Source organism: Rhodococcoides corynebacterioides, from assembly GCF_019834675.1.
GTDB classification, from domain to species: Bacteria; Actinomycetota; Actinomycetes; order Mycobacteriales; family Mycobacteriaceae; genus Rhodococcoides; species Rhodococcoides corynebacterioides_A.
On sequence record NZ_JABUBU010000001.1, the window covers coordinates 570,640 to 626,017 of the forward strand.

A 55,378-nucleotide genomic window follows, 5' to 3' on the forward strand; every position below is an offset into this window, starting at 1 on the left:
CGGTGCCGCGCACCCGCCCGCACCGGGTGCGGTATGCCGACGTGGTGGCCGACGTGGTGACCGAGGTGACGCGCGCGGCCGAGGCCGCCGCTGCGGCCGGCGTGCGCGAGGACGGCATCCTGGTGGACCCGACGCACGACTTCGGCAAGAACACCCACCACGGGCTCGCGTTGTTACGGCACGTCGACAGTCTGGTCAACAGCGGATGGCCGGTCCTGATGGCGCTGAGCAACAAGGATTTCGTGGGGGAGACTCTGGGAGTCGGACTCGCCGAACGCTTGGAGGGAACCTTGGCCGCGACAGCACTCACCGCCGCGCGCGGAGCGCGCATGTTCCGGGTCCACGAGGTTGGACCCACCCGGCGCGTCGTCGACATGGTGGCGGCCGTCGCGGGCACCCGCCCGCCGGCGCGCACGGTGCGAGGTCTGGCGTGACCTCGTCGGCCGCTCCCGCCCTGGCCGACGCCGACACCACGTGGTCCGATCCGCAGTGGACCGTCGCGGAACTCGTCGCGGCGAAGGGTGACCGCACCGTCTCGGTGGTGCTGCCGGCGCTCGACGAGGAGGCGACGGTCGGTGCTGTCGTCTCGTCGATTTCCCCGCTGCTCGGCGGACTGGTGGACGAGTTGGTGGTCCTGGACTCCGGCTCCACCGACGCCACCGCCGCGCGTGCCCGCGCCGCCGGTGCGGACGTCGTCACGCGGGAGGAGGCGGTCCCCGAGGTCGCGACCGCGCCCGGCAAGGGCGAGGTGCTGTGGCGGTCGCTCGCCGCCACCACGGGCGACGTGGTCGTGTTCGTCGACGCCGACCTGGTGGACCCGGACCCCGGCTTCGTCCCCAAGTTGCTCGGCCCGCTGCTCACGCGCGACGGTCTGCACCTGGTGAAGGGGTTCTACCGTCGTCCGCTCGCCGGCTCGTCCGACGACCACGGCGGTGGACGCGTCACCGAGCTGGTGGCTCGCCCGCTGCTCGCGGCGTTGCGCCCGGAGCTCGGCGGCATCGTGCAGCCGCTCGGGGGCGAGTACGCCGGCACCCGCGAACTCCTGACGGCCGTGCCGTTCGCGCCGGGGTACGGCGTGGAGATCGGCTTGCTGATGGACACCTACGACCGCTACGGACCGGGCGCGATCGGTCAGGTGAATCTCGGGGTACGGCGCCATCGGAACCGCCCCCTCGACCAGTTGGGCGCGATGAGCCGCCAGATCGTCGGCACGATGCTCGGCCGCTCGGGCATCGCCGACTCCGGCGCCGGTCTCACCCAGTTCCGCCCGGAGGGCCGCGATTTCGTCGCGTCCGTCACCGACGTCTCCCTCGTCGACCGACCGCCGATGCGCACGGTCCGGCCGTGGGCCGACCGCACGCGGTGACCCCCACCGGCTCTGCCGGGTCGGCATCGACCGCGTCCGCCGTGACAGGATCGGCGCCATGCTGACGATCCTGCTGTACGTCGTCGCGATCGCGGTGGTGGCCGTCGTGCTGTTCCTGATCGCCTCGGTGGTGTTCGGCCGCGGCGAGGAGATGGAACCGCTCCCACCCGAGACCACCGCCACGGCACTGCCCGCTCACGGCGTCACCGGGCGCGACGTGCGGGCGCTGCGGTTCCGCCTGCGGCCGCGCGGCTACGACTGCGGCGAGGTCGACTGGGCCCTGGACCGGCTGGCCGCCGAGATCGACGGACTCCGTGCGCAGTTGGCCGGGCGGGAGGAGACGGGCCGAGAGGACACGGGCCGAGAGGAGACGCCCCAGCGCGTGCACCCGGGCGCCGACTCGTGACGCACACCGCGGCTCAGTCCGACGGTCGCGTCCGCTGCTCCTGGGCGCCGGACCCGTCCGTCGACGCCCTGTACGCGCGCTATCACGACGAGGAGTGGGGTCGCGAGGTGCACGGCACCCGCGCGTTGTTCGAGCGGGTGAGCCTCGAGGCGTTCCAGTCCGGACTGTCGTGGATCACGGTGCTGCGCAAGCGCGATGCCTTCCGCGCCGCCTTCGCGGGCTTCGACCCCGCGGCGATCGCGCGCTTCACCGACGACGACGTCGACCGCCTTCTCGGCGACGCGGGCATCGTCCGCAATCGCGCCAAGATCCTCGCGACCGTGGCCAACGCGCGTCTCGTCGTGTCGGGCGACATCGACCTCGACGCCCTGCTGTGGTCGTTCGCACCGCCGCCGCGCCCGCGACCCGCCACCGCCGAGGACGTCCCCGCCGTGACCGCGGAGTCGACGGCCATGGCAGCCGAGCTCAAACGACGCGGCCTGCGCTTCGTCGGCCCGACGACGGCGTACGCGTTGATGCAGGCGACCGGGATGGTGGACGACCACCTGCGGAACTGTTGGGTCCCGCCGGGCCGGTAAGCCTGTGCGCAGGCACTCGAGGGGTGTCCGTTCCCCGTCGTTCGGTGCGATAGGGAAGAATATGGATCACGAGTTCCGTCGGACCCCGGCGGAGCGCGAAGTGAAGGTTCCATGCGCGGAGCAGGTCGGCGCAGATCTGGAGGGAGCAGAGGATGGCGGCCATGAAGCCCCGGACCGGGGACGGTCCGCTCGAGGCGACCAAGGAAGGACGAGGAATCGTCATGCGGGTTCCACTCGAGGGCGGAGGACGCCTGGTCGTCGAGCTCACTCCCGACGAGGCGGCCGCACTGGGCGACGAGCTCAAGGGCGTCACCGGCTGACACGCAGAATGCACTCGCGCGCGGCCCCGTCGGAGAATCCGACGGGGCCGTCGTCGTGCGCGGGTTCTCGGGCCGCGACCCGGCGAGAGGTGAGAGGGTGGGGACGATGATCGACGAGGCCGTGACGTTGCTGGCGTGCCCGCACTGCGGCGCGGGGCTCGACGCCGACCCGCCCACGCTGCTCTGCGAGAGCGGGCACACCTTCGACGTCGCCCGCCACGGCTACGTCAGCCTGCTCTCCGGCGGCGGGGGAAAGTTCACCGGCGACAGCGCCGAGATGGTGGCCGCCCGAGCGGACTTCCTGGCCTCGGGCCGGTACGACCCGGTGATGGACGCCGTCGCGGACGTCGCCGACGGGCCGCACGTGCTCGACGTCGGGGTCGGCACCGGCCACTACCTGGCGCGCGTGCTGGACACAGTGGGCGGCGACGCGGTGGGGATCGGCGTCGACGTGTCCAAGGCGGCCGCCCGCCGTGCGGCGCGAGCGCACCCGAGGGCCGCGGCCGTCGTCGCGGACGTCTGGACCGCCCTGCCCGTCCGCACCGGGACGATCGACACCGCGCTGTCGGTGTTCTCACCGCGCAACGTTCCCGAACTCGCCCGCGTCCTCGCGCCGACCGGTCGCCTGGTGGTGGTCACGCCCACCGACCGTCACCTGCAGGAGTTGGTGACGTCGTTGGACCTGGTGCGGGTGGACGAGCACAAGACCCGCCGGCTCGGCGACTCCCTCGCGGGGACCTTCGAGCGGACCGATCGTCGCGCGGTCGGATACACCATGACGCTCGGCCCCGACGACGTCGCGGCCGTGGTGGGCATGGGGCCGTCGGCACGCCACGTCACCCCCGCCGAGTTGGCGGCCCGCGTGACGGCCCTCCCGACCCCGATCGAGGTCACCGTGGCCGTCACCGTCTCGGTCTACCGGCCCGCAGCCGTGTAGACCTCCATGGTCTGCTCTGCGATCGACTCCCACGCGAACTCGGCGACGGCCCGGTCGCGGCCCGCCACCCCGAACGCCCGGGTGCGATCCTCGTCGGCCACCAACGCGTTGACCGCCGCCGCGAGGTCGGCCTCGAAGGCACCGGTGTCCGCGGCGTCGTAGTGCACCAGGGTGCCGGTGCGGCCGTCGGCGACCACCTCGGGGATACCGCCGACATCCGACGCGACGACGGCCGTCTCGCACGCCATCGCCTCGAGGTTGACGATCCCCAACGGCTCGTACACCGAGGGACACACGAACACCGATGCGGCGGTGAGGATCTGGCGGATCTGCTCGGTGGGAAGCATCTCGCGCACCCAGAACACGTTGCCGCGCTTCTCCGACAGCTCCGCGACCGCGCGCTCGGTCTCGACGGCGATCTCCGGGGTGTCGGGTGCGCCGGCGCACAGGACGAGCTGGATCGACGGATCGAAGGCGTGGGCCGCGGCCACCAGATGCCCGACGCCCTTCTGCCGGGTGATGCGACCGACGAAGGCGACGATGGGGCGGTCGGTGCGCACCCCGATGGCCGTCAGGGCGGGCTCGTCGTTCGCGTCGGCGGGGCCGGGATGCCACACGGCGGTGTCGATACCGTTGCGCACCACGTGGATTCGAGCGGGGTCCAGTCGGGGATAGCAGTCCAGGACGTCGGCCTTCATGCCGTCGCTGACCGCGATGACGGCGTCGGCGTACTCGACGGCGTTGCGTTCGGACCACGACGAGACCCGGTAGCCGCCGCCGAGCTGCTCGGCCTTCCAGGGGCGTCGGGGTTCGAGCGAGTGCGCGGTGAGCACGTGGGGGATGCCGTGCAGTTCCGCCGCGAGGTGACCGGCGAGCCCGGTGTACCAGGTGTGCGAATGCGCGACGTCCGCGTCGGCGGCGGCCGCGGCCATGCGCAGTCCGCTCGACAGGGTCGTGAGCGCCGGGTTGGCGTCCGCGAGCGCCGGATCGGGGGAGTGCACGATCGCGGTGTCCCGCGGCGCACCCGTGCAGTGGACGTCGACCTCGCAGAGCGCCCGCAGGCGGTCGACCAGTTGCGTGACGTGAACGCCCGCGCCACCGTAGATCTCCGGAGGGTATTCCTTGGTCATCATCGCGACGCGCATGAGAGAAACGTAACGCGTCCGCGTCCATTCGTTCCATATCCGGCGCTGACCCGTCACAACCCGATAGGTTGGTACTCGTGAGGACCCAGCCGCATGTACTCGGAATCGTGCTCGCCGGCGGCGAAGGCAAACGGCTCTTCCCCATGACGGCGGACCGGGCCAAACCCGCGGTGCCGTTCGGCGGTGCCTATCGCCTCATCGACTTCGTGCTGAGCAACCTGGTCAACGCCGGGTACCTGCGCCTGTGCGTGTTGACGCAGTACAAGTCCCATTCGCTGGACCGGCACATCTCGCAGACCTGGCGTCTGTCGGGATTCGGCGGCGAGTACATCACCCCGGTGCCGGCGCAGCAGCGCCTCGGACCGCGCTGGTACACCGGCAGCGCCGACGCGATCTTCCAGTCGCTTAACCTGGTCTACGACGAGGATCCCGAGTACATCGTGGTCTTCGGCGCCGACCACGTGTATCGCATGGACCCGGAGCAGATGGTGCAGCAGCACATCGATTCCGGGGCCGGGGTCACCGTGGCGGGCATTCGCGTACCGCGCAGTGAGGCAACCGCTTTCGGCTGCATCGACGCCGACGCCGCCGGCAACATCACCGAGTTCCTCGAGAAGCCGGCGGACCCGCCGGGGACGCCGGACGATCCGGACAGCACGTTCGCTTCGATGGGCAACTACGTCTTCACCACCAAGGTCCTCGTGGACGCCATCAAGGCCGACGCGGAGAACACCGACTCCGACCACGACATGGGCGGCGACATCATTCCCGCGTTGGTCGCGGCCGGGATGGCGTCGGTGTACGACTTCAAGGACAACGTCGTGCCCGGCGCGACGGAGCGCGACAAGGGCTACTGGCGCGACGTCGGCACCATCGACGCCTTCTACGACGCGCACATGGACCTGGTGTCCGTGCACCCCGTGTTCAACCTCTACAACAAGCGGTGGCCCATCCGCGGGACGGCCGAGAACCTCCCGCCCGCCAAGTTCGTCCAGGGCGGTCTGGCGCAGGAGTCGATCGTCGGCGCCGGCAGCATCCTGTCCGCCGCGACGGTCCGCAACTCCGTGCTGAGTTCCTCGGTCATGATCGACGCCGGGGCCACGGTCGAGGGCAGCGTCATCATGCCGGGTGTCCGCATCGGGCGGAACGCGGTGGTGCGCAACGCGATTCTGGACAAGAACGTGGTGGTCAACCCGGGCGAGATCATCGGGGTGGACCGCGATCGCGACGCGGAGCGCTTCACCGTCTCCGCCGGCGGCGTCGTCGCCGTCGGCAAGGGCGTCTGGATCTAGACCCGGCGGTCAGTCGGGCAGGCGCGACGCGCAGAGCAGGCCGTCGCCGAGGGGGAGGACGACGGCGGTGAGCGCCTCGTTCTCGGCCACCGCCCGCGCGGCGGCGCGCACGGCGACCGTGGCGTCGTCTCGCGCCGACGGGTCCGCGACCCGCCCGCCGAGCAGGGCGTTGTGCAGGATCAGCGCCCCGCCGGGACGCAACATGCGCACGCCCTCGGTGACGATGCCGACGTGGTCCCGCGGGGTCGCGTCGACGAAGACGAGGTCGTAGGACGCGTCGGCCAGCCGGGGGAGGACGTCCATCGCGCGACCGTTGATGAGCCGGGTGCGCGACGGCGCGACGCCGCCCGCGCGGAACGACTCCCGCGCCGCCCGCTGGTGCTCGGGTTCGCTGTCGATGGTGGTGAGGACGCCGTCGGGACGCATGCCGTCGAGCAACCACAGTCCGCTGACGCCGGCGCCGGTGCCGACCTCCACGACGGTGCGTGCGCCGGAGAGCTGCGCGATCATGCTCAGCGCCGCGCCGACCGACGGCGGAACCGGGGCCGCACCCAGATCGTCGGCCCGCTCCCGCGCGGCCACGAGGACGTCGTCCTCGACGACGGAGGTCTCGGTGTAGTGCAGCATCGTCGCGGCGTCGACAGTCACAGGGCAGACCCTATCGAACCCGCCCGGACTCTCAGGGCGCACTCAGGTTTCTCACACGGCCCGCACACCCGCGGCGGTCATGCTTCTTCTACGTTCGCGGAACGCACGCATCGGGCTTCGACTCCGGCGAGATCGGGTATCGGAACAATCGGACACCAGTCCGGGTTGTCTCGATCACCGAATCACTGCCGAGAGCCGGCGGCCGATCGTCGATCCCCCGACCAGGAGGACCCAGAGGATCACATGAACCCGATTGCACGCGAACACGCCGCCGAGCCCGCACTGTCCGGCACCGCCGTCTTCGACGCGACCGGTGACGCCACGTCCATGCCGTCCTGGGACGACCTGGTGCGCGAGCACGGCGATCGGGTCTACCGCCTGGCCTACCGGTTGTCCGGCAACGCGCAGGACGCCGAGGACCTCACGCAGGACACCTTCATCCGCGTCTTCCGGTCGCTGCAGAGCTACCAGCCCGGCACGTTCGAGGGGTGGCTGCACCGCATCACCACCAACCTCTTCCTGGACATGGTTCGTCGCCGCAGCCGCATCCGCATGGAGGCGCTGCCGGAGGACTACGACCGGGTGCCCTCCGACCGACCGGATCCGGAGCAGATCTACCACGACGCGCGGCTCGACCCCGACCTGCAGGCCGCGCTCGACTCGCTGGCCCCGGAGTTCCGCGCGGCGATCGTGCTGTGCGACATCGAGGGCCTGTCCTACGAGGAGATCGGCGCCACCCTGGGCGTCAAGCTCGGCACGGTCCGCAGCCGTATCCACCGCGGTCGTCAGGCGTTGCGCGACCACCTCGCCGCCACACGCACCGAGGCAGGCGCACGCGCCGGGTCCCGCGGGAACTGATCGCGATCGTCGCCCGTTGGGCAACCGATCGGTATCGTGGCGAGCGGTTCATCGCGACGACACACCGGGACCCCGATCGGCACACTGCAGTGGAGGAGAACCATGACACGCGCGCGTCGGCAGTTCAATCCCACCGAGCACCTCGCCAGCGAGGCCGTGGCCGCCTACGTCGACGGTGAGTTGCGGATGAACGCGTATCTGCGCGCCGCGCATCACGTGTCCGAATGCCCCGAGTGCGCGGCCGAGGTCGACGCCCAGCAGCAGGCCCGCATCGCGTTGCGGTCCTCCGAACAGGTGACCATGCCGACGTCGCTCATGGGTCTGCTGCACCAGATTCCCGATCGGCACTGCGACGCTGCCGGCGAGGGACGGCCCGGCGCGTTGCCGACGTTCCGAGGCGGCATCGCCTCCGGTCTCTCCGGCCGATTCCGGCGACGGTAGCCTGCGCGAGTGGAGCCCGACGGAACCGCTGCACCCGACCGAGACGAGCAGTACGACGGCGACGACACCGAACGTCGTCTGCCGCCGCGTCCCCTCTATCGACCCGTCGTCGATCCCCACACCTCCCGCGCGTTCGGGCGCCCGGACGGGGTGGAGCGATCGTTCCCGCCGCCGACGGACCGGGCGACCGAGTACGTCCCGTCGTCACCGCCGCCGGACCCGATGCTGGCCGAGGCCTTCGGCCGTCCGCCGGGCGTCACCGAATCGTTGGTGCGCGAGCCCGAGGACGGCGCCGTGGAGGAGGTGCCCGCTCCCGTCGACCCGTGGCGGGACCCCGCGGCGGCGGTCACCGCGGTGGCTCCGGCCGCCGCGCCCCCCGAGCCCGCACCCGCGGCGCCGGGCGACAAGCTCGGCGTCCGTGAGGTGCTGTTCGGCCGCCGCGTCGGCGCCCGCGCCCTCGCCACTCTCGCGGCGGTCGCCCTGGTCGTCGGCCTGCTCGGTGGGGTGGTCGGCAGCATCGCGGCGGATCTCGGTGGATCGTTGACCAGCTCCCGCGTCACGCTCGCCCAGGAGGGCAGCGATCTGCCACCCGGCCAGGTCGCGCGGGTCGCCGAGGCCGTGCTGCCGTCGGTGGTGTCGGTGCAGGAGACGTTCGGCGAGAACGCCGGAACGGGGTCGGGAGTCGTCGTCGACGGCGCCGGCTACATCGTCACCAACAATCACGTGATCTCCATGGCCGCCACCAACCCGGACGCCACGCTGTCGGTCACGTTCTCCGACGGCACCAAGGTGCCGGCGCGCATCGTCGGCCGGGACGTCAAGACCGACCTGGCCGTGCTCTCCACGGACGCGACCGGCCTCACGGTCGCGCAGCTCGGTCGGTCCGAGGACGTCGCGGTGGGCGACGACGTCGTGGCCGTCGGTTCGCCGTTGGGCCTGAGCAAGACCGTCACCCGCGGCATCGTCAGTGCTCTCGACCGCCCGGTGCGGCTGTCGGGGGAGGGGACCGACACCGATGCGGTCATCGACGCCGTCCAGACCGACGCCGCGATCAACCCGGGCAACTCCGGCGGTCCGCTCATCGACGCGGAAGGCCGGGTCATCGGCATCAACTCCGCCATCCGCAGCGAGAGCGGCGGATCCGTCGGCCTGGGGTTCGCCATCCCGATCGACGACGTCACCGAGGTGGTGCAGTCCCTCATCCGCACCGGATCGATGATTCACCCGGACATCGGCGTCACTGCCCGCACCGTGGTCAACGACGCCCTCAGCGGCGCCCGAGTGGCCAACGTGACGGCGGGCGGTCCTGCCCAGCAGGCGGGCATCGTCGAGGGCGACGTGATCGTGCGGGTGGGTGACCGCACCGTGTCGGGCGCCGACGAGTTGGTGGTCGCCGTGCAGGAGCAGCAGATCGGTCAGGCCATCTCGGTGCAGGTGGTGCGATCGGGCCGCACCGTGGACATCACCGTCACGCCCACGCCGGACGCATGATCGTGCCCCGGCCCCGTAGGCTGTAGCGGTGTTCGCGAACATCGGTTGGGGCGAGATGCTCGTCCTTCTCATCGCCGCACTCGTCATCCTCGGACCCGAGCGTCTGCCCGGCGCCGTCACCTGGGTCACCAAGTCCCTGCGCCAGGTGCGCGACTACGCGTCCGGCGCCAGTGCCCAGCTGAAGGACGAGCTGGGGACCGATTTCGACGATCTGCGGAAGCCACTCGCGGACCTCAACCAACTGCGCAAGATGACCCCGCGCGCCGTGGTCACCAAGCATCTGCTCGACGGCGACGACTCCATCTTCACGGGCAACTTCGACAAGCCCGCCGGGGGTGCGGCCGCCGCCGGTTCGCAGTCTCCGTCCTCGTCGTCGCGCCCGTCGCTGTCGAAGGAGTCCTCCGGCACCGTGGCCCGGAACGAGCGACCCCCGATCGACCCCGACGCCACGTAGACACGCCGTTCGGGGCCGCCACGGTAGGGAGCGTCATGCGACGGCGGTCCCGTCGAGCTCGACCATCTGGCCGGGGATCGCCAGACGGGTGACGCCGAGCATCGTGGTCGTCGGGGCGACCCCCGCCGCCGCGAGCCTGCCGGCCAGCACGCCGTACTGCGGAAACAGTGCGTCGACGTCGGTGGTGTAGACGTTGAGGCGGACCAGGTTCGCCAGTGACATGCCGGCGTCGACGAGCACGGCCTCGAGGTTCGCCACAGTCAGGGAGAGCTGAGCCGCCATGTCCCCCGTTATCTTCTTCGACCAGACCACCCACCCTGGTGCCCTGGCCGTCTCCCGCCGGTATGGCTTCGAGGTCCCCTGACGTTTCCCACGTCTTTGCGAGCGTCGCCGCCGGCGGGAGAAGGCGTCGGATCACCGCTGAAAGAGGCATGGCCGAGCGCGACGAACGGGTCTGCACAACCTGGGTGACGGGTGACGATGACGCGACCGACAACGCCAAGACCGACGCCCGCGACGCCTATGTCATCGCCGACGCTGCACGAACGCTCCCTGACGTGCTGTTACCGATCGAGGTATCGACCACCCGTCAGCGTGGACACGGGCCTCGCAGCGTGAGGGCGGCGGGCTCCTAGAGCCAACGGCCTCAGCCCGGCGAGAAACCCCCGAGGTCGAACAACACCATCATGAGGGCGAACGGGAGAAACCCGACGACGAACATCAGCGTCCCGAGGAGGGCGAACCAGCGTGTGCGTCCCGCGATCGTCATGGCTGCGCCGCTGAGTAGCGCCACGGTCAGCGGCGGAGCGGCCCAGATGACCCAGTAGCGGGTCGGCGGGGAGGGGGGGGTCGACGTCGCGCTGAAGACTGGAGGGCACGGCGTACCCCGTCCCGCTGCCGGGTCTGGTGCGAACCTTCCCGCCCAGAAGGCGGTGAAGAATCCGAGGGCGATCGTGCCGAGGACTGCCACGATCGCGACGACAGGTCCGTTGACGTCGCTGCGCCGTGAGAACGATGGGGGCCCGGAAGCAGTCATCGCGTCAGCTTCAGTCGCAATCGGCACGGATCGGATCGGCGCGATCGTGGCAACGTGGCGGTCTCACCGAAGGAACGTCGTGCGGGACACTGAGGGAATGACGGTCCTGTGGATGCTCGAAGACCTCGAATGGTGGCCGAACGCTCCAGAACCACGTGACGTCTTCAGCCCCACCACCTATTGGGCTTCACCCGAGGAGATGGATCTACCTCCCGAAGTCGTCACAGAAACACCAGTAACGGTCGAGGAAGTGCACATGGACGGGTACACCGAACGCATCGCGCACCTCGGCAACGGATTCACCACTCTGCTGGGTAAAGGCGGTGGCCCCACCGGCGTCACGATGTTGACGGGCTGCCTTGTCTGGGACCATTACCTGTGGACCGAGTACCGCACGACACCCACCGGAAATGTGCGTCTCGTCGAGCGACGGGGAGGGATCGTCCAACGAGTGACCCGGGACGAAACGACCCATCCGGGTGTGTTCAGCATTCACCCGAGCGGCCCGACCAAGTATCAAATCGGTGAAGCGGACGACGGGTACGAGTTCTGCTGGCATGCGTCGATGGTCGAGCTCGTGCACGCCGAAACCGAGTAGCGACCCACATCGAACGGCGTCGACGCCAGACCGACAAAGGCGTTCAGATTGGCCTTTGTCGCCTGTAACACCTCTTTGAGCTGCAGCATCTCAATCGGCGAGCAGGCCGATCGAGGCTACGGACCGGTCTGTGCGAGGGTCTCGCCACATCGCCTCGCCATCGACGATTGTCGGCAACAGCAGCCGCTTCTCCTCGATTGGCCACTGAATCCAGGGTGGGTATCCGGCGAGTTTGGTCTGCACGATGTCCGCTACGAGGACTGTCGCGTCGGCTAGCGACTGATCCATGTGCAGGCCGGCGCCGACCGTGACCCCCACTGTCCTGTCGTCGTTGCTATTGGCCCTGACACGTGCGCGGGGCCGCGGACCGTCGCTATGCACGCCGAGGTGAATGTCGCCCGTTTCGAGTACGGAGATAGTCCACTGAAGACGGTCGATATCCAAGTTCGCGCCGTGTCGACGCCACCGTAGGTCGGATCCCACCGCGAAACACGCATCGACCATCTGAGTTGGCGCACCCAATCCCGACTCGGGCAACAGTGGCAGCGTCCATTCGTCGACGAACTCGTACATCGGGGACCACATCGGGCCCAGTGTGGCCAACTTCGGCATTCACCGCTGACGAAATCGACGTTTGGACGAGCCGAGACGGGGTGTGAGTCATCGGTGGGGTGACCGCAAATCTGAGGGGCCGGAATTACTGACGGGGTTCGGCAGAGGAAGGACGGGTGTCATTGGGCTTGCGTAGAACATAGAAGCACTCGTGCTCGGCCCGGCCGTCCGCGTTCATCGCCGTCTGCCCGGAGATGTACAGGGTCCGCGTCTCGCCCGACACGATCTCGCCCTGGTTGAGGCCCATCTTCTTCGATCACGTCACCGGATTGACTGCCGTACGTTCTATAGGTGCTCCATTCGCCGGTCTCGCAGCGCCCGGCGAGCCTGGTGGCTGCCGTCCTCGACGCCGCACCGTCAGCATCCCGGCGAATCACGACGGCGAAGCGCTATCGCTCCTGTCCATCCCGTTTCCGTCGACGTGTTCGCTCATGACGCGTGAGTACCGCTGCTCTCGGGTTCGTGCGTGCGTGTCATGGACCGTGTCGGTGGGTGCCGGTACACTCGAACATACGAGCGACTGGGGGGTCGACAGCATGGCTGCAGTGCAGGTGGGGACACAGTCCGCGGTGACGTCGTGGGCTGCGCTGGACCACGCCGCGCTCGGCTTGCCGGCCACGACCGACCTACCTGCTGCGGAGGCGTTGGACGCGTTGGTGCACGCGACGGCCGGGGTGTCCTACCTCGAATGGTTCAAGTACCAGCTCGCCGCCGTCATGCACACGGAGTTGGTGGTGCCGTTCGAGGACGAGGACCGCCGGGAGTTCGATGCGTTCACCCGCTGCGCCGCCTCGATCGCCACCACCCTGTCGATCACTCAGTGGGCGGCGTCCACTCTGCTGACCGACTCCGTCGCGCTGCGGGATCGACTCCCCACGGTGGCGCAGTGTCTGCGGGACGGGGTGGTCACCCCACATCACATTCGCACCATCGTCTCCCGGACGGAGTTGATCGAGGGGCAGTGCTACGCCGCCCTCGTCGACGCCGACATCGCCGCCGCCCTCCGCAAACCCGGAACCTGGTCTAAGAAGCGGGTGGAGACGATGGTCGACAAGATGGTGCACCGCCGTAACCCGGACGCCGTCCGTGAACACCGCGCCAGGGTGGCGAGGAAGCGCAACTTTTCCGTCGAGACCGGGCGGGACGGGATGGCCACGACGACGGACACCCGGTCCGCCGAAGACACCGCCCTCGCCGCCGCCGCGGTGCAGCGGTTGGCAGGGCAGGTGTGCCCGAAGGACACCCGATCGACGGCGGCGCGGGCATCGGATGCGCACTACGCGTTGGTCACTCAGACCGAGTTCGGGTGCGACTGCGACCGCCCGATCACCGACTGCCGCTACAAGAACATCGACGTCAGCAAGTTCGCAGCGACCGCTCCGCGCATCGTGATCCACGTCGTCACCGACACCACCACCCTCACCGGCCCCGTCCCCGCACCCGAGAACGAGAGGGTGTGCAGGTCGCCACAGCACCTGCCGCGACCGAACACCGAGCCCACCCCTGCGTCTCTTCTGCCCGAGGCCGAGGCCGAGGTTCAGGCCGAACCTGCCGCGAATGTGGCCACGGCCGAGTCGGTGGCGCCGGAGCCGTCTGCGTCGGATCCCGTTGCGATGGAACCGGTTCAAGCGGAGCCGGTTGCATCGGAGCCGGTTGCAGCGGATCAATCCGTCACCGCAGTCCAGGCCGACGCCGCCGCGGACCCGACCTCCATCGATCGGTCCGCGGCGGAACAGCCTGCGGCGGAGGGCCTGCGCGGGTGCGAGGAGCCGGTCGGTCTCGACGCCGTCGACGGCGTCGGATTCCTCTCCGGCATCGGCATCATCTCCGGCGCCCACGTCCGCGGCCTCGCCACCGATCCGCGCTCGGTGATCCGCTCGTTGGGTGACGGCACCGACACCCCACTCCCGGCGACGCAACCGTCGAACCCGTACCGACCTTCGGCGGCACTCGATGCGTACGTGCGGGCAAGAGATCAGTTCTGCACCTGGCCCGGCTGCAACAAGCCGGCGTGGGACGCCGACCTCGACCACATCACCGAATACGACCACACCCACCCCGACCGGGGCGGCCAGACATCGGCCACCGGGTTGGGCGCCAAATGCCGTTTCCATCACCTACTGAAAACGTTCGGGGACTTCGTCGACGACCAGTACCCCGACCCCACCAATCCGAGTCGGCTGATCCGCACCATCACCATCCCCGAGGGACGGACGGTGCTGGGTCCGGCGTTCACCGGCCACGACACCCACCCCGGACTCGACATGATCGTCTTCGGCGACCCACCGCCACCGCGACCACCCGGTCTCACCGAACGCCGACGACCCGCCCCTCGCACCGAGCAGAAACACGCCCGCCGCCGACAAGAGCGGAACCGCAACCGCCTCCGCAACCTCGGACTACCGGCGACCCCGGCCGAGGCGGCGGACCACGAACCACCCCCGTTCTGACGGGCAGGGGTGGGTTACAGGTGACGCGTGGTGTCGATGCCGAGGCTCATGCCGGCGAGCCCGCGACTGCGGACGGACAGCTTCTCGGCGACCTCAGTGAGAGCGCGGGCCGCCGGGGTGTCGGGCGCGCCGAGCACGATGGGAACGCCCTCGTCCCCACCTTCCCGCACCGCCGTGTCGAGTGGAATCTGGCCCAGGAGCGGAACTTTCGCACCGACCGCGGTGGTGAGGCGATCGGCCACGGCCTGTCCGCCACCGGTGCCGAAGACGTCCATGCGCGTGCCGTCGGGCAGCTCGAGCCAGGACATGTTCTCCACGACGCCGACCACCCGCTGGCGGGTCTGGAGGGCGATGGCCCCGGCACGCTCGGCGACCTCGGCCGCCGCCTGCTGGGGCGTGGTGACCACCAGGATCTCCGCGCCCGGGATGAGCTGCGCCACCGAGATCGCGACGTCACCGGTACCGGGCGGGAGGTCGAGCAGGAGGATGTCGAGATCGCCCCAGAACACGTCGGCCAGGAACTGCTGCAGCGCACGGTGCAGCATGGGCCCGCGCCACACGACCGGGGTGTTGCCCTGGGTGAACTGGGCGATCGAGATCATCTTCACCTCGTGCGCGACGGGCGGCATGATCATGCGCTCGACCTGCGTCGGCCGTGCATCGGTCCCCAGCATCCGGGGCACGGAGTGGCCGTAGATGTCGGCGTCCAGCACCCCGACGGACAGACCCTTGGCGGCCATGGCGGCCGCGAGATTGACGGTGACGGAGGACTTTCCGACTCCACCCTTGCCCGAGGCGACCGCGTAGACGCGGGTCAGCGAGCCCGGCTGGGCGAAGGGGATGACCGGCTCGGCCGAGTCGCCGCGCAGCGACTTCCGCAGCTCGGTGCGCTGCTCGTCGTTCATCACGTCGAGTTCGACGCGGATCTCGCCGACGCCGGCGACGTCGGCGACGGCGGTGCGCACCCGGTCACTGATCTCGGTCTTCATGGGGCAGCCGGCGGTGGTGAGGTAGATGCCGACGTCCACCGACCCGTCGTCACCGACGGCGACGCTCTTGACCATGCCGAGCTCGGTGATGGGCTTGCGAATCTCGGGGTCGTTCACACGCGCGAGCGCGCTGCGGACGTCCGATTCGATGACTGCGGGCATACCTCGATGGTATGCGGGCCTAGTGGATGCGAGGCAGGTCGCCCTCGGCGGGAGCGATTCCGGTGGAGTAGGCGACGGACCAGGCGACCACGTTGGCCACGTACGCCATCGAGTTGTTGTAGCGCAGGATGGCCTGCGTGGCCTGGACGGGATCGGCCATGTTAAGGCCGCCGTCGCACAGGTACTTGCCGGTGGTGGCGGCACTGTCGAACAGGTTCTGAGGATCGGCCTTGCCGTCTCCGTTACCGTCGGTGGCGTAGCGCTTCCACGTCTCGGGGAGGAACTGCATGGGGCCGACGGCGCGGTCGTACACCGCGTCACCGTCGAGCTCGCCGCCGTCGGTGTCGTAGATCACGTTGTTCCCGGCCAGGCTGCCGTCGAGTCGCGGTCCGAGGATCGGCTCGAGCAGGGTGCCGTCCGGGGCCACCTTGCCGTCGTTGGCGTGGGTGGACTCGACGCGGCCGATGCCGGCGAGAAGGGACCACGACATGTTGCAGCCGGGCACCGTCTCGTGCAGGATCCGCTCCGCGTTGCGATAGGCCTCGACGTTGACCGCCGGCACTCCCAGCGGGTGCGCGACGACGCTCTCCGGCAGCGCCGGACCGGGATCGACGACGGGGGCCGGTGCGGGCTCGGGCGCGGGGGCGGGCGGTTCGGGGCTGACGGGAGCCGGAGCGGGGGTGGTGTCGATGCGGCTCGCGTCCAGCGGCACCTCGTGGGATGCGACCCGCGTCTGGAGGAACGGGATGTCGGCGCCCGCCGCATAGCTGCTGGCGACGGCGATGCCCCCGGCGGGGATCAAGCCGGTCAACGCGATCACCGAATTCCGGCGTAGTGCGGAAGTCGATTTCTTGCGGTGCCGACCCACTGATGTACCTCCTCGCCGCTCGCCGGACTCGTGATCCGTGAGCGACTGCTCCGACGTGTAAGTGCCGGGAGCGAGGGTACCGTATCCGTTGCCGTTCTGTTATCCGGTCGTTATGGAGTGGGTGCTGTGCTGTCGGTGACCGCCGGTGCCGTGACGGTCTGCGCCGGAGGAGCCGGCGAACAGAGCAGGCACGGGATGGTCGGCAATTCGAAGGTCGGCAGCGGCGGCAACCCCTCGATCCCGAACGCCGGCGGCGGCGTGGTCGTCGTGACCGGGGCGAGCGTGGTGGGCAGGGCGCTCGTGGTGCTCGGATCGGTGCTCGGCGCGACGTCCGCGGCGCCCGGCGCGGCGGCGGCGATCGCGAGCGCGTCGACCGGCGACGGAATGGGCGTCGGGTCCCCGATACGTCCGGGAACCGGGCTGGCGCCGCCCGAGTACGCCGCCGACCACGAGAGCACGTTGGCGGTGTACGCGGCCGAGTTGTTGTAGCGCATCACGGCCGCCGTGGCGTCCGCGGCCTTGGTCATGTCGAGGCCACCCGAGCACAGGTACTTGCCCGCCGCGGCCGCCGCGTCGAAGACGTTGTTGGGATCGGACTTGCCGTCGCCGTTGCCGTCGGTGGCGTACGCCGCCCACGTCGACGGGATGAACTGCATGGGCCCCACCGCGCGGTCGTGGGTCGAATTGCCGTCCAGCGCACCGCCGTCCGTGTCGGTGATGACGGCGTCGGCGGCCGAGCGACCGTCCAGCGGCGGTCCGAGGACGGGCGTCAACGTGGTTCCGGTGACGTCGGTGCGTCCGCCGCCGGCGTGCCCGGACTCGATACGGCCGATGGCGGCGAGCAGATGCCAGGGCAGCCTGCACCCGGGGATCGTGGTGGCGGTCAGGGCCTCGGCCGCCCGGTAGGCCTGCAACACGAGATCCGGAATGCCGAGGGCGCCGACGAGGATGTTCGCCGCCGGCGCGCCGGGTGCGGCCGGGGGCGCTCCGGCGGGTGCGGATGCCGTCGGCGACCGGAACGTGGCGGCGGTGCGCTCGGGCGGGTCGACCAGACCCACCGCGGTGTCACGGGAGGCCACGGGCGCCGCCGCGACGACGGCCGCGGGGTACGCCGTCGCCCGGTTCGCGGAGCTGGGTGTGGCCGAGCCCGCGGCCACCGTGACAGCACCGAGCAGGAGCACCGACGCACTCACGACACCGCCGACACGCATACGCACCAACCCCCACCGATCACACCGTGCGCACTTCTTCGGACCCGACGCGCAGTGTGACCGAGGTTACCGGCGCGTGTCCTCGCTGTGGTCGAAACGAGTCGGTTCGTCCGGTTCCTCCAGGCGGCGTCGCGACTTCTTGCGCGGGCGCTCGTCGGCGAGCGACGGATCGGCGAGCACCGCCTTCAGATCGTCGAGCTCGCGACGCAGATAGTCGCGCGTCGCGACCTCGCCGACGGCGATACGGAGCGCGGCGAGTTCCCGGGCGAGGAACTCGGTGTCCGCCTTGGTCTGGGCGGCCCGTGCGCGGTCCTCCTCGAGCGAGACGCGGTCCCGGTCGTCCTGGCGGTTCTGGGCCAGCAGGATGAGCGGCGCGGCGTACGCGGCCTGCGTCGAGAACGCGAGGTTCAGCAGGATGAAGGGATACGGGTCCCACTGCAGGCTGAGCGCGAACACGTTCAGCAGGATCCAGACCACCACGATGATCGTCTGGATCGCCAGGTACCGGCCGGTGCCCAGGAAGCGCGCGACGTTCTCGCCCGTGCGTCCGATCGCGTCGACGTCGATGTCCACTCGGAACCGCCGTGAACCGCGCGGGGTGTCCAGCCGCTGCCGTGCGGAAATGCCCCCGTCACTCATGACCCACGTGCTCCTGTTCGCGCCAGTCGTCCGGCAGTAGGTGATCGAGGACGTCGTCCACCGTCACCGCGCCGATGAGGTGCTCCTCCTCGTCCACCACCGGTCCGCAGACCAGGTTGTACGCGGCGAAGTAGCGCGTGACGGCGCCCAGTCCGTCGTCGGGGGACAGGGTCGACAGCGTCGTGTCGATCACCCCGCCGACCAACGACGCCGGGGGTTCTCGCAGAAGTTGTTGCAGGTGTACGCAGCCGAGGTAGCGGCCGGTCGGGGTCGCGGTCGGCGGACGGACCACGAATACCAGCGACGCGAGGGCGGGCGTCAGATCGGGGTTGCGGGCACGTGCGAGCGCCTCGGCGACGGTCGCGGACGCGCTGAGCACCACCGGCTCCGGGGTCATGAGACCGCCGGCGGTGTCGGGCGAGTGCTCGAGCAGCCGTCGCACCGGTTCGGAGTCCTGCGGGTCCATCAGCCGCAGCAGAGCTTCCGCCTCCGGCTCGGGCAGTTCGCCGAGGAGGTCCGCCGCGTCGTCCGGGTCCATCGCCTCGAGCACGTCGGCGGCGCGGCCCGGCTCGAGGGTCTGGACCAGGTCGATCTGGTCGTCGTCCGGAAGTTCCTGGATGACGTCGGCCAATCGCTGATCGTCGAGCGCGAACGCCACCTCGAGTCGACGCTTCTCCGGCAGGTCGCGAATCGCGTCCGCGACGTCGGCGGGACGCAGGCCGTCGAACTGCGCGAGCAACTGCGAGACACCCTGACCGGGTTGCGACAGGTCCATCTGAGTCAGACCCTGCACGTTCTGCCAGTCGATGACGTGCATGCTGCCCCGCCGGCCCAGGCGAGTGCGGTGCGGCCGCACCGCGACGCGCGAGACCACCCAGTCCCGCGTGCGGGTCTGCTCGATCCCCAGATCGACGACGACGGCGTCGACGCCGTGCAGGTCGGGGGCGTCCGGATCGTCGGTGCGGACGTGGGAGTCGAGCACCTGAGCGAGCGCGAGGACCTCACCGGGCCGTTGCGAGAACCGCCGCAGACTGACGTTGCCGGTGGTGAGGGTGACCGACGTCGGCTCGACGGCCGTCACGCGCAGCATGGGGACGAAGATCTTGCGTCGGGTCGCCAGATCCACGACGAGGCCCAGGACGCGCGGCTGTTGTCGGCCGATGCGCACGGTGATCACGATGTCGCGGACCCGGCCGATCGACTCGCCGTCGGGTCCGAGCACCACCAGACCCGCGAGTCGAGCGGCGAACACCTTGTTCACAGCAGCCATGGGACGCAAGGGTAGACGGACACGCGACCACGCCCGGCGGGTGACTAGGGTCGGCGCCGTGACCACTCCCTCCGACCGGTCGGCGCTGCTCCGGCGTTCGGTCCTGGCCGTGCCCGGCAGCAACCCGTCGATGATGAGCAAGGCGCGCGGCCTGCCCGCCGACGCGGTGTTCCTCGATCTCGAGGACGCCGTCGCACCGGCCGCCAAGGTCGCGGCGCGGGCGTCGGTCGTCGACGCGCTGCGCGCCGACGACTGGGGATCGCAGCGCCGGATGGTGCGGGTCAACGACTGGACGACGGCACACACGCTGCGGGACCTGACCGACGTCGTCGGGCCGGCGGGTGACCGGGTCGAGGTGATCGTCCTGCCCAAGGTGCGCTCCGCCGGCGAGGTGCAGGCGCTGGACCTCATCCTCACCCAGCTCGAACGCGAGCACGAGCTGCCGGTGGGACGGATCGGTATCGATGCGCAGATCGAGGACGCGCGCGGTCTGCTGCACGTCGACGCCATCGCGTCCGCGTCGCCGCGGCTCGAGGCGTTGGTGTTCGGGCCGGGCGACTTCATGGCCGACATCGGGATGCGCACGCTGACGGTGGGGGAGCAGCCGCCGGGACTCGCGCACGGCGACGCCTACCACCACGTCCTGATGTCGATTCTCGTCGCGGCACGCGCACACGGCGTCGCCGCCGTCGACGGGCCGTGGGTGCAGGTGCGCGACGCGGCGGGATTCGCCGCGTCCGCCCGACACGCGGCCGCACTCGGATACGACGGCAAATGGGTGTTGCACCCCACGCAGATCGCCGCGGCCAACGAGATCTTCGCCCCGCGCCAGGAGGACTTCGACCGCGCCGTCGCGATCGTGGAGGCCTACGCCCGACACCTGTCCGCGGAGGGTGGACACCGCGGCGCGGTGATGGTCGGCGACGAGATGGTCGACGAGGCCGGGCACCGGATCGCCCGGGCGGTCGCCGCGGCGGGGCGTGCGGCGGGGATGTCCGTCACGGCCGACGGCGCGACCGCCGTTGACCGGGCACAATGAGCGCATGACGAATCCTCTGTCGCAGCCGGGGCGGCCCGGCCAGGGTCTGCCCACTCCGCCGTCGGGATGGCCCATCGGGTCCTACCCCACGTACGCCGAGGCGCAGCGTGCCGTCGACTACCTCTCCGATCAGGAGTTCTCGGTGCAGGACGTCACCATCGTCGGCGTCGACCTCATGCAGGTCGAGCGGGTCATCGGTCGACTCACCTGGCCGAAAGTCATTGGTGGAGGCATTCTCTCGGGTGCGTGGCTCGGTGTCTTCCTCGGCCTGATCCTGGCGATCGTCACCAACACCAACTACTTCAGCGCCCTCGTGGTCGGTGTCCTCGGTGGTGTGGTCTTCGGTCTGATCTCCGCCTCCATTCCCTACGCCGCCACGCGGGGGCAGCGCGACTTCGCCTCGACCATGCAGCTGGTGGCCGGTCGGTACGACGTCCTCTGCGAACCCAAGACCGCCGAGAAGGCGCGGGATCTGTTGGCGCGACTGGCCATTTGACGTCCGAGCCGGCCCGCCCCGGCGCCCCGGATACCGAATGGGTCACGGACTTGCACCAAGCCCCGATTTTCCGTCCTGCCGTGGACTAGGTTCCCCTTCGCAGGGAATGCGTGTCCAACGAAGCACACGCTGCGGAGTCGGGCCCCGTCCGGTGCCTTCCTTCTGCGGCAGAGGAGGCGGTCGTGCCGAAGAGGTACAGGGCGAGGAAACTCGCGGCGACGAGCGCCGCGGTGGTGGTGGCTGGCGGGCTGTTGGCGGGGTGTGGATCCTCCGACGACGGCGTCGTTCTCAGCTTCTACACCGCGGCCGACGGCGCGGAGCAGTACGCCGCGGCAGCGCAGGCGTGCACGGAGCAGTCCGGCGGTGCCTATCGCGTGCAGCAGATGACACTGCCGAAGAGCGCGAACGATCAACGGTTGCAGCTGGCCCGGCGCCTCGCGGGCAATGACCGCTCGCTCGACCTCATGACGCTCGACGTCGTGTGGACGGCCGAGTTCGCGGAGGCGGGATGGGCGCTGCCCGTGCCGGACGATCTGTCGGCCAAGCTGCAGGACGGGTCGGTGCTCGAGGGTCCGCTCGAGACAGCGCGGTGGTTGGACCCGGCGACCGGTGAGCGCACCAAGCTCTTCGCCGTTCCGCTGAACTCCAACACCCAGTTGCTGTGGTACCGGCCGGATCTCGTGCCGAACGGTCAGCCGCCCGCCACGTGGGACGACCTCATCGCCGTCGCCGGCGAGAACGCCGCGGCCGGCAAGCCCGCCGCGCTCGGTGTGCAGGCGAAGCAGTACGAGGGCTTCATGGTGTGGTTCAACACGCTGCTCGAGAGTGCCGGCGGTCAGGTGGTCGCCGAGGACGGCGTCACCCAGAACCTCAACGACACCCCCGAGCACCGGGCCGCGACCGAGAAGGCCCTGTCGATCATCAAGGCGGTCGCCACCGCGCCCGGCGCCGACCCGTCGGTCTCGCAGAGCGACGAGGGCACCGCCCGTCTGGGCGTCGAGGCCGGCACCATGTTCGCCGAGGTGAACTACCCCTTCGTGCTGCCGGGTCTGAAGGAGAACGCCGCCGCCGGCGGCGTGTCCTTCCTCGACCTGTCGTCGGTGCCGGCGGAACAGCAGGACGCCGCGGTGAACGAGGTCTTCCGCAGCGCGCCGTACCCGGCTGTGCTCCCGGACAAGGACGCCGAGGTGACCATCGGTGGGTTCAACATCGGTGTCGCGAAGACCACGGAGCATCCCGACGAGGCGTGGGCCGCGGTGGAGTGCCTGACCAACCGCGAGAACCAGCGCAACAACGCCGTCGAGGGCGGCGTGCCCCCGGTGATCCGCGAGCTCTACGACGACCCGGACTTCCAGGCCGCCTACCCGGCGTGGGAGGGCGTGCTCGACTCGATCAACAAGGCGGCCGTGCGGCCCGTGTCGCCTGCCTACCAGGCGATCTCGATCCTCTTGACCGACGCGATGCATCCGCCGCAGTCCATCGACCCGGTGGGTGACGTCGATCGTCTCGCCGACCTGGTGACGCAGGCCGTGAACTCGGAAGGGCTGATCCCGTGACCGCTACCGCCGACACCGCGCGGCCGCACAAGCACTCCAAGCAGGCCGAGGAGGCACGCTCGGAGGGCAAGAAGGCCGAGCGGCGACTGGGACTGCTGCTGGTGGCGCCCGCCGCCATCATGATGCTGGCGGTCACTGCCTACCCGATCGTCTACGCGTTCTGGTTGTCCCTGCAGAAGTACAACCTGGCATTCCCCGACGAGCGCGAATTCGTGGGTCTGTCCAACTACGCCGCCGTGCTCACCGACGGCTACTGGTGGACGGCGTTCACCGTCACCGTGGTCATCACGGTCATCTCGGTGGCCATCGAGTTCGTGCTCGGTCTCGCGGTCGCTCTGATCATGCACCGCACCATCTTCGGGCGCGGACTGGTCCGCACCGTGGTGCTGATCCCGTACGGCATCGTGACCGTGGCCGCGGCCTACAGCTGGTACTACGCCTGGACGCCCGAGACGGGCTACCTGGCCAACCTGTTGCCCGACGGCAGTGCGCCGCTGACACAACAGATTCCGTCGCTCGCCATCGTGGTCCTGGCCGAGGTGTGGAAGACCACCCCGTTCATGGCGCTGCTGCTCCTGGCGGGACTCGCGTTGGTCCCGGACGACCTGCTCAAGGCCGCCCAGGTCGACGGGGCCGGAGCGTGGACGCGGTTGCTGCGCATCATCATTCCGCTGATGAAGCCGGCCATCCTGGTGGCGCTGCTGTTCCGCACGCTGGACGCGTTCCGCATCTTCGACAACATCTACGTGCTCACCCGAGGCAGCAATCAGACGGGGTCGGTGTCGATCCTGGGGTACAACAACCTCTTCGGTGCGTTCAACCTCGGACTGGGATCGGCGATCAGCGTCCTGATCTTCTTCTGCGTCGCCATCATCGCCTTCGTCTTCATCAAACTGTTCGGGGCCTCCGCACCCGGCTCGGACACGGAAGGGCGCTGACCCATGGCCGCAACCACCAAGACGAAAGCCGGCTGGTCCATCGTCAACCTGCTGGTCCTGCTGTACGCGTTGATTCCGCTGGTGTGGATCATCTCGCTGTCCTTCAAGCCGGTGGCGAACATCGCGGACGGCAAGTTCATCCCCACCACGTGGACGCTGGACAACTACAAGGGCATCTTCCAGACCTCGCAGTTCACCAGCGCCCTGATCAACTCCATCGGTATCGGACTGATCACCACGGCGATCGCCGTCGTCATCGGCACCATGGCCGCCTACGCGGTCGCGCGTCTGGACTTCCCCGGCAAGAAGCTGCTGGTGGGTTCCGCCCTGTTGATCGCGATGTTTCCCCAGATCTCGCTGGTGACACCGCTGTTCGACATCGAGCGTGCGCTCGGGCTGTTCGACACCTGGCCGGGACTGATCCTGCCGTACATCACCTTCGCGCTGCCGCTGGCGATCTACACGCTCTCGGCCTTCTTCCGGGAGATCCCGTGGGAGCTCGAGAAGGCGGCCAAGATGGACGGCGCGACCCCAGGTCAGGCCTTCCGCAAGGTCATCGCCCCGCTCGCGGCCCCCGGCATCGTCACCGCCGCGATCCTGGTGTTCATCTTCGCCTGGAACGACCTGCTGCTGGCGATCTCCCTCACGGCCACCGAACGCTCGGTCACCGTGCCGGCAGCCATCTCTCAGTTCACCGGCAGTTCCCAGTTCGAGGAACCGACGGGATCCATCGCGGCCGCCGCGGTGGTCATCACCATCCCGATCATCATCTTCGTGCTCTTCTTCCAACGTCGTATCGTGGCGGGCCTGACGTCCGGCGCAGTGAAGGGATAGACCCATGGCCGAAATCGTTCTCGACAAGGTGACCAAGCTGTACCCGGACGGCGCCGCTGCGGTCAGCGACGTCGACATCACGATCGCCGACGGGGAGTTCATCATCCTCGTGGGACCGTCGGGATGCGGAAAGTCCACGACCCTCAACATGATCGCGGGGCTCGAGGACATCTCCAGCGGCGAGCTGCGGATCGCGGGGGAGCGCGTCAACGAGCGCGCGCCGAAGGACCGTGACATCGCGATGGTGTTCCAGTCCTACGCGCTGTACCCGCACATGACGGTGCGCGACAACATCGCGTTCCCGCTCACGCTCGCGAAGATGAGCAAGTCGGAGATCAACCAGAAGGTCGAGGAGGCTGCGAAGATCCTCGACCTCGGTCAGCACCTCGACCGCAAGCCGTCCAACCTCTCCGGCGGTCAGCGTCAGCGCGTGGCCATGGGACGCGCGATCGTGCGCAGCCCCAAGGCCTTCCTCATGGACGAGCCGCTGTCCAACCTCGACGCCAAGCTGCGCGTGCAGATGCGCACCGAGATCGCGCAGCTGCAGAACCGGCTGGGCACCACCACCGTCTACGTCACTCACGATCAGACCGAGGCCATGACCCTCGGCGACCGGGTGGTGGTCCTGCGCGGCGGACTCGTGCAGCAGATCGGCTCGCCGCAGGAGCTCTACGACCGTCCGCGGAACCTGTTCGTCGCCGGGTTCATCGGCTCGCCGTCGATGAACTTCCTGCCCGGCACGCTCACCGACGCCGGGGTGCGCACCCCGCTCGGCGACATCGCGCTGGACGGCGAGGCGCGCCAGAAGGTGGCGGGCAAGAACGCGAAGGGCGAGGTGGTCGTCGGTATCCGGCCCGAGCACCTCGAGGACGCCGCACTGATGGAGTCCTACCAGCGCATCGACGGCAGCACGTTCTCCGCGCGCGTCGACGTGCTCGAGTCGATGGGGTCGGACAAGTACGTCTACTTCTCCGCCGACGGCCCCGGCGTCAGCTCGCGGGAGCTCGACGAGTTGGCCGCGGACGCCGGCACGGACGTCACCGGGCAGCTCGTCGCCCGCGTCGCCGCCGAGTCGCGGGCCCGCATCGGCGAGAAGATCGACCTGTGGTTCGACCCGCGCCGCGTGCAGGTCTTCGACACCGAGTCCGGGGCCAACCTGACGCTCTGATCGAGGAAGCCAGGACGACGCGCCCCGCTGCTCAGCGGGGCGCGTTGTCCTTCAACTGCGCCAGGATCTCGTCGTTCCAGATGTGGCTGCGCACCAGGCGATACCGCTCCCGCGCCACCCACATGTAGGCCTCGGCGTCGGTGTGCCGGGTCAACATCCCGCCCACCGAGCGCACCATGCGGACCACCGGCAGGAACTCCTCGCCGAACCACCGCCGCGCCACCGTGCGGCGGTCGACGAACTCGCCGAGTTCCTGCATCAACCGAAAACCCCACGCCTCCACCGCATCACTGAGCTCCGCGTACTGCCACGGGTCGGTGAACTCGATGGCGTCGCGGGACTTGCCCGTCAACGGCACCCGGCTGAAGAAGATGCGGCGGTGGTCCTTGACCAGCAGATCACCGCGGCTCGAGATGCCGTCGGGGGAGATGCGGGTGACGATCTCCGTTACGTACGCCTCGATCGTGCTGTGGTGCATGGCGCACGCGATCGACACCCGGTGGTGACCGTCGATGACGAAGTGCATCGGGCCCACCCGGTAGACCTGGATCGGGGGCATCGACTCGCCGCGACGCCATGCCGTCGCCAAGCGTTGCCAGCGCTCGCGCGTCCGCGCGGACGTCGGGCGGAAATACCGGTCGAAATCCCGTGTGCGGTCGACGCTTCCGACGATCGAGTCGACGCGGATCACCTCCAGACCGAGGCGACGCTCGCCCACCCGGCCCAGCGCGGCGACCACCTCGTCGAACGGCAGGATGGTGTTGACGTCGTCCGGTTGGCGACGCAGCCAGCCCACGAGACGCGCGACGTCGGCGCGGCGCCGCTGGCGGGAGAAATCGTTCTGCGCGTCGGCGGCGGGGAATCCGGTGTCACGAACCATGGCGACGTCTTTCGATCACGGGCGGCTCGGCGCCGCCGGGGGTCAGGGTGAACAGGGCGTAACCCACGGTGTTGAGGACGAGAGCTCCGTGCAGTTCGTGGTCGACCGGCCGTGAGCCGTGCGGATGGACGTGACCGTGCACCAGCATCCGCGGACGCAGTTTCTCGGTGACGGTGTGCAGGCAGCGGAACCCGCGGTGCGGAGCGTCGTCCCCGTCGCCCACACCCGCCGGCGGGCTGTGCGTGAGCAGGATGTCCACCCCGCGGCTGGTTCCGTCGGCCTCGGTGGTGCGGCGCAGGCGCGGGTGCCACGCGTCGGTGCGGATCAACGTCCCCGACCGTCGGCGTTGCTGGCTCTCCGTCCACTGATTCGGCCCGGTGCGGTAGCGGATCGAGCCACCCAGTCCCGCGATCCGCAGACCGGCGGCGGCCACGATGCGCCGATCGGCGTTGATCGCGCCGCCGGGGCCCGGCCACGACGTCGGCAACCCGGCGCGCATCCACCCCACCCGGCCGGCGGAGTACCCGGTCAGATCCGCATCGTGATTGCCCGGAACGAAGACGCACGGGGCGTCGGCCACGTTCGCCAGGTGCTCGAGGTAGGCGAAGGGCAGGTCACCCGCACCCAGCACCAGATCCACCTCGAAGGGCAACCGGCGGGCGTTCCACAGTCCCTCGACGACCTCGTCGGACACAGTCAGGACTCGCACCACGCAGACGACCGTACCGGGCGGGGGAGAACGCGGGTGGTTGTATGGACCGGTGGCGAGTGAGGCGGGAACCAACCCGGTCGAGGCAGTTCGAGCGCACGTGTCGTCCCGGTGGGGCGGGTCGCCGGTCGCGGCGTCGCGGACGTTCCTGGGCCTCGAACCGATCGACGTCCTGCTGTTCACGCACGCACCCGACGCGCTGCTGCGCCTGGTCACCGTCGGCTGCGCCCGGCACCCCATGACCGACCCGACGGCCGCCCTCGCCGACCCGCTCCGCGGACCGCGGGCGGAACTGGTTCTGACGTTGCGGGTGAGCGACCCCGCCGTCACCGAGGTGTGGAAGACCTTGGCCGTCCTGGCCGCGGCGCCCGCGGTCGAAGGCGTGGTCCTCACCGCCGACGCGCTGCTCGACGCCGGGGAGTCGCTGTGGCCGGGCGCCCCCTTCACCGCCGTGCTGCTGGGAGCCTCAAACCCCGACGACCCCGACGACCTCGACGACCTCGCCCTGCCCGATCCGATGGACCCCGTGCAGTTCCTCGCCGCCGTCCCGGTCACCGCGACGGAGGCCGCCTGGGTGCGCCTGCGCGGTGCCGACGCGCTGCGCGAGGCGTGGACCGAGGCCGGCATCGACGTGCGCGACCCCACCCGGACCGCAGCGACCCTCGGACCGGCGGGCTGACAGACTGAACCCCGTGTCCGACTGCATCGATCTGCACACCCACAGCACCGCCTCCGACGGCACCGACAGCCCCCGCGGCGTGGTCGAGGCCGCGATCGCGGCCGGTGTCACCGTGCTCGCGCTGACCGACCACGACACCACCGCGGGCTGGGCCGAGGCCGAGCAGGCCGTGCGCAGCCGCGCCGACGCCCCGACGTTGGTGCGGGGCATGGAGATGTCCTGCACCGGACGCGGCGAGGACGGCGACCCCGTCACCGTGCACCTGCTGGCGTACCTCTTCGACGCCGAGAACGCGGTACTGAAGGCGGAACGGCAGCGCCTGCGGGACGAGCGAGTCACCCGCCTGCGCAGCATGATCGGCAAGATGGCGGCCGCCGGGTACGACGTCGACGCCGACGCGATCCTCGCCGCCGCCGGCCCCAGCGCCGGACGTCCCCACCTCGCCCGCGCGCTGGTCGACCTCGGCGTGGTGTCGACGGTGGGCGAGGCCTTCGAGGACCTGCTGAAGACCGGCGGGCAGTTCTACGTCGAGAAGACCGACGCCCCCCTCGACGACGCCGTCGCCATGATCGCCGCCGCCGGCGGCGTCTCCGTGATCGCGCACGCCCGGGCGCGCACGCGCGGTCGGCTCCTGCACCTCGACCACATCCTCGAGCTCGCACAGGGCGGTCTGCTCGGCGGACTCGAGGTCGATCACCCCGACCACGACCCGGCCGACGCCGCGCTGCTGCGCGGTATCGCCCGCGAGCACGATCTGATCGTCACCGGATCCAGCGACTACCACGGCACCAACAAGACCACCCCGATTGCCGCCCGCACCACCGCCCCCGAGCAGTACGCCACCCTCGTGGACCGCGCGACGGGCATCGACGTGGTGCTCCCGGGGGGCAGCCGATGAGGGCGCTCTCCGGATCCGTCACCGCCGGGCTGGTCGTCCTCACCGCCGTCGTCGTCGCCGCCGCGATCATCGGCGGGGACCGCGGCTTCCCCGGGCCCGGCACCGCCAGCGTGACCTGGCACGTCGTCGCCGTCGTCGCGGCCCTGGTCCTGCAACACCTCGCCGACCACCGCACCCGCGCGGTGTCCGTCCTCGGCTCCCTCGGCGTCCTCGCCGTGGCCGGGGCTCTGTTGTGGACGCAGTGGTGGAATTGACGCGGCGCGTCGCGGCGGAACTGACGCACCGCGTCGCGGCGGAACTGACTCTCGAGTAACCACGCCGTCGGGAATCTGGCACACTGGACCCACTCGTAGCGCCGCCACCCGCGGCGTGACAGCGCGTGGCCACCGCCGCGCCGCCAGCTCGACACCCGCCGCCAGGGTTACCGATCACCGGCGCGCGCCTCGATGCCGATCACGTCCCGTGTTCCCGTCACGCTTCCGCGAGGAGTTCGTCATGACCGCTGCGCCCGAATCCGCCGGCACCGCCACCGACATCACCGACGAGGAGATCTTTCTCAGCCATGTCGGCGGCAAGCTCGAGGTGGGGCTCACCGCACCCCTCGAGACGGTCCGCGACCTGTCCATCGCGTACACCCCCGGCGTCGCGAAGGTCAGCCGCGCCATCGCCGCCGACCGCGACCTGGTGAACCAGTACACCTGGACCGAGCGTCTGGTGGTCGTCGTCAGCGACGGCTCCGCGGTGCTGGGACTCGGCGACATCGGCCCGCGGGCGTCCCTGCCGGTGATGGAGGGCAAGGCCGCGCTGTTCAAGAAGTTCGGCGGGCTCGATTCCATCCCGTTGGTGCTCGACACCAACGACGTCGACGAGATCGTCGAGACCCTCGTGCGCCTGCGCCCGAGCTTCGGCGCCGTGAACCTCGAGGACATCTCGGCGCCGCGGTGCTTCGAGATCGAGCAGCGGCTCGTCGAGGCCCTCGACTGCCCCGTCATGCACGACGACCAGCACGGCACGGCCATCGTGGTGCTCGCGGCGTTGCAGGGCGCGGTGCGGGTGCAGGGGCGCGGGCTCGGCGCGCTGCGCGTCGTCATCTCGGGTGCGGGCGCCGCCGGCGTCGCGTGCGCCAACATTCTGCTGGCCGCGGGCGTGTCCGACGTCGTGGTCCTCGACTCGCGCGGCATCGTCGAGTCCGGCCGCGACGACCTCACACCCGTCAAGGCCGACCTCGCCGCGCGGACCAACCCGCGGGGTCTGCGCGGCACCACCGCCGACGCGCTCGCGGACGCCGACGTGTTCGTCGGCGTCTCGGCGGGCACCGTCGCCCACGAGGCGATCGCGTCGATGGCGCCGAATTCCATCGTCTTCGCCCTGTCGAACCCGGACCCGGAGATCCACCCGGACGACGCGCGTCGTCACGCGGCGATCGTGGCCACCGGCCGCAGCGACTTCGCCAACCAGATCAACAACGTGCTGGCGTTCCCCGGCGTGTTCCGCGGTGCCCTGGACGCCGGCGCGCGGCGGATCACCGAGAACATGAAGTTGGCGGCGGCCGGCGCGATCCTGTCCGTCGTGGGCGACGATCTCGCGGCGGATCGCATCGTGCCCAGCCCGCTCGACCCGCGGGTGGCACCGGCCGTGGCCGCGGCGGTCGCCGAGGCGGCGCGCCGGGACGGAGTGGTCTGACCCACCGCGCCCGCCCCGCGCGTCAGATGCGCGGGGTGCGGCGCAGTCGGCCGGTGCCCGGCATCGAGGCCCACACGGCCAGCGCCCACAGACCGTCCGCCACGAGGGCGAGGACGGCGACGAGGATGGCGCCGACCACCACGCGGTCGTAGCTGTACAGCGCGAGACCGTCGAAGATGTAGCGCCCCAGACCGCCGAGGTTGACGAACGCCGCCACCGTCGCCGTCGCGATGACCTGCAGCGTGGCGTTGCGCAGACCCCCCAGGATCAGCGGCAGTGCCACCGGCACCTCCACCCGGAAGAGCACCTGGCGTTCCCGCATCCCCATGGCGCGGGCGGCGTCGACCACCGTGGCGGGCGCGTTGGCCACCCCGGCGTAGGTGCCCGCGAGAATCGGCGGGATGCCGAGCAGGACGAGCGCGAGGATGGGCGGCACCAGTCCGAGGCCCAGCGCCAGCACCGCGAACGTCAGGACACCCAGCGTGGGCAGCGAGCGCAGGCTGTTGACCAGACCCACGATCACCACCTCGCCGCGACGCCGGTGGCCGACGGCCAGTCCGAGCGGAACCGCGACGGCCGCCGAGATCACGACGGCGAGCAGGCTGTACCAGGCGTGTTCGAGCAGACGGGTGCCGATGCCGACACCGCCCGACCAGTTGGCGCCGTCGAGGATGTAGGCGACGGCGTCGGAGACGATGCTCATGTCGGTTCTCCCACGGCGGCGCGATCGGTGGTCACCCGGCTACCGCGGCGGCGCCGGCCGGTCCGGGTCCACGGAGTGAGCGCCCGCCCCACCAGGTAGAGCGCCGCGTCGAAGAACAGCGCCAGGACCACGATCGCGATGATGCCCGCCAGGATCTGGTCGGGGAAGTTGCGCTGGTACCCCTGCGTGAACAGCTGGCCCAGGCCGCCGATGCCGATCACCGATCCCACCGAGACGAGCGAGATGTTGGTGACGGCGACGACGCGTACGCCGGCGGTCAGCACCGGCAGGGCGAGCGGGAGTTCGACCGCCACGGTCCGCCGGAGCCGACCGAAACCCATGGCCGTCGCGGCGTCGACGACCTCGGGCGGGACGGAGTCCAGGGCCTCGGGGACGGCGCGGATGAGCAGCGCCGTGGAGTACACCGTGAGGGCGATGACGACGTTGAGCGGATCGAGGATCCGCAAGCCCGCGATGAGCGGCACCGTCACGAACAGCGCGAGCGAGGGGATGGTGAACGCGATGCTGGCGACCACCAGCGTCGACCGCCGCGCCCACCGCGACCCCCGGACGATCGAGCCGACCGGCACCGCGATGACCAGGCCGATCAGCAGCGGCAGCAGAGACAGGTAGAGGTGAGTCCGGGTGAGGTCCAGGACCGTGTCGACGTTCTCGATCAGCCAGCGCATCAGCCGGTGGCCGGCCCGGACTCGGTGAACGCCCGGCTCCGCTCGCTCGCCTCGGTGTCGCGTTGAGCGGCGAGCACGGCGAGCACCTCGGTGGCGTCGATCCCGCCGAGGACGGACCCGTCTCGGCGCACGGCGACACCGATGCCGGACGGGGAGGAGATGGCCGCATCCAGCGCCTGGCGCAGATCGCCGCCCTCCGGGAACAGCGACCCGCCGGCGGCGGTGGACTCGTCGAGCGAGCGACCGGCGCGGACGCCCTCGAGACCGGTCACGTCCATCCAGCCGCGCGGCCGGTCGGCGTCGTCGACCACGAGCACCCATTCGCTCGGCTCGAGACGCACCTCCGTGGCCGACTCCGCGCGCGTCGTGGCGAGGGGATGCAGCGGCACCGACGACCCGTCGCGGAAGGACAGTCCGCGGTAACCGCGGTCGCGACCGACGAACGAGGCGACGAAGTCGGTGGCCGGTGACGACAGCACCCGATCCGGCGTGTCGTACTGCTGCAGCACCCCGCCCGTCCCGAACACCGCGATGCGGTCACCGAGACGGACGGCCTCGTCGATGTCGTGCGTGACGAACACGACGGTCTTCTTCAGCTCCGCCTGCAGGCGGAGCATCTCGTTCTGGAGGTCCTCCCGCACCACGGGATCGACGGCGCTGAAGGGCTCGTCCATCAACAGGATCGGGGGATCGGCCGCGAGCGCGCGGGCCACGCCGACCCGCTGTTGCTGACCACCGGACAGCTGGGCGGGGTAGCGGGTGGCGAGCGCGGCGTCGAGGCCGACCCGCTCGAGCACGGCCATCGCGTCACGACGGGCCTGCCGACGCGACGTCCCGGTCAGCACCGGCACCGTCGCGACGTTGTCGACGACGGTGCGGTGGGGCAGCAGACCGGCGCTCTGGATGACGTAGCCGATACCGCGGCGCAGGGTGACGGGGTCGACGGACGCGACGTCGCGACCGTCCACCTCGATACGACCCGACGACGGGGCGATCATGCGGTTGATCATCCGCATCGAGGTGGTCTTGCCGCACCCGGACGGGCCGACGAACACCGTGAACGCACCCTCGACGATCTCGAGATCGAGACGGTCGACCGCCGTCGTGCCGTCCGGGAACTGCTTGGTGACCCCGTCGAACCGGATCACTGGACCGGCTTGTCCAATCCCTGCTCGGCGACCCAGGCGGACGCGGCCGCGGCGGGCTCGGTCTTGTTCTCGCCGGACACCTCCTGGTTCAGCGCGAGCAACTCGACGGTGGTCAACTTCTCCGACACAGCGTTCAGCACTGCGGTGAGCTTGTCCGAGGCCTTCGACGAGTTGTAGACCGGAACCACGTTCTGGGCCGGGAAGTTGTTGTCCGGGTCCGCGAGCGCGACCAGGTCGTTCTCGACGATGGCCGGCGTGGTGGTGAAGAGGTTCGCCGCCGTGATCTCGCCGGAGACCAGCGCCGCCACCGTGGCCGGCCCGCCGCCGTCTGAGATCGGGACGAAGTTGGCCGCGGGGATGTCGACCCCGTACTTGTCGCGCAGGCCGGGCAGGCCGACCGGGCGTTCCGCGAACTCCGGCGGTCCGCCGAACCGGACCTCGCCGGCGTAGGGCGCGAGGTCGCTGATGTTGGTCAGGTTCCACCGCTCCGCGGTCTCCCGCGTGACGACGACGGCGTCCTTGTCCTCGGCCGGAGCCGGGGTGGAGGCGGCCAGGGTGTCCGGCAGCGCCTCGGTCAGCGCCGCGGAGACCTCGTCCGACGCCGTGGCCGTGGCCTCGGGGTCCAAGTAGAGCAGCAGGTTGCCGGTGTAGTCCGGAATGAGGTCGATCGAGCCGTCCTGCACCGCCGGGATGTACGCCTCGCGGCTGCCGATGGACAGGCGCGTACTGGCGTCGAATCCGTTGGCGCGCAACGCGTCCGCGTAGATGTTGGCGATGATCTCGGACTCGGTGAAGTTGGCGGAGCCGACGACGATCGCGTTGGTGTCACCGCCGCTGCCGCCCTCGCCACCACTGCTCAGCGGGTTCGATTCACCGCCGCCGCACGCCGACAGAGCCAGCGCGGCGGACGCGACCAGAGCGGTGGTGGCCAGGCGCACCGATCCGCGACGAGGGAGACGGGTGCGACGTGTCGTGTTCACCGGCCGAGTGTAACGATAGGCACCGACATGCACAGGCGTCGGCGCATATTCGGCTCGGACGGTCCCGCCGGCGGACCGACACGGCGGACCGACACGGCGGAGGAACACGGGTGAAGCGACGGGCAGCGGCGGTGGGCGTCGGCGTCGTGCTGCTGACGGTGTGCGGCACCGGATGCGGCACGGGGGAGCCGAGCAGCGCCGCGTCCCGCTCGGCTTCGGCCCCGATCACCGTGGCCGACACCGGTTCTCCGGCCGGGACCACCCTCGCCGCGATCTACCGGGCGGCACTGCTGCGTGGCGGTACCGACGCCGTCGTCGTGCCGACCCGGGACCTGTCCGACGCTCTGGCCGCGCTCGACGACACGCGCGTGTCGCTGCTGCCCGCGTTCTCCGGTGCCGCACTCGCCCTGCTGAATTCGTCGTCGGACGCGCGGACCGCCGAGGACGTCCACGAGGCGCTCGCCCGATCGCTGCCGGACTGGCTGACGGTGTCCGATGCCGCCACCGCCGCCGACGACGTCGTGGTGCGCACGTCGGCGCCGGTGACCGGCGCCGCGACCCTGTCCGCGTTCGCACCCGCCTGCGCGGGCCTGACGGTGACGGTCCCGGGGGAAGCCGGGGAGGGCATCCTGTCCACGCTCGACGACGTCTACGGCTGCCGGTTCGCGGGCACGGTCGATCGGGGCGGGGACGTCACGATCGGGCGGGCGGTGACGGCGCCCCTGCCGACGGGCGAGTCCGGAACGGGCACGACCCTGACCGACGATCGCGCGGCCTTCGCCGCGCAGGAGGTCGCGCCGCTCGTTCGCAAGGGTGCGCTGGACGACGCGGCCGCCGCGGCCCTCGAGACGGTGGCGGGGGAGTTGACCACCGCGGACCTGGCCGCGGCGACGCGGCGGGTGGACGCGGGCGAGCCCGCGGACGTCGTCGCGCAGCAGTGGGTGGACGAGGTCGGCGGCCGCTGACCCGGCGGCCCGGCCGTCAGGCCGGCGTCACGTGCGCTCGGACGAACGCACCGATCTGCCGCACCGCCTCGCGAGCGGGCTCGGTAATCGTGGCCTGCAGATGGGCGACGTGCCACAGGTCGGGATAGTCGGTGAGCGTGGTGGGCACGCCGGCCCGTCGCAACGCCTCGACGTACCGCAGCACCTGGGGGCGCAGGATCTCCGCGGTGCCCACGTGCACGAGCGTCGGGGGGAAGCCCGTCGGGACGCGGTGCGCGGGTGCGTACCCGGGGTCCGCGGGGTCGCCGGCGCCGAGGTAGTCGGCCGCGGATCGTTCGAGCCAGCGTCGGTCGAGCAGGAGGTCACGATCGGCCGGGAAGTCGCGGTCGGCGGGATCGGTCCACGGTGAGATCAGGACCAGGCAGGCCGGGACGAGACCACGGTCGACCAGCGCCGCGGTGACGGCAGCGGCCAGACCGCCGCCGGCGGAATCGCCCACCACGGCGATCGAGGAGAGGTCCCGCCCCTCGGCGACGAGGGCGTCGACGACGGCGAGCGCATCCTCGATCGCCGCGGGGTACGGGTGTTCGGGGGCGAGTCGGTAGTCCACCGCGACGACGCGCGTGTCGCTGTCCTGCGCGAGCGTCGCGGTCAGCGCTCGATGGGTCCGCGGCGATCCGGCGACGTAGGCGCCGCCGTGCAGGTAGAGCACCGTGGTCGGCCGCACGGTGGCGCCGACGGTCACGTACTCCACCGGGACACCGCCGAGCCGATCGGCCCGCGTGACGGTGCCGTCGGGAAGCGGCAGTCCCGCCGCGAGGACCTCGAGCACACGGCGATGCACCGCGGTCGGGAGGCGCGGGGACAGGGCGAGACGGAAGATCGCCCCCACTGCCCGCGAGACCACGGGCAGGGGGAGCGACATCGGCGGTACGCGCACGGGGCTCAGGCGATCGGCTTCGGCATGACGCGACCGGACAGCTTAACCACGATGTCCTGGTAGTGCGGCCCGACGACGCGGACGAGCGCGTCGAGTGCCCGCGCGTCGGCGCCGATGAGCACGCGGGCCTTGTCCTTCTGCACCCCGGTGAGGATGGTGCGCGCCGCGGCCTCCGGCGAGGTGCGGGCGAGCTTGCGGTCGAAGAACTCGGCGACCGATCGCTGGTCGTGGTCCCCGGTGACCGTGGCGTTGCGGGCGATCGCGGTCTTGATGCCTCCCGGGTGCACGCAGGTCACGCGCACGGGGTGGTGGGCGATGAGCATCTCCTGGCGCAGGGCCTCGGTGAAGCCGCGGACGGCGAACTTCGCCGCGTTGTAGGCGGACTGCGAGGGGATCGCGAGCAGACCGAAGAGGCTGGAGACGTTGACGACGTGACCGTCCCCGGACTCGATCAGGTGGGGGAGGAAGGCCTTGGTGCCGTTGACGACGCCCCAGAAATCGACGTCGAGGATGCGCTCGAAGTCCTTGAACTCGGTGCGCTCCACGTCACCGTGATGCGCGATGCCGGCGTTGTTGTAGATCTGGTTCACCGCACCGAAGTGGCCGCGCACTGTCTCGGCGTAGTCGAGGACGCTGCCGCGCTCGCTGACGTCGAGGTGATCGCTGCGGACCTCGGCGCCGCGTGCCGTCACAGCGGACACCGTCTCGGCCAGGCCGACCGAATCGACGTCGGACAGCGCGAGGCGCGCACCGCGCGACGCCAGATCGAGCGCCAGGGCTCGGCCGATGCCCGAGCCCGCGCCCGTGACGACGGCGACGCGGCCGGAGAATTCGCTCATCGTGCTGTCGCTTTCGTCGTGAGGTCGGCGGGATCGGTGTCGTTCCGGGTGGTGTCCGGAGCGGGCGTGCCGAGGGCCGAGGGAGTGGGGTCGGCCTGCGTCGACGCCAGATCGGTCGCGGCCACCGCATCATAGGCCTCGAGGTCGAACTGCTTGGTGATCCGGCGGAACTCGAAGGTGAAGTCCGGCCACAGCGTGGTGTTGTTGCCGTGCTTGTCCAGGTACCAGGAGGCGCAGCCGCCGGTGAGCCAGACGGACTTGCCCAGCTTCTGCTGCAGATCGGCGTTGTACCGGTCCTGCACGTCCCGGCGCACCTCGACGACCCCGAGATCGTGGCGTTCCATGGTGTTCAGGGCGTCGATCACGTAGTTCAGCTGCGACTCGATCATGAACACCATCGAGGTGTGACCGAGGCCCGTGTTGGGGCCGACGAGGAAGAACAGGTTGGGGAAGCCGGCGACGGCGGCGCCCTTGTATCCCTGCTGGCCACGCTCGTCGAACACCTCGGCGAGCGAACGGCCGTCGCGGCCGAAGATGCCCTGGAAGGTGGGCGAATCGGTGACGTGGAACCCGGTGGCCACCACCAGGGCGTCGATCTCGCGCTCCGTGCCGTCCTTCGTCACGATGGAGTGCTCGCGCACCTCGGCGATGCCGTCGGTGACCAGGTCGACGTTGGGACGGCTGAGGGCCGGGTAGTAGTTGTTCGAGATCAACATGCGCTTGCAGCCGATGCGGAAGTTCGGCATGACCTTGCGCCGCAGCTCCGGGTCGCTGATGCCGCGGGCGATCTGCCGACGCGCGATGAACTCGAAGACCTTCATCAGGGCGGGCGCCTTGGCCAGACCCACGACCTGCGTCTCGCGCGCGGCGTAGATGCCGGTGCGGGAGAGGCGCTGGAACCCGGGGACGTACTTGAAGGCCGCGCGCTCGAGGGCGGTGTACTCCCGGTCGAGGCGGGGGAGCACCCACGGCGCGGTGCGCTGGTAGACGTCGAGGTGGGCGACCTCGGGGGCGATGGCCGGCACGATCTGGATGGCCGACGCGCCGGTGCCGATGACGGCCACGCGCTTGCCGCGCAGGCTGGTCTCGTGATCCCACTGGGCGGAGTGGAAGATGTCGCCGCGGAAGTCGGTGATGCCGGGGATGTCCGGCAGGTTCGGCTCGCTCAGCGCGCCGACGGCGGACACCAGCTTCGACGCGGTGAACGCGCCCTGCGTGGTCTCGAGGTCCCACTGCGCCGTGGCCTCGTTCCACCGGGCGGACTCGACGTGGCAGTCGAAGACGTGCCGGTCGTACACGCGGTGCTCGCGGGCGACCTTCTCGATGTAGCGCTGGATCTCCGGCTGCCGGGAGAACGAGCGCGTCCAGTCGGGGTTGAGCGCGAACGAGTACGAGTAGAGGTGCGACGGCACGTCGCAGGCGGCGCCGGGGTAGGTGTTGTCACGCCAGGTGCCGCCGACGTCCGACCCACGCTCGAGCACGAGGTAGTTCGAGTTGCCCTGCTGGCTGAGTTTGATCGCAGCGCCCAATCCGGCGAAGCCGCTGCCGATGATGATCGTGTCGACGTACCGCGCAGCGACAGCGTCGGTATCTGTTACTGGATGACTCATGCATCGAAGATTAGAGGCTTGTTGAGCGATGGTCAACAGTTGTTGACCGATATTCAGTAGTATGGGCGGCATGAAGCGGACCAGGCTGAGCCCCGACGAGCGGCGGTCACAGCTCATCGAGCTCGGCGTGCGGATGCTCTCCGATCGCCCACTGTCCCAGATCTCCGTCGACGAGATCGCCGATCAGGCGGGGGTGTCGCGGGGTCTGCTCTTCCACTACTTCTCGTCGAAGGACGAGTACCACCTGGCCATCGTCGAGCACATCAGCCGGGAGATGCTCGACTCCACCGCGCCGCCGGACGGGCTCGGACCCATCGAGACGTTGGCCGCCACCCTCACGGCCTACGTGGACTACGTCTCGGAGAACCGCACCACCTACGTCTCCCTCCTGCGCGGCACCGCGGCCGGCGATCCCGCCACCCGCGCGGTCTTCGAGCGCACGCGCGATGCCATGGCCGATCGGACGCTCGCCCAGTTGCCGCTGGTCGGTATCGAGCCGACCCCGGTGATCCACCTCGCCATCCGCGGGTGGATCGCGTTCTGCGAGGAAGCCACGGTCCACTGGCTGCGGGACGAGCAACTCTCCCGCGAGGAGGTCATCGCGCTGCTGACCCGAGCCCTCCCGGCGGTGGCCCTCGCGCCCGACGACGCGGCCGAACTCCTGGCGGAACGCTCGACCGCGTCGTAGCGATACACGCGGTCTACGGGGGAGCGCCGCGGAAGTACCGTGAGGCGGCAGTACCGTGAGCACGGACCACGAACTCCGGCGTGCACGCCGAAGACCGATGACGAGAGGACGGCCGTCGATGGGCGCGCAGATCACAGTTCCGAGCGAGACGCGACACTCGGGCATTCTCGGGCTGGGTGCGTACCGACCCGAGCGGGTGGTGACCAACGAGGAGATCTGTCGGACCATCGACTCCTCCGACGAGTGGATCCGTACCCGCACGGGCATCGAGACGCGACGGTTCGCGGGCGAGAACGAGAACGTCGTGTCGATGTCCATCGAAGCGGGGCGTCGCGCCCTCGCCAACGCGGGCGTCGACCCGGCCGAGATCGGCTGCGTCGTCGTCGCCACGTCCACGCACCTGCTGCTCACCCCGCCCGCTGCCTCCATCGTCGCCGACGCCCTCGGCACCGGCGGTCCCGGCGCGTTCGACCTCGGCGCCGGGTGCGCCGGGTTCTGCTACGGCCTGGCCCTGGCCTCGGACATGATCCGCGCGGGGACGGCGGACAAGGTGCTCGTCATCGGCGTCGAGCACCTGTCGGTGACCACGCGTCCCGACGACCGCGGCACGCGCATGATCTTCGGTGACGGCGCCGGCGCCATGGTGATCGGCCGCACCGACGAGCCGGGGATCGGACCGGTCGTCTGGGGCTCGGACGGTTCGCAGTCCGACGCGATCAAGCAGGACAAGGACTGGCTGCAGTACTTCGCCGACCTGAAGGCCGACCCCAACGCGGACCGCCCGTGGATCGCGATGACCGGCATCGCCGTGTTCCGCTGGGCCGCCTTCGAGATGGCCAAGGTCGCCCGCGAGGCACTCGACAAGGCCGGGATCACCGCGGCCGACCTCGACGTCTTCGTTCCCCACCAGGCCAACTCGCGCATCACCGACCTGCTGGCCAAGAGCCTCGAGCTGGCCGACGACGTCCCCGTGGCCAACGACATCGCCGAGGCCGGCAACACCTCGGCCGCCTCGATCCCGCTGGCCGTCGAGGAAGTGCTGCGGACCGGCAAGGCCGCCGAGGGCGACACCGCGCTCGTGCTCGGGTTCGGCGCCGGCCTGTCCTACGCCGGCCAGGTCATCACCCTGCCCGCCGCGCCGAAGGACTGATCCGGACCGACCGGACGACGAAGGGCCGCACCCCGATCGAGGGTGCGGCCCTTCGTCGTTACGCGGTGAGATCAGCCGTTGAAGGCGGTCTCGATGATCTCCTGCTGCTCCACGGCGTGGACCTTGCTCGAGCCCGACGACGGCGCCGACATCGGACGACGAGAGACGCGCTTGATGCCCGACAGACGCTCGGGCAGCAGCTCCGGGAACGCGAGGCCGAAGGTCGGCCACGCACCCTGGTTGGCCGGCTCCTCCTGGACCCACCGGTACTCGGTGGCGTTGGGGTAGCCGTCCAGCGCCTCGGCGATGCGACGGTTCGGAATCGGGTAGAGCTGCTCGACGCGCACGATGGCGACGTCGTCCCGCTTGTTCTTCTGCTTGTACGCCAGCAGCTCGTAGTAGAGCTTGCCGCTGACCATGAGCACACGCTCGACCTTCGACCGGTCACCGTCACCGGACTCGTAGGTGGGCTCGTCGAACACCGAGTGGAACTTGCCGTCGGTGAAGTCCTCGATGTTGCTCACCGCGGCCTTGTTGCGGAGCATCGACTTCGGGGTGAACACCACCAGCGGACGCTGGATGCCGTCACGGGCGTGGCGACGCAGCAGGTGGAAGTAGTTCGCCGGCGTCGACGGCACCGCCACGGTCATCGAGCCCTCCGCGCACAGCTGGAGGAAGCGCTCGATGCGACCGGACGTGTGGTCCGGGCCCTGGCCCTCGTGGCCGTGCGGCAGCAGCAGCACGACGTCCGAGAGCTGACCCCACTTGGCCTCACCGGACGAGATGAACTCGTCGATGATGGACTGCGCACCGTTGACGAAGTCGCCGAACTGCGCCTCCCACAGCACCAGCGCGTCGGGGTTGCCCACCGAGTAGCCGTACTCGAAGCCCACCGCCGCGTACTCGCTGAGCGCGGAGTCGTAGACCAGGAACTTGCCGGGGTTGTCGCTGCCGATGTTGTGCAGCGGCGTGTACTCGGCGCCGGTCTTGCGGTCGATGATCACCGAGTGGCGCTGGGTGAAGGTGCCGCGGCGGGTGTCCTGGCCGGACATGCGGACCAGCTTGCCCTCGTCGATCAGCGTGCCCAGAGCGAGCAACTCGCCGAACGCCCAGTCGACCTTGCCCTCGTAGGCCATCTCGCGCCGCTTGTCCAGCACGGGCTGGACACGCGGGTGCACGGTGAAGCCGTCGGGCACGTTCACGAACGCGTCGCCGATGCGGTGCAGGACCGACTTGTCGACGGCGGTGGTCAGCTTGTGCGGGATCTGCTGATCCATCTCCACCGACTCGCTGGGCTCCGGGGCGTACTTCTCGAGCTCGCGCACCTCGTTGAAGACGCGCTCGAGCTGGCCCTGGTAGTCGCGGAGTGCGTCCTCGGCCTCCTTGAGGGAGATGTCGCCGCGGCCGATCAGCGCCTCGGTGTAGCTCTTGCGGACGCTCCGCTTGGTGTCGATGACGTCGTACATCGCCGGCTGGGTCATCGAGGGGTCGTCGCCCTCGTTGTGACCGCGACGGCGGTAGCAGATCATGTCGATCACGACGTCCTTGTGGAACTTCTGACGGAAGTCCACCGCGAGACGCGCGACCCAGGCGCAGGCCTCGGGATCGTCACCGTTGACGTGGAAGATCGGCGCGCCGATCATCTTGGCCACGTCGGTGCAGTACTCGCTCGAGCGCGAGAACTCCGGTGCCGTCGTGAAGCCGACCTGGTTGTTGACCACGATGTGCACGGTGCCGCCGGTGCGGTAGCCGCGCAGCAGCGCGAGGTTCAGCGTCTCCGCCACCACGCCCTGACCCGCGAAGGCCGCGTCGCCGTGCAGCATCAGCGGCAGCACCGAGAAACCGTCGCGGCTGTCGCCCTTGTCGAGCATGTCCTGCTTGGCGCGCACCAGACCCTCGAGCACCGGGTCGACCGCCTCGAGGTGCGAGGGGTTGGCGGTGAGCGAGACCTTGATGTCGTTCTCGCCGAACATCTGGATGTAGTTGCCCTCGGCGCCGAGGTGGTACTTCACGTCACCGGAGCCGTGTGCGGCGGCCGGGTTCATGTTGCCTTCGAACTCGGTGAAGATCTTCGAGTACGGCTTGCCGACGATGTTCGCTAGCACGTTGAGCCGGCCGCGGTGCGGCATGCCGATGACGACCTCGTCGAGCGTGTGCTCGGCGGACTGATCGATCACCGAATCCATCATCGGGATGACCGACTCGGCGCCCTCGAGCGAGAAGCGCTTCTGACCGACGTACTTGGTCTGCAGGAAGGTCTCGAAGGCCTCGGCCGCGTTGAGCTTGCTCAGGATGTACTTCTGCTGCGCGACGGTCGGCTTGACGTGCTTGGCCTCCACCCGCTCCTGGAGCCAGGCGACCTGCTCCGTCTCGAGGATGTGGGTGTACTCGACGCCGACGTGGCGGCAGTACGAGTCGCGCAGGACGCTCAGCACGTCCCGCAGCTTCATCCGGTCCTCGCCGTGGAAGCCGCCGACCGCGAACTCGCGGTCGAGGTCCCACAGGGTCAGGCCGTGGCTGATGACGTCGAGGTCCGGATGCATCCGGAACTTGTCCTTGGTGAACATGAGCGGATCGGTGTCCGCCATGAGGTGGCCGCGGTTGCGGTACGCCGCGATCAGCTCGAGGACGCGGGTGTTCTTGTCGACGGTGCCCGTGGGCAGGTCACGACGCCAGCGAATGGGCTCGTAGGGGATGGCGAGCCCGTGGAAGATCTCGTCGTAGAACTCGTCGCTGATCAGCAGGTTGTGGATCGTGCGCAGGAAGTCGCCCGACTCCGCACCCTGGATGATGCGGTGGTCGTACGTCGAGGTCAGCGTCATCAGCTTGCCGACGCCCAGCTCCGCCAGGCGCTCGTCGCTGGAACCCTGGAACTCGGCCGGGTACTCCATGGCGCCGGCACCGATGATCGCGCCCTGGCCGTTCATCAGACGCGGCACCGAGTGCACCGTGCCGATGGTGCCGGGGTTGGTCAGCGAGATGGTGACGCCGGAGAAGTCGGCAGCCGTGAGCTTGCCGTCCCGAGCGCGACGCACGATGTCCTCGTACGCGGTGTGGAACTGGGTGAAGGACATGCTCTCGCAGCCCTTGATCGCCGCGACCACCAGCGAGCGCGACCCGTCCTTGCCGGGCAGGTCGATCGCGAGACCGAGGTTGGTGTGCGCCGGGGTCACCGCGTTCGGCTTGCCGTCCACCTCGGCGAAGTGCCGATTCATGTTCGGGAACGCCTTCACGGCCTGCACGATCGCGTACCCCAGCAGGTGGGTGAACGAGATCTTGCCGCCGCGCGTGCGCGCGAGGTGGTTGTTGATGACGAGGCGGTTGTCGATCATCAGCTTCGCCGGGATCGCACGCACGGACGTCGCCGTGGGGATCTGCAGCGAGGCGGACATGTTCTTCGCGACCGCGGCCGCCGCACCGCGCAGCACCTTCGACGTGTCCTCGGCGGGCGCGTCGGCGGCGGGCTTGCCGGAGGCAGCCTTGTCGGCGACAGCCTTGTCGGCGACAGCCTTCGCAGGCGTCGCGGACTTCGCGGCGGGCTTGGTGGGCTCGCTCTTGGGCGCCGGCTCGTCGGTCTTGGGCGCGGGGGCCTTCTCGGCCTTCGGCGCCGGCTTCTCGGCGGGCTTGTCCGCCTTCGGTTCGGCCTTCTCGGCCTTCGGGGCGGGTGCTGCAGCACTGCCGTTACCGGAAGATGCTGCCCCGCTGGTGGACTCGCGTCCGGTCGCGGGATCGCCGCCACCGTTCTGTTCGGGGGTGTAGTCGGCGAGGAACTCGTGCCAGCTCTCGTCGACCGAGGAGGGGTCGGTCTTGAAACGTTGGTACATTTCGTCGACCAGCCACTGGTTCTGTCCGAACTGTGTAGTAGAACTGCTGCTCACGGCAGGTGTTCGCCTCGTTTCCTTCTTGTTCTCGCTCAGCGCACGGCCACTCCAGGTTAGACCTTCCGGTCCGTGCTCGCGCCGCCGCATCGGGCGTGTGACCGGCTTCACCGCAGTGTGGTCGACTCATCGTGGCCGATGTCGATGTGGTCTGCATCACGTTCGGCCGATTCTCGCCCCTCGGTGATCTCCCACAGCGCCGCGTAGAAACCTCCGGAGCGGATCAAGGTCTCGTGCGGTCCGCTCTCGACGATGCGCCCGTCGTGCACCACCACCACGACGTCGGCCCGGGCAGCCGTCGCGAGCCGATGCGCCACCACCACGGCCGTGCGCCGACGCGTGACGGTACGACTCGCGTTCAGCACCGCACGCTCGGTGGCGGGATCGAGGGTGGCCGTGGCCTCGTCGAGCAACAGGATGTCGGGGTCGACCAGTTCGGCCCGCGCCAGGGCGACGAGCTGACGGGCGCCCGCGGACAGTCCGCGACCGCGTTCGCCGACCGGGGTGTTCATTCCGCGTGGCAGTGCCGCCACGAGGGGGAGAGCCCCGACCGCGCGCGCCGCGGCCTCGATGTCCGCCCGGGTCGCGTCGGGCCGGCCGAACGCGATGTTGGACGCCACCGTGCCGCCGAAGAGGTGCGCCTCCTGCGGCACCACCCCGAGCCGACGCCGATACGCGGTCAGCGGTCGTGTTCGCAGGTCGACACCGTCGACCAGCACCCCGCCCGACGTCGGGTCGTAGAACCGTGCGATCAGCTTGACCACCGTCGACTTGCCCGCGCCGGTTCGGCCGACCAGCGCCACCGTGGACCCGGCCGGAACGGTCAGCGACACGTCCGTGAGGGCGTCGCGCTCAGCGCCCTCGTAGCGGAAGCCCACCGCGCGCAACTCGACGTCTCCGGCGAGTCGACCCTCGCCGTCGGGTGCTGCGCCGCCGGCAGTCGACTCCGCGGCGGACTCGAGGGAACTGCGCGTCGCGAGCAGGGCCGCGATCCGGGTGAGACCGACGGAGGCCTGCTGGTAGCCGTCGAACACCTGCGAGAGCTGCTGGATCGGCCCGAACAGCAGACCGAGGTACAGGACGAAGGCGACCAGGGTGCCGGGCGTGGCGCTGCCCTCGGCCACGCGGTGTGCGCCGACCAGCACCACCGCGGCCAGCGCGACGTCGGACAGCGCGGTGATGAAGGGGAAGTAGACGGAGATGGCGCGCTGCGATCGCATCCGGCTGGTCCGGTAGGACCAGGACCGCGTCCGGAACGCGGCGCGCGCCGCCTCCTCGAACCGCGCGGCCTGGGCCACGCGCAGGCCGGTCACGTTCTCCTGGAACTCCGCGTTCACCGACGAGATGCGTTCACGCGAGGTGGCGTACGCACGCGAGGAGATACGGCGGAACACCACCGTCGCGACGACGAGGATCGGCAGGACGGACAGGGTGACCGCGGCCAGCACTCCGTCGGTCAGCAGCAGCGCGACCGACACTCCGATCACCGTCACCAGGGCGACCACCGCGGTCGACAGGCCGGTCTGCAGGAACGACGACAGGGCGTCGACGTCCGTGGTCATCCGCGTCATGATGCGGCCGGACAACTCCCGCTCGTAGTAGTCGAGGCCGAGCCGCTGCAGATGGGCGTAACTCCGGACGCGGAGGGAGAACAGCACAGTCTCGCCGGCGCGCGCGGTGGTCACCGTGAGCGCTCGGACCACCAGCCAGTCCGCCGCGACCAGCGCCAGGGCGAGGCCCGAGATCCCCGCGAGGACCGCGAGGTTCCGCTCGGCGGCACCGTGATCGACGGCGATCCGCACGATCGACGGGAACGCGACGGTCACGGCCGAGTCGAACGCGAGGAAGGCCGCGACCAGCACCAGCAGCCCTGCCACCGGGGCCAGGGTGCGGCGCAGCGCGAAGGGCGACCGATCGGTGCGGGCCGCGTCGGCGTCGACGGTGGGACGGTCGTCGGCGGCGGGCAGCGCGGCGACGGCGGCGGCGATCTCGGGTCCGGCCATGCTCCCGCCGAGGGCGGACCCCGCGCCGTGGGCGCCCGGCCCGCCGGATGCGGTGGGTGGGGTGGATGCAGTGGGTGCGGCGGACTCCCCGGACTGCACGGACTCCCCGTCCTCCCCGGCCTCGGGCCACAGGTCGACCGGCGCGGACGGTTCGGGGTCACGCGCCGCGGCGTCGTCGCCGGACATCAGGGCGCCGGACATCAGAGCGCGAAACAATGCACACCGGACGTCGAGTTCGGCCTCGGTGCCCGAGTCGACCACGCGGCCCTCGTCGAGCACGACGATGCGGTCGGCGAGCGTCAGCGTGGACCGCCGGTGGGCCAACACCACCGTCGTCGGGCGGAACGTGTCGGCGCCGGCCTCGCCGAGTCGGGCGTACACGGTCGCCTCGGTGTGGGCGTCGACGGCGGACGTCGCGTCGTCGAGGACGAGCACGCGCGGACGGGCCAGCAGGACGCGAGCGAGCGCGAGACGTTGCCGCTGCCCGCCGGACAGGGTGAGGCCGCGCTCGCCGACCTCGGCGTCGAGGCCGCCGGGGACCCGCTCGACGACGTCGTCGGCCGCCGCGCGGCGAACGGCGTCGCGCACCTCGTCCTCGCTCGCGTCCGGTCGGCCCAGGGCGACGTTCTCCCGGATGGTGCGGGAGAACAGGAACGGCTCGTCGAACGCGACTCCCACCGCGCCGCGCAGCGCGGCGGCGTCGACGTCCGCGATGTCCACCTCGCCGGCCGGCGAGGTGAGGGAGATCGTGCCCTCGGTGGGCCGGTAGAAGCGGGGGATCAGCATCGACAGGGTCGACTTGCCGCTGCCCGACGGCCCGACCACGGCCACGGTCTCACCGGGCGCGACGTCGAGATCCAGGCCGGTCAGCACCGGCCGATCGTCGTCGTAGCCGAAGCGGACGCCGCGCAGCCGCAGGCCGAGCGGCCCGTCCGGAACCGGGGTCGCCGCCGGGGGATCGGGGTCGGCAGGTTCGGTGTCGATCACGTCGTACACGCGCTCGATCGCCGCGCGGGACAGCTGAGCCATCACCACCACCGAGGTCAGCGTGCGCGTCACCGCGGCGAGGGTCACCACGTAGCTCGCGAAGGCGAGGAACGTTCCCACGGTGATGTGGTCGGACAGCGTCAGCCAGCCGCCCAGCGCGATCACCCCGACCAGTCCGAGTTGCGGGAGTGCGGCCATGCCCGGGGCGAACCGCGCGTTCACCCGCGCCGCGCGCAGACGCTCGGCGAAGAGGCGGCGGCCGATGTCGGTGAGGACGTCGACGGCTCGCCGTTCCTGCCCGAAACCCTTCACCACGCGGACGCCGGTGACGGTCTCCTCGACGTGGCTCGCCAGTTCCGCCGCACGTTGCTGGGCCGACCAGGTCGCCGCGTAGAGCTGCGGTCGACGGCGGACGACGAGCACGGACATCGCGGGCACCACCGCCAGAGCCACCAGCGTCAGCGGCGGCGAGAGCGTGAGCATGATGCCGAGGGCCAGGACGAACTGCAGCACCGCACCGGCGGAGAGCGGCACCATCGCCAGTAGGCCCTGCACCAGCTGCAGGTCGCTGATCGACCGGGACACGACCTGACCGACGGCGATCTCGTCCTGCCGCGGGCCGTCGAGTCGCAGCAGCGTGGCCATGAGCCGCTGCCGCAGGTCGTGCTGGACGTCGACCGAGAGAGCGCCCGCGAGCAGCCGTCGTCCGAACTGGCAGGCGAAGCGCACGACGGCGAGAGCGACGATGGCGCCGGCGACGAGGCCGAGCGTCTCGGTTCGCGACGCCGTGGCGTCGTCGACCGCGATCCGGGTGAGCAGCGGGAAACAGACGTCGACACCGGCCGCCACGAAGGTGACGATCAACGCCCCCACCGCCGTGCGGCGATGGCGGAAGCAGTCGGTGGCGAGTCGCCGGATCCAGCCGACGCGCTCAGTGTCGATGGCGGGTACCGCTCACGCCAGGTCTCGTCTCGACAGGCGCCACCAGCCCGCACCGGCCAGTCCGACGGCCCACAGCAGCAGGCAGACCGCCGCCGCGCCGAACGGGAGCACGAGGTCGCCGGGGCCCTGCCCGCGCGCGATCGTCCCGACGGTCGCCAACCCGGGGAGCAGGCGCACCACGGCGTCGGCCCCGATTCCGTTCAGCACCACCGCGACCACCGTCTCGCCGAGCGGGAGCCACGCGACCAGCGCCACGGCGCTCCACGTCGGTGAACCCGTCAGCAGGCCGAGTCCGCACCCGATCGCACTCCACAGCACTCCGGCGGCCACGGCCGCGAGGAGCAGTCCCACGGCGTCCGAGGCGCTCACGGAGACCACGTCACCGCCGACGGCCGCGAGCGAGAGCAGGGCCGCCGCGACCGACACCACCGCGTACGACGCCCCGACGCCCGCGCAGACCGTCAGTTGGGCCGAGACCACCCGCCCACGGCGAGGGACCGCGACCAGGGATGTCGCCAGTGAGCCGTGGCGCAGGTCGCCCGCGGTGTGCACGGCGCCGAACACCGCCGCGAACAGCACCACAGCGCCCACCGTGACCGCGGCGGCGAGTGTCACCGCGAGCGATCCCGCGTCGGAGAAGTCGGCCAGCAGTTCGGAGGAGGCGATGGCCCCGTAGAACAGTCCGGACAGGAACCCGATCACCACCGGGGGCAGCGCCAGAGCCCACCACGACCGCAGGGACGTCGCCTTGCGGACCTCGGATCGCAGCAGGTCGGCTGCCCCGACGGTCACGACCGCGGTCCCGTCATCGCCAGGAAGATCTGCTCGAGGTCGACGGCGGCGTCGACGATGCCGAAGACGTGAACGCCGGCGCCGCGGGCGATCTCGGCCACCCGGTCGGCGGCCGGCCCGGTGACGACGAGGCGGCCGTCCACGCCGAGGATCGCGTCGGTGTGACCGGCGGCGGCCAGTGCCAGCGCCAGAGCGGCGGGGTCGGCGCACGCGACGACGACCCGTGCCGGGTACAGCGCGGCGAGGTCGGCGAGACTGCCACGGAACGCCACGCGTCCCGCCGCCATGATCACGAGGTGGTCGACCGTGCGCTCGATCTCGCGGACGAGGTGACTCGACAGCAGGACCGAGCGGCCGGATCGGGCGTACGCGGTCAGGAACCCGCGCAGCCAGACGATGCCCTCCGGATCGAGACCGTTGGCGGGCTCGTCGAGCACGAGTACGGCCGGATCGCCCAGCAGTGCGGTGGCGAGGGAGAGGCGCTGCCGCATCCCCAGCGAGTACGTACCGGTCCGGCGGTGGGCGACCTCGCGCAGCCCCACCAGCGCCAACACCTCCTCGATGCGCGCATCCGACGCGGCGACCACGGGAGCGACGCACCGCAGATGCGCACGCGCCGTGCGCCGCGGGTGGGCGCCGCGGCCGTCGAGCACCGCACCGACGACGCGGCCGGGCACCGGGTGCGCCCCCAGCGGGGCACCGGACACCTCGGCGGTTCCGCTGTCGGGAAGCACCAGCCCCAGCAGCATCCGCAGGGTGGTGGACTTGCCGGAGCCGTTGGGTCCCAGGACGCCGGTGACCGATCCCGCCGGAACCTCGAACGACACGTCGTGCACGGCGTCGACGCCGGGATAGGACTTGCTCAGCCCGCGGGCGACGACGGCGGGCGGGCCCGCCGGAGCGCTCACCGTGGCGGCTCGACCGGCGGCGCGGACGCGTCGGGCCATGCGGCGGGCGGCGGCCCGAACGCCTCACGCGCATTCGTGATCACGGTCTTGCCCAGCGCGCGGTTGCCGGCGCCGCCGACGGCGGCTCCGATGCCCGCGGGCAGCATGGTTCCGAGCATCACGGCACCGCGGCGCGCCGCGAACTTCTGCACGAACTTGGTGATCAGACGCTTGTTCAGCCCGGAGAGGTTGGCTCCGCCGGGGATACCGGCGGACAGCATCTTCCCGACGTTCCCGGTGCGGCCGAGGCTGCGCTGCACGATCTCCTTGCCCGAGTCGCCGAGAGCGACCGCGAGGACCAGCGCCTTCCGACGGTCGTGGTCCGTCACCGCGATGCCGTGCACGGACGCGACCGACAGCGTCAGCAGCGCGGCGGCCTCGAGGAAGAACGCGGTCTCGCCGCCGACGGCCGCGATGGACGCCACCGTGCCCACACCCGGAATCGCGGCCGTGGCACCGGCCGCGCCCCCGCTCGACGTCACGGCGCCCAGGAACAGCTTCTCGAGGCGCGTGACGATCTGCTGGGGCGACTCCTCGGGATGGGCCCGGCGGAGTCGCCACACGTACTTCTCGACGGCCGGCGCCTGCAACCGACTCGCGTTGTCCAGCACGGACGACACCGCACGCTCGACTCGACCCGGTTGCTCAGCCATCGACCCCGCCCATCGATCACGCTCCGTCTCGTTCCGCACTTCCGTCACCGTCGACACCGTTCTACCGTGAGGCGGTGACATCCGCGGCCGGTGGTGTGCGCGTCGGGCTCTCCGAGGGTGCCGTGCGGCGCCCGGCTCCGTTGCTGCGGCCCTACGTGCGGAGCTACCAGGGATACCGGCTCAGCGGGTTCGACGCCGGTGAGCACGTCGGGCTGCCGTCCGATTCGATCACCGTGATCCTGCCGTTCGACCGCCCACTGCGCGTGGTGCGCCCGGCCGTCGCCGACCAGGCGCCGGGGGAGTTCGCCGCGCTCGCGTCGGGGCTGGGCACCGCACCCGTCGTGATGGGGCACGACGGCGCCGAGCACGGCATCCAGATCTCGTTCACGCCCGCCGGTACCCGAGCCGTCCTCGGCGTGCCGCCCGCGGCGCTCGGCCAGTGGATGGTGCCGCTCGTCGACCTCCTCGGTTCCGACGCCGCCGAGGACACCGCCGAGTGCGAGTCGCCGAGGCTGGCGGACGTCGCCGCCCGGTGCGGCTTCTACGACCAGGCCCATCTGGCTCGGGAGTGGCGTGCGCTCGCCGGATCCGCGCCGTCCGTCTGGCGTCGCGACGAGAAGTTCGCATTCGGTTAAGACGAGAGCCTCGCGGTCGAGTCAGGATCTCGGTCATGAGCAATTCGACGAACGACACGACAGCGAACGACACGAACCCCGGCTTCTCGACGTGGCCGGCTCTGCGCTACCGGGACGCGCGCGCCGCGATCGCCTTCCTCACCGACGTGCTCGGATTCGAGGCCGTCGCCGTGTACGGCGAGGGCGACCGCGTCGATCACGCGGAACTCCGGTGGATCGGGTCCGGGGGAACGCCCGGCGGGGTGATGCTCGGGTCCGTGCGCGAGGACAGCACCATCGCGGGCCTGCCGGCCGGGGTCGGCGCGGTGTACCTCGCCGTGGACGAGGAGGCGATCGGGGCGCTCTTCGACCGCGCGCGGCAGTCGGCCGGACGCGTCGTCGAGGCCCTGTGCGAGGAGGATCACGGTGGGCGCGGGTTCACCGTGCTCGATCCGGAAGGCGTGCACTGGTCCGTCGGGACCTACGCGGGACACGTCGGCTGACCGGACTCGTCGGGCGGTGCAGGGTGGCAGAGGCCCGGACGCATTTGGTAGGCCCGCGACCGACCCGGTAGTATCGAACGTCGGTGCGCTCACGCGTGCCTGCACGAGTCGGAGACGACGGAGTCAATTCTAGGTGTGACACGCCAGGATCGCGGAGGACATGGCAAAGAAAGACGGCGCAATCGAGGTCGAGGGTCGAGTGGTCGAGCCCCTGCCCAATGCGATGTTTCGCATCGAGCTGGAGAACGGTCACAAGGTGCTCGCTCACATCAGCGGCAAGATGCGGCAGCACTACATCCGCATCCTCCCCGAGGATCGCGTCGTGGTCGAGCTCTCCCCGTACGACCTGACGCGTGGACGAATCGTCTACCGCTACAAGTAACAGCAGTCCCCGGTTCCTCGCGAGCCGGGGATCAACCATGTCCGAAGCTCGTCACCGGTTCGCCGGTCACGGGGGCCGGGCACGACCAGGAGATCGAACAGACGTGAAGGTCAACCCGAGCGTCAAGCCGATCTGCGAGAAGTGCAAAGTGATCCGCCGCAACGGCCGGGTCATGGTCATCTGCGACAACCTGCGCCACAAGCAGCGTCAGGGCTGATCGACCCCCTCTCGAAGATCTACTTGGCACCACCGCCAGAAGAAGACCTCCCAGCACCAGCCACCCACACGCGGGTGGTGCACCCTCGGCCGCGGAGGCCGGGGCCCCGAGCACACACGTATGGGGACGGACCGGGAGCAGACCTCCGCACGAATGAAGGAACCGCCACATGGCACGTCTAGCCGGTGTGGATCTTCCGCGCGAGAAGCGCATGGAGATCGCACTCACCTACATTTACGGCATCGGCCGTACCCGGTCGCACGAGATCCTCGCGGCCACCGGCGTCAGCCCGGACCTGCGCAGCAAGGACCTCACCGACGAGGACCTGACCAAGCTCCGCGAGTACATCGAGGAGTCGCTCAAGGTCGAGGGCGACCTGCGCCGCGAGGTGCAGGCCGACATCCGACGCAAGATCGAGATCGGCTGCTACCAGGGCCTTCGCCACCGTCGTGGTCTGCCCGTCCGTGGACAGCGCACGAAGACCAATGCGCGCACCCGCAAGGGACCGAAGCGCACCATTGCCGGCAAGAAGAAGGCGAAGTAATGCCCCCGAAGTCACGCACCTCCGGTCCGAAGAAGACCCAGAAGACGCGCCGCAGGGACAAGAAGAACGTCCCGCACGGCAGCGCGCACATCAAGAGCACGTTCAACAACACGATCGTGTCGATCACCGATCCGAGCGGCAACGTCATCTCGTGGGCGTCGTCGGGTCACGTGGGCTTCAAGGGCTCGCGCAAGTCGACTCCGTTCGCTGCTCAGCTCGCGGCCGAGAACGCTGCGCGCAAGGCGCAGGAGCACGGCGTGAAGAAGGTCGACGTGTTCGTGAAGGGTCCCGGCTCCGGCCGCGAGACCGCGATCCGTTCGCTCCAGGCGGCAGGCCTCGAGGTCGGCACCATCTCCGATGTCACCCCCCAGCCGCACAACGGCTGCCGTCCGCCCAAGCGCCGTCGCGTCTAGCGGGAAGGAACCAACAGAACATGGCTCGTTATACCGGACCCATCACCCGCAAGTCGCGTCGTCTGCGCGTCGACCTCGTCGGAGGCGACCAGGCCTTCGAGCGTCGCCCCTACCCGCCCGGCCAGCACGGCCGCGCGCGGATCAAGGAGAGCGAGTACCTGCTCCAGCTGCAGGAGAAGCAGAAGGCACGCTTCACCTACGGCGTCATGGAGAAGCAGTTCTCCCTGTACTACAAGGAAGCCAACCGCCTCAAGGGCAAGACGGGTGAGAACCTGCTGCGCATCCTCGAGACGCGTCTGGACAACGTCGTCTACCGTGCGGGCCTCGCCCGGACGCGTCGTCAGGCACGCCAGCTGGTCACGCACGGCCACTTCTTGGTCAACAACAAGAAGGTCGACATCCCCAGCTACCGCGTCTCGCAGTACGACATCATCGACGTCCGCGAGAAGTCGCTGAGCACCCTCCCGTTCCAGATCGCCCGTGAGACCTACGGCGAGCGTCCGGTTCCGGGGTGGCTGCAGGTCGTGCCGAACCGCCTCCGCATCCTGGTCCACCAGGAGCCCGAGCGCGCGCAGATCGACATCCCGCTGCAGGAGCAGCTCATCGTCGAGTACTACTCGAAGTAAGACGTGCCCGTCCTGTGAGCCTTGCGTGCATCCCCGTGATGCACGCAAGGCTCGCAGGCGGTTCGTCGCCCCCACCACGAGCGTCATATAGCGGACGCTCATTCCAGGAGGACATCAATGCTCATTTCTCAGCGACCCACGCTGACCGAAGAGGTCATCGCTGACAACCGCTCGAAGTTCGTCATCGAGCCCCTCGAGCCTGGCTTCGGGTACACCCTCGGCAACTCGCTCCGCCGCACCCTGCTCTCGTCGATCCCCGGCGCTGCTGTCACCAGCATCCGCATCGACGGCGTCCTGCACGAGTTCACCACCGTCCCCGGGGTGAAGGAAGACGTCACCGACATCATCCTGAACCTCAAGGGACTCGTCGTGAGCTCCGACGAGGACGAGCCGGTCACCATGTACGTCCGCAAGCAGGGCCCGGGCACCGTCACCGCCGGCGACATCGTGCCGCCGGCCGGCGTCACCGTGAACAACCCGGACCTGCACATCGCGACCCTCAACGACAAGGGCAAGCTCGAGATCGAGCTCGTCGTCGAGCGGGGCCGCGGCTACGTGCCGGCCGTGCAGAACAAGGCCTCGGGTGCCGAGATCGGCCGTATCCCGGTCGACTCGATCTACTCGCCCGTGCTCAAGGTGACCTACAAGGTGGAGGCCACTCGCGTCGAGCAGCGCACCGACTTCGATCGGCTCGTGCTCGACGTCGAGACCAAGAACTCCATCACCGCTCGGGACGCGCTCGCTTCGGCGGGCAAGACCCTGGTCGAGCTGTTCGGGCTGGCCCGTGAGCTCAACGTCGAAGCAGAAGGCATCGAGATCGGACCCTCGCCCGCCGAGGCCGATCACATCGCCTCCTTCGGTCTGCCGATCGAGGATCTGGACCTCACCGTCCGGTCCTACAACTGCCTCAAGCGCGAGGGTGTGCACACCGTCGGCGAGCTGGTCGGTCGCACCGAGTCGGACCTGCTGGACATCCGCAACTTCGGACAGAAGTCCATCGACGAGGTCAAGGTCAAGCTGCACTCGCTCGGCCTCTCGCTCAAGGACAGCCCGGCGACCTTCGATCCCAGCACCGTTGCCGGGTACGACGCCGCCACCGGAACCTGGAGCGACACCGACGGCAGCGTGAGCGACGCCGACGGAGCCGAGCAGGACTACGCCGAGACCGAACAGCTCTGACGCGTACGCGTTCCGAGCACCTGATCAGGAGAATTTGACATGCCCAAGCCCACCAAGGGTCGCCGTCTCGGCGGTTCGGCATCGCACCAGAAGGCGATCCTGGCCAACCTGGCCACGGCGCTCTTCGAGCACGGCCGGATCACCACCACCGAGTCGAAGGCCAAGCGTCTGCGTCCGTACGCGGAGAAGATCATCACCCACGCCAAGGCCGGCACGCTGGCTCACCGTCGTGAGGTCATGAAGGACATCCGCAACAAGGACGTCGTCCATACGCTGTTCGCCGAGATCGGTCCGCACTTCGCGGAGCGCAACGGCGGCTACACCCGCATCATCAAGACCGTCCCCCGCAAGGGTGA

Annotated in this window: 59 protein-coding genes and 1 pseudogene (2 of these 60 running past the window's edge); 36 read left to right on the plus strand and 24 right to left on the minus strand. The window is 70.1% G+C overall.

Features of this window, described 5'->3' with window-relative positions:
- The 6 genes from folP to HQ603_RS02715 form a co-directional block, all read left to right on the plus strand.
- Positions 1 to 434: the 3' portion of a dihydropteroate synthase gene (folP, locus tag HQ603_RS02690; RefSeq protein ID WP_222683225.1), read on the plus strand. Its footprint begins 379 nt before the window's first position; only the last 434 of its 813 coding nucleotides appear in the window; its start codon lies off the left edge, out of view; its stop codon occupies positions 432 to 434.
- The gene (locus HQ603_RS02695) at positions 431 to 1,366 is read left to right on the plus strand and encodes a glucosyl-3-phosphoglycerate synthase (protein WP_222682795.1); all 936 of its coding nucleotides are present in this window, start codon (positions 431 to 433) and stop codon (positions 1,364 to 1,366) included. Before folP ends, HQ603_RS02695 begins: the two co-directional genes overlap by 4 nt.
- A gap of 58 nt (positions 1,367 to 1,424) precedes the next feature.
- Positions 1,425 to 1,772, plus strand: coding sequence for a DivIVA domain-containing protein (locus HQ603_RS02700; RefSeq protein ID WP_222682796.1), 348 nt, complete (start codon positions 1,425 to 1,427; stop codon positions 1,770 to 1,772).
- On the plus strand, positions 1,769 to 2,350 hold the full coding sequence (locus HQ603_RS02705) for a DNA-3-methyladenine glycosylase I (protein ID WP_222682797.1): 582 nt from the start codon (positions 1,769 to 1,771) through the stop codon (positions 2,348 to 2,350). The genes HQ603_RS02700 and HQ603_RS02705 overlap by 4 nt, the downstream gene beginning before the upstream one ends.
- 152 nt (positions 2,351 to 2,502) lie before the next feature.
- Positions 2,503 to 2,670, plus strand: a complete 168-nt coding sequence (locus HQ603_RS02710; protein ID WP_008714277.1) for a DUF3117 domain-containing protein — start codon at positions 2,503 to 2,505, stop codon at positions 2,668 to 2,670.
- Between the two features lie 106 nt (positions 2,671 to 2,776).
- Positions 2,777 to 3,607: a methyltransferase domain-containing protein gene (locus HQ603_RS02715; RefSeq protein ID WP_222682798.1), complete on the plus strand. Its 831-nt coding sequence runs from the start codon at positions 2,777 to 2,779 to the stop codon at positions 3,605 to 3,607.
- Here HQ603_RS02715 and glgA read toward each other — a convergent pair.
- Positions 3,586 to 4,752, minus strand: coding sequence for a glycogen synthase (gene glgA, locus HQ603_RS02720; protein ID WP_222682799.1), 1,167 nt, complete (start codon positions 4,750 to 4,752; stop codon positions 3,586 to 3,588). The genes HQ603_RS02715 and glgA overlap by 22 nt on opposite strands.
- 77 nt (positions 4,753 to 4,829) lie before the next feature.
- On the opposite strand from glgA, the gene glgC reads away from it, so the two are divergent.
- Positions 4,830 to 6,044 (plus strand): glucose-1-phosphate adenylyltransferase, encoded by a 1,215-nt coding sequence (gene glgC / locus HQ603_RS02725; RefSeq protein WP_222682800.1) that lies wholly within the window; start codon positions 4,830 to 4,832, stop codon positions 6,042 to 6,044.
- A gap of 9 nt (positions 6,045 to 6,053) precedes the next feature.
- Here the strand turns inward: glgC and HQ603_RS02730 are convergent, their stop codons facing one another.
- Complete coding sequence (locus HQ603_RS02730; protein ID WP_222683227.1) at positions 6,054 to 6,671, minus strand: O-methyltransferase; 618 nt, start codon at positions 6,669 to 6,671, stop codon at positions 6,054 to 6,056.
- Positions 6,672 to 6,935: 264 nt separating this feature from the next.
- Between HQ603_RS02730 and sigE the strand changes: the two genes are divergently transcribed.
- The 4 genes from sigE to tatB all read left to right on the plus strand — a co-directional run bounded on the left by sigE (position 6,936) and on the right by tatB (position 9,936).
- Entirely contained in the window at positions 6,936 to 7,550 is a 615-nt protein-coding gene (gene sigE, locus HQ603_RS02735; protein WP_222682801.1) for an RNA polymerase sigma factor SigE, read from the plus strand.
- Positions 7,551 to 7,652: 102 nt separating this feature from the next.
- Positions 7,653 to 7,991 carry a hypothetical protein gene (locus HQ603_RS02740; protein WP_308126329.1) on the plus strand — a complete coding sequence of 113 codons (339 nt, stop codon included), beginning with the start codon at positions 7,653 to 7,655 and terminating at the stop codon, positions 7,989 to 7,991.
- A 9-nt stretch (positions 7,992 to 8,000) separates the two neighbouring features.
- Entirely contained in the window at positions 8,001 to 9,482 is a 1,482-nt protein-coding gene (locus HQ603_RS02745) for a S1C family serine protease (RefSeq protein WP_371830953.1), read from the plus strand.
- Between the two features lie 28 nt (positions 9,483 to 9,510).
- Positions 9,511 to 9,936 (plus strand): Sec-independent protein translocase protein TatB, encoded by a 426-nt coding sequence (tatB, locus tag HQ603_RS02750; RefSeq protein ID WP_222682802.1) that lies wholly within the window; start codon positions 9,511 to 9,513, stop codon positions 9,934 to 9,936.
- 33 nt (positions 9,937 to 9,969) lie between these two features.
- Here the strand turns inward: tatB and HQ603_RS02755 are convergent.
- Positions 9,970 to 10,224: pseudogene (locus HQ603_RS02755) on the minus strand (RidA family protein); the annotation flags it as partial.
- A gap of 143 nt (positions 10,225 to 10,367) precedes the next feature.
- On the opposite strand from HQ603_RS02755, the gene HQ603_RS02760 reads away from it, so the two are divergent.
- Positions 10,368 to 10,571: an IS110 family transposase gene (locus HQ603_RS02760; RefSeq protein ID WP_222683310.1), complete on the plus strand. Its 204-nt coding sequence runs from the start codon at positions 10,368 to 10,370 to the stop codon at positions 10,569 to 10,571.
- Between the two features lie 11 nt (positions 10,572 to 10,582).
- Here the strand turns inward: HQ603_RS02760 and HQ603_RS18795 are convergent, their stop codons facing one another.
- Complete coding sequence (locus HQ603_RS18795; RefSeq protein WP_261773196.1) at positions 10,583 to 10,705, minus strand: hypothetical protein; 123 nt, start codon at positions 10,703 to 10,705, stop codon at positions 10,583 to 10,585.
- Between the two features lie 364 nt (positions 10,706 to 11,069).
- Here HQ603_RS18795 and HQ603_RS02765 point away from each other — a divergent pair, with 364 nt between their 5' ends.
- Positions 11,070 to 11,570 carry a hypothetical protein gene (locus tag HQ603_RS02765; protein ID WP_222682804.1) on the plus strand — a complete coding sequence of 167 codons (501 nt, stop codon included), beginning with the start codon at positions 11,070 to 11,072 and terminating at the stop codon, positions 11,568 to 11,570.
- Between the two features lie 90 nt (positions 11,571 to 11,660).
- On the opposite strand, the gene HQ603_RS02770 is transcribed toward HQ603_RS02765, so the two are convergent.
- A complete protein-coding gene (locus HQ603_RS02770) occupies positions 11,661 to 12,143 on the minus strand; it encodes a hypothetical protein (protein WP_222682805.1) in 483 nt (160 codons plus the stop codon).
- Between the two features lie 575 nt (positions 12,144 to 12,718).
- Between HQ603_RS02770 and HQ603_RS02775 the strand changes: the two genes are divergently transcribed.
- Positions 12,719 to 14,632: an HNH endonuclease signature motif containing protein gene (locus tag HQ603_RS02775; RefSeq protein WP_222682806.1), complete on the plus strand. Its 1,914-nt coding sequence runs from the start codon at positions 12,719 to 12,721 to the stop codon at positions 14,630 to 14,632.
- Between the two features lie 14 nt (positions 14,633 to 14,646).
- On the opposite strand, the gene HQ603_RS02780 is transcribed toward HQ603_RS02775, so the two are convergent.
- From HQ603_RS02780 to HQ603_RS02800, 5 genes are all read right to left on the minus strand, one after another.
- Complete coding sequence (locus HQ603_RS02780) at positions 14,647 to 15,783, minus strand: Mrp/NBP35 family ATP-binding protein (RefSeq protein WP_068102300.1); 1,137 nt, start codon at positions 15,781 to 15,783, stop codon at positions 14,647 to 14,649.
- A 19-nt stretch (positions 15,784 to 15,802) separates the two neighbouring features.
- The gene (locus HQ603_RS02785; RefSeq protein WP_222682807.1) at positions 15,803 to 16,651 is read right to left on the minus strand and encodes a lytic transglycosylase domain-containing protein; all 849 of its coding nucleotides are present in this window, start codon (positions 16,649 to 16,651) and stop codon (positions 15,803 to 15,805) included.
- A gap of 110 nt (positions 16,652 to 16,761) precedes the next feature.
- On the minus strand, positions 16,762 to 17,862 hold the full coding sequence (locus HQ603_RS02790; protein WP_222682808.1) for a lytic transglycosylase domain-containing protein: 1,101 nt from the start codon (positions 17,860 to 17,862) through the stop codon (positions 16,762 to 16,764).
- 66 nt (positions 17,863 to 17,928) lie between these two features.
- Positions 17,929 to 18,501 carry a DUF1003 domain-containing protein gene (locus HQ603_RS02795; protein WP_222682809.1) on the minus strand — a complete coding sequence of 191 codons (573 nt, stop codon included), beginning with the start codon at positions 18,499 to 18,501 and terminating at the stop codon, positions 17,929 to 17,931.
- Entirely contained in the window at positions 18,494 to 19,771 is a 1,278-nt protein-coding gene (locus HQ603_RS02800) for a magnesium transporter MgtE N-terminal domain-containing protein (protein WP_222682810.1), read from the minus strand. The genes HQ603_RS02795 and HQ603_RS02800 overlap by 8 nt, the downstream gene beginning before the upstream one ends.
- 58 nt (positions 19,772 to 19,829) lie before the next feature.
- Here HQ603_RS02800 and HQ603_RS02805 point away from each other — a divergent pair, with 58 nt between their 5' ends.
- The 6 genes from HQ603_RS02805 (at position 19,830) to HQ603_RS02830 (ending at position 25,802) form a co-directional block, all read left to right on the plus strand.
- The gene (locus tag HQ603_RS02805) at positions 19,830 to 20,810 is read left to right on the plus strand and encodes an HpcH/HpaI aldolase/citrate lyase family protein (RefSeq protein WP_308126330.1); all 981 of its coding nucleotides are present in this window, start codon (positions 19,830 to 19,832) and stop codon (positions 20,808 to 20,810) included.
- A 4-nt stretch (positions 20,811 to 20,814) separates the two neighbouring features.
- Positions 20,815 to 21,306 (plus strand): general stress protein, encoded by a 492-nt coding sequence (locus HQ603_RS02810; protein WP_222682812.1) that lies wholly within the window; start codon positions 20,815 to 20,817, stop codon positions 21,304 to 21,306.
- A gap of 182 nt (positions 21,307 to 21,488) precedes the next feature.
- The gene (locus HQ603_RS02815; RefSeq protein WP_222682813.1) at positions 21,489 to 22,862 is read left to right on the plus strand and encodes an extracellular solute-binding protein; all 1,374 of its coding nucleotides are present in this window, start codon (positions 21,489 to 21,491) and stop codon (positions 22,860 to 22,862) included.
- Positions 22,859 to 23,800 carry a carbohydrate ABC transporter permease gene (locus HQ603_RS02820; protein ID WP_222682814.1) on the plus strand — a complete coding sequence of 314 codons (942 nt, stop codon included), beginning with the start codon at positions 22,859 to 22,861 and terminating at the stop codon, positions 23,798 to 23,800. The genes HQ603_RS02815 and HQ603_RS02820 overlap by 4 nt, the downstream gene beginning before the upstream one ends.
- A gap of 3 nt (positions 23,801 to 23,803) precedes the next feature.
- Positions 23,804 to 24,634 (plus strand): carbohydrate ABC transporter permease, encoded by an 831-nt coding sequence (locus HQ603_RS02825; protein WP_068152231.1) that lies wholly within the window; start codon positions 23,804 to 23,806, stop codon positions 24,632 to 24,634.
- A gap of 4 nt (positions 24,635 to 24,638) precedes the next feature.
- Positions 24,639 to 25,802 carry an ABC transporter ATP-binding protein gene (locus tag HQ603_RS02830; protein WP_222682815.1) on the plus strand — a complete coding sequence of 388 codons (1,164 nt, stop codon included), beginning with the start codon at positions 24,639 to 24,641 and terminating at the stop codon, positions 25,800 to 25,802.
- 31 nt (positions 25,803 to 25,833) lie between these two features.
- Here HQ603_RS02830 and HQ603_RS02835 read toward each other — a convergent pair whose 3' ends face one another.
- Both HQ603_RS02835 and HQ603_RS02840 read right to left on the minus strand, forming a co-directional pair.
- Positions 25,834 to 26,682, minus strand: a complete 849-nt coding sequence (locus HQ603_RS02835; protein ID WP_222682816.1) for a chromosome partitioning protein ParB — start codon at positions 26,680 to 26,682, stop codon at positions 25,834 to 25,836.
- On the minus strand, positions 26,672 to 27,394 hold the full coding sequence (locus HQ603_RS02840) for a metallophosphoesterase family protein (RefSeq protein ID WP_222682817.1): 723 nt from the start codon (positions 27,392 to 27,394) through the stop codon (positions 26,672 to 26,674). The genes HQ603_RS02835 and HQ603_RS02840 overlap by 11 nt, the downstream gene beginning before the upstream one ends.
- Before the next feature lie 97 nt (positions 27,395 to 27,491).
- Between HQ603_RS02840 and HQ603_RS02845 the strand changes: the two genes are divergently transcribed.
- The 4 genes from HQ603_RS02845 to HQ603_RS02860 all read left to right on the plus strand — a co-directional run bounded on the left by HQ603_RS02845 (position 27,492) and on the right by HQ603_RS02860 (position 30,651).
- On the plus strand, positions 27,492 to 28,070 hold the full coding sequence (locus tag HQ603_RS02845; protein ID WP_308126331.1) for a suppressor of fused domain protein: 579 nt from the start codon (positions 27,492 to 27,494) through the stop codon (positions 28,068 to 28,070).
- A 13-nt stretch (positions 28,071 to 28,083) separates the two neighbouring features.
- The gene (locus tag HQ603_RS02850) at positions 28,084 to 28,968 is read left to right on the plus strand and encodes a PHP domain-containing protein (RefSeq protein ID WP_308126332.1); all 885 of its coding nucleotides are present in this window, start codon (positions 28,084 to 28,086) and stop codon (positions 28,966 to 28,968) included.
- On the plus strand, positions 28,965 to 29,222 hold the full coding sequence (locus tag HQ603_RS02855) for a hypothetical protein (protein WP_222682819.1): 258 nt from the start codon (positions 28,965 to 28,967) through the stop codon (positions 29,220 to 29,222). The genes HQ603_RS02850 and HQ603_RS02855 overlap by 4 nt, the downstream gene beginning before the upstream one ends.
- Positions 29,223 to 29,463: 241 nt before the next feature.
- A complete protein-coding gene (locus HQ603_RS02860; RefSeq protein ID WP_222682820.1) occupies positions 29,464 to 30,651 on the plus strand; it encodes an NAD(P)-dependent malic enzyme in 1,188 nt (395 codons plus the stop codon).
- Positions 30,652 to 30,673: 22 nt separating this feature from the next.
- Here the strand turns inward: HQ603_RS02860 and HQ603_RS02865 are convergent, their stop codons facing one another.
- From HQ603_RS02865 to HQ603_RS02880, 4 genes are read right to left on the minus strand one after another with little or no spacing between them, the layout of a single operon-like run.
- Positions 30,674 to 31,354, minus strand: coding sequence for an ABC transporter permease (locus tag HQ603_RS02865; RefSeq protein ID WP_222682821.1), 681 nt, complete (start codon positions 31,352 to 31,354; stop codon positions 30,674 to 30,676).
- The gene (locus HQ603_RS02870; RefSeq protein WP_222682822.1) at positions 31,351 to 32,043 is read right to left on the minus strand and encodes an ABC transporter permease; all 693 of its coding nucleotides are present in this window, start codon (positions 32,041 to 32,043) and stop codon (positions 31,351 to 31,353) included. Before HQ603_RS02870 ends, HQ603_RS02865 begins: the two co-directional genes overlap by 4 nt.
- The gene (locus HQ603_RS02875) at positions 32,043 to 33,191 is read right to left on the minus strand and encodes an ABC transporter ATP-binding protein (protein ID WP_222682823.1); all 1,149 of its coding nucleotides are present in this window, start codon (positions 33,189 to 33,191) and stop codon (positions 32,043 to 32,045) included. Before HQ603_RS02875 ends, HQ603_RS02870 begins: the two co-directional genes overlap by 1 nt.
- Entirely contained in the window at positions 33,188 to 34,171 is a 984-nt protein-coding gene (locus HQ603_RS02880) for an ABC transporter substrate-binding protein (RefSeq protein ID WP_222682824.1), read from the minus strand. The genes HQ603_RS02875 and HQ603_RS02880 overlap by 4 nt, the downstream gene beginning before the upstream one ends.
- 110 nt (positions 34,172 to 34,281) lie before the next feature.
- On the opposite strand from HQ603_RS02880, the gene HQ603_RS19080 reads away from it, so the two are divergent.
- Positions 34,282 to 35,136, plus strand: a complete 855-nt coding sequence (locus HQ603_RS19080) for a glycine betaine ABC transporter substrate-binding protein (protein ID WP_222682825.1) — start codon at positions 34,282 to 34,284, stop codon at positions 35,134 to 35,136.
- Between the two features lie 16 nt (positions 35,137 to 35,152).
- On the opposite strand, the gene HQ603_RS02890 is transcribed toward HQ603_RS19080, so the two are convergent.
- From HQ603_RS02890 to HQ603_RS02900, 3 genes are read right to left on the minus strand one after another with little or no spacing between them, the layout of a single operon-like run.
- Positions 35,153 to 36,040 (minus strand): alpha/beta hydrolase, encoded by an 888-nt coding sequence (locus HQ603_RS02890; protein WP_222683230.1) that lies wholly within the window; start codon positions 36,038 to 36,040, stop codon positions 35,153 to 35,155.
- Positions 36,041 to 36,060: 20 nt separating this feature from the next.
- Positions 36,061 to 36,894 (minus strand): SDR family NAD(P)-dependent oxidoreductase, encoded by an 834-nt coding sequence (locus HQ603_RS02895; RefSeq protein ID WP_222682826.1) that lies wholly within the window; start codon positions 36,892 to 36,894, stop codon positions 36,061 to 36,063.
- Entirely contained in the window at positions 36,891 to 38,504 is a 1,614-nt protein-coding gene (locus HQ603_RS02900) for a flavin-containing monooxygenase (protein WP_222682827.1), read from the minus strand. Before HQ603_RS02900 ends, HQ603_RS02895 begins: the two co-directional genes overlap by 4 nt.
- A gap of 61 nt (positions 38,505 to 38,565) precedes the next feature.
- Between HQ603_RS02900 and HQ603_RS02905 the strand changes: the two genes are divergently transcribed.
- Positions 38,566 to 39,192, plus strand: a complete 627-nt coding sequence (locus tag HQ603_RS02905; RefSeq protein WP_222682828.1) for a TetR/AcrR family transcriptional regulator — start codon at positions 38,566 to 38,568, stop codon at positions 39,190 to 39,192.
- Positions 39,193 to 39,310: 118 nt separating this feature from the next.
- Entirely contained in the window at positions 39,311 to 40,342 is a 1,032-nt protein-coding gene (locus HQ603_RS02910) for a beta-ketoacyl-ACP synthase III (protein WP_222682829.1), read from the plus strand.
- Positions 40,343 to 40,413: 71 nt separating this feature from the next.
- Here the strand turns inward: HQ603_RS02910 and HQ603_RS02915 are convergent, their stop codons facing one another.
- From HQ603_RS02915 to HQ603_RS02935, 5 genes are all read right to left on the minus strand, one after another.
- The gene (locus HQ603_RS02915) at positions 40,414 to 44,220 is read right to left on the minus strand and encodes a multifunctional oxoglutarate decarboxylase/oxoglutarate dehydrogenase thiamine pyrophosphate-binding subunit/dihydrolipoyllysine-residue succinyltransferase subunit (protein ID WP_222682830.1); all 3,807 of its coding nucleotides are present in this window, start codon (positions 44,218 to 44,220) and stop codon (positions 40,414 to 40,416) included.
- Positions 44,221 to 44,327: 107 nt separating this feature from the next.
- The gene (locus HQ603_RS02920) at positions 44,328 to 48,152 is read right to left on the minus strand and encodes an ABC transporter transmembrane domain-containing protein (protein WP_222683231.1); all 3,825 of its coding nucleotides are present in this window, start codon (positions 48,150 to 48,152) and stop codon (positions 44,328 to 44,330) included.
- A gap of 12 nt (positions 48,153 to 48,164) precedes the next feature.
- Positions 48,165 to 48,944, minus strand: coding sequence for a hypothetical protein (locus HQ603_RS02925; protein ID WP_222682831.1), 780 nt, complete (start codon positions 48,942 to 48,944; stop codon positions 48,165 to 48,167).
- Positions 48,941 to 49,852 carry an ABC transporter ATP-binding protein gene (locus HQ603_RS02930; protein WP_222682832.1) on the minus strand — a complete coding sequence of 304 codons (912 nt, stop codon included), beginning with the start codon at positions 49,850 to 49,852 and terminating at the stop codon, positions 48,941 to 48,943. The genes HQ603_RS02925 and HQ603_RS02930 overlap by 4 nt, the downstream gene beginning before the upstream one ends.
- A complete protein-coding gene (locus HQ603_RS02935; RefSeq protein ID WP_222682833.1) occupies positions 49,849 to 50,544 on the minus strand; it encodes a hypothetical protein in 696 nt (231 codons plus the stop codon). The genes HQ603_RS02930 and HQ603_RS02935 overlap by 4 nt, the downstream gene beginning before the upstream one ends.
- Before the next feature lie 74 nt (positions 50,545 to 50,618).
- Between HQ603_RS02935 and HQ603_RS02940 the strand changes: the two genes are divergently transcribed.
- From HQ603_RS02940 to rplQ, 9 genes are all read left to right on the plus strand, one after another.
- Positions 50,619 to 51,179, plus strand: coding sequence for a helix-turn-helix domain-containing protein (locus HQ603_RS02940; protein ID WP_308126334.1), 561 nt, complete (start codon positions 50,619 to 50,621; stop codon positions 51,177 to 51,179).
- 35 nt (positions 51,180 to 51,214) lie between these two features.
- Positions 51,215 to 51,661, plus strand: a complete 447-nt coding sequence (locus HQ603_RS02945; RefSeq protein ID WP_222682834.1) for a VOC family protein — start codon at positions 51,215 to 51,217, stop codon at positions 51,659 to 51,661.
- A gap of 160 nt (positions 51,662 to 51,821) precedes the next feature.
- Positions 51,822 to 52,043: a translation initiation factor IF-1 gene (gene infA / locus HQ603_RS02950; protein WP_005140011.1), complete on the plus strand. Its 222-nt coding sequence runs from the start codon at positions 51,822 to 51,824 to the stop codon at positions 52,041 to 52,043.
- Between the two features lie 103 nt (positions 52,044 to 52,146).
- Entirely contained in the window at positions 52,147 to 52,260 is a 114-nt protein-coding gene (gene rpmJ, locus HQ603_RS02955; protein ID WP_013127970.1) for a 50S ribosomal protein L36, read from the plus strand.
- 169 nt (positions 52,261 to 52,429) lie between these two features.
- Positions 52,430 to 52,804 (plus strand): 30S ribosomal protein S13, encoded by a 375-nt coding sequence (gene rpsM / locus HQ603_RS02960; RefSeq protein WP_068102254.1) that lies wholly within the window; start codon positions 52,430 to 52,432, stop codon positions 52,802 to 52,804.
- Positions 52,804 to 53,217, plus strand: coding sequence for a 30S ribosomal protein S11 (rpsK, locus tag HQ603_RS02965; RefSeq protein WP_068102252.1), 414 nt, complete (start codon positions 52,804 to 52,806; stop codon positions 53,215 to 53,217). The genes rpsM and rpsK overlap by 1 nt, the downstream gene beginning before the upstream one ends.
- Before the next feature lie 20 nt (positions 53,218 to 53,237).
- Positions 53,238 to 53,843, plus strand: coding sequence for a 30S ribosomal protein S4 (gene rpsD / locus HQ603_RS02970; protein ID WP_068102250.1), 606 nt, complete (start codon positions 53,238 to 53,240; stop codon positions 53,841 to 53,843).
- A 117-nt stretch (positions 53,844 to 53,960) separates the two neighbouring features.
- Entirely contained in the window at positions 53,961 to 55,022 is a 1,062-nt protein-coding gene (locus HQ603_RS02975) for a DNA-directed RNA polymerase subunit alpha (RefSeq protein WP_068102248.1), read from the plus strand.
- A gap of 39 nt (positions 55,023 to 55,061) precedes the next feature.
- A protein-coding gene (gene rplQ, locus HQ603_RS02980) for a 50S ribosomal protein L17 (RefSeq protein WP_068102247.1) crosses the window boundary here: on the plus strand, positions 55,062 to 55,378 show its 5' portion. 277 nt of this gene lie beyond the right edge of the window; only the first 317 of its 594 coding nucleotides appear in the window; its start codon is at positions 55,062 to 55,064; the stop codon falls past the right edge of the window.

What these genes read in the sequence shown, in the direction of transcription:
- HQ603_RS18795 (WP_261773196.1), bottom strand. Translation starts at nt 10,705, where the DNA reads ATGACGATCGCGGGACGCACACGCTGGTTCGCCCTCCTCGGGACGCTG.
- rpsD (WP_068102250.1), top strand. Translation starts at nt 53,238, where the DNA reads ATGGCTCGTTATACCGGACCCATCACCCGCAAGTCGCGTCGTCTGCGC.
- HQ603_RS02890 (WP_222683230.1), bottom strand. Translation starts at nt 36,040, where the DNA reads ATGTCGCTCCCCCTGCCCGTGGTCTCGCGGGCAGTGGGGGCGATCTTC.
- HQ603_RS02900 (WP_222682827.1), bottom strand. Translation starts at nt 38,504, where the DNA reads ATGAGTCATCCAGTAACAGATACCGACGCTGTCGCTGCGCGGTACGTC.
- HQ603_RS02910 (WP_222682829.1), top strand. Translation starts at nt 39,311, where the DNA reads ATGGGCGCGCAGATCACAGTTCCGAGCGAGACGCGACACTCGGGCATT.
- HQ603_RS02790 (WP_222682808.1), bottom strand. Translation starts at nt 17,862, where the DNA reads ATGCGTGTCGGCGGTGTCGTGAGTGCGTCGGTGCTCCTGCTCGGTGCT.
- HQ603_RS02795 (WP_222682809.1), bottom strand. Translation starts at nt 18,501, where the DNA reads ATGAGTGACGGGGGCATTTCCGCACGGCAGCGGCTGGACACCCCGCGC.
- HQ603_RS02700 (WP_222682796.1), top strand. Translation starts at nt 1,425, where the DNA reads ATGCTGACGATCCTGCTGTACGTCGTCGCGATCGCGGTGGTGGCCGTC.
- infA (WP_005140011.1), top strand. Translation starts at nt 51,822, where the DNA reads ATGGCAAAGAAAGACGGCGCAATCGAGGTCGAGGGTCGAGTGGTCGAG.
- HQ603_RS02895 (WP_222682826.1), bottom strand. Translation starts at nt 36,894, where the DNA reads ATGAGCGAATTCTCCGGCCGCGTCGCCGTCGTCACGGGCGCGGGCTCG.
- HQ603_RS02830 (WP_222682815.1), top strand. Translation starts at nt 24,639, where the DNA reads ATGGCCGAAATCGTTCTCGACAAGGTGACCAAGCTGTACCCGGACGGC.
- HQ603_RS02810 (WP_222682812.1), top strand. Translation starts at nt 20,815, where the DNA reads ATGACGAATCCTCTGTCGCAGCCGGGGCGGCCCGGCCAGGGTCTGCCC.
- HQ603_RS02860 (WP_222682820.1), top strand. Translation starts at nt 29,464, where the DNA reads ATGACCGCTGCGCCCGAATCCGCCGGCACCGCCACCGACATCACCGAC.
- HQ603_RS02710 (WP_008714277.1), top strand. Translation starts at nt 2,503, where the DNA reads ATGGCGGCCATGAAGCCCCGGACCGGGGACGGTCCGCTCGAGGCGACC.
- rpsK (WP_068102252.1), top strand. Translation starts at nt 52,804, where the DNA reads ATGCCCCCGAAGTCACGCACCTCCGGTCCGAAGAAGACCCAGAAGACG.
- HQ603_RS02905 (WP_222682828.1), top strand. Translation starts at nt 38,566, where the DNA reads ATGGGCGGCATGAAGCGGACCAGGCTGAGCCCCGACGAGCGGCGGTCA.
- HQ603_RS02870 (WP_222682822.1), bottom strand. Translation starts at nt 32,043, where the DNA reads ATGCGCTGGCTGATCGAGAACGTCGACACGGTCCTGGACCTCACCCGG.
- HQ603_RS02740 (WP_308126329.1), top strand. Translation starts at nt 7,653, where the DNA reads ATGACACGCGCGCGTCGGCAGTTCAATCCCACCGAGCACCTCGCCAGC.
- HQ603_RS02715 (WP_222682798.1), top strand. Translation starts at nt 2,777, where the DNA reads ATGATCGACGAGGCCGTGACGTTGCTGGCGTGCCCGCACTGCGGCGCG.
- rpsM (WP_068102254.1), top strand. Translation starts at nt 52,430, where the DNA reads ATGGCACGTCTAGCCGGTGTGGATCTTCCGCGCGAGAAGCGCATGGAG.
- HQ603_RS02780 (WP_068102300.1), bottom strand. Translation starts at nt 15,783, where the DNA reads ATGCCCGCAGTCATCGAATCGGACGTCCGCAGCGCGCTCGCGCGTGTG.
- HQ603_RS02800 (WP_222682810.1), bottom strand. Translation starts at nt 19,771, where the DNA reads ATGGCTGCTGTGAACAAGGTGTTCGCCGCTCGACTCGCGGGTCTGGTG.
- HQ603_RS02935 (WP_222682833.1), bottom strand. Translation starts at nt 50,544, where the DNA reads ATGGCTGAGCAACCGGGTCGAGTCGAGCGTGCGGTGTCGTCCGTGCTG.
- HQ603_RS02770 (WP_222682805.1), bottom strand. Translation starts at nt 12,143, where the DNA reads ATGTACGAGTTCGTCGACGAATGGACGCTGCCACTGTTGCCCGAGTCG.
- HQ603_RS02835 (WP_222682816.1), bottom strand. Translation starts at nt 26,682, where the DNA reads ATGGTTCGTGACACCGGATTCCCCGCCGCCGACGCGCAGAACGATTTC.
- HQ603_RS02730 (WP_222683227.1), bottom strand. Translation starts at nt 6,671, where the DNA reads ATGCTGCACTACACCGAGACCTCCGTCGTCGAGGACGACGTCCTCGTG.
- HQ603_RS02760 (WP_222683310.1), top strand. Translation starts at nt 10,368, where the DNA reads ATGGCCGAGCGCGACGAACGGGTCTGCACAACCTGGGTGACGGGTGAC.
- HQ603_RS02975 (WP_068102248.1), top strand. Translation starts at nt 53,961, where the DNA reads ATGCTCATTTCTCAGCGACCCACGCTGACCGAAGAGGTCATCGCTGAC.
- HQ603_RS02775 (WP_222682806.1), top strand. Translation starts at nt 12,719, where the DNA reads ATGGCTGCAGTGCAGGTGGGGACACAGTCCGCGGTGACGTCGTGGGCT.
- HQ603_RS02945 (WP_222682834.1), top strand. Translation starts at nt 51,215, where the DNA reads ATGAGCAATTCGACGAACGACACGACAGCGAACGACACGAACCCCGGC.
- HQ603_RS02865 (WP_222682821.1), bottom strand. Translation starts at nt 31,354, where the DNA reads ATGAGCATCGTCTCCGACGCCGTCGCCTACATCCTCGACGGCGCCAAC.
- HQ603_RS02855 (WP_222682819.1), top strand. Translation starts at nt 28,965, where the DNA reads ATGAGGGCGCTCTCCGGATCCGTCACCGCCGGGCTGGTCGTCCTCACC.
- HQ603_RS02765 (WP_222682804.1), top strand. Translation starts at nt 11,070, where the DNA reads ATGACGGTCCTGTGGATGCTCGAAGACCTCGAATGGTGGCCGAACGCT.
- glgA (WP_222682799.1), bottom strand. Translation starts at nt 4,752, where the DNA reads ATGCGCGTCGCGATGATGACCAAGGAATACCCTCCGGAGATCTACGGT.
- HQ603_RS02825 (WP_068152231.1), top strand. Translation starts at nt 23,804, where the DNA reads ATGGCCGCAACCACCAAGACGAAAGCCGGCTGGTCCATCGTCAACCTG.
- sigE (WP_222682801.1), top strand. Translation starts at nt 6,936, where the DNA reads ATGAACCCGATTGCACGCGAACACGCCGCCGAGCCCGCACTGTCCGGC.